General features: G+C 41.1%; 51 protein-coding genes, 3 tRNA genes and 3 rRNA genes (2 of these 57 running past the window's edge). 31 read left to right on the top strand and 26 right to left on the bottom strand.

Features of this window, described 5'->3' with window-relative positions; translation table 11 throughout:
• The 3 genes from PS1M3_RS16150 to PS1M3_RS16140 all read left to right on the top strand — a co-directional run.
• Positions 1-565, top strand: partial view of an MBL fold metallo-hydrolase gene (locus tag PS1M3_RS16150; RefSeq protein WP_006792482.1) — the 3' portion only. It extends 284 nt beyond the left edge of the window; the window shows 565 of its 849 coding nt (coding positions 285-849); its start codon lies beyond the left edge, outside the window; the stop codon is at positions 563-565.
• Between the two features lie 88 nt (positions 566-653).
• Positions 654-2,186, top strand: a complete 1,533-nt coding sequence (locus PS1M3_RS16145) for a bifunctional GNAT family N-acetyltransferase/carbon-nitrogen hydrolase family protein (RefSeq protein WP_138740656.1) — start codon at positions 654-656, stop codon at positions 2,184-2,186.
• The gene (locus tag PS1M3_RS16140) at positions 2,186-2,503 is read left to right on the top strand and encodes a multidrug efflux SMR transporter (protein WP_006792480.1); all 318 of its coding nucleotides are present in this window, start codon (positions 2,186-2,188) and stop codon (positions 2,501-2,503) included. The genes PS1M3_RS16145 and PS1M3_RS16140 overlap by 1 nt, the downstream gene beginning before the upstream one ends.
• Positions 2,504-2,582: 79 nt before the next feature.
• On the opposite strand, the gene PS1M3_RS16135 is transcribed toward PS1M3_RS16140, so the two are convergent.
• Positions 2,583-3,461 carry a DMT family transporter gene (locus PS1M3_RS16135; protein ID WP_193371872.1) on the bottom strand — a complete coding sequence of 293 codons (879 nt, stop codon included), beginning with the start codon at positions 3,459-3,461 and terminating at the stop codon, positions 2,583-2,585.
• Between the two features lie 255 nt (positions 3,462-3,716).
• Between PS1M3_RS16135 and PS1M3_RS16130 the strand changes: the two genes are divergently transcribed.
• The gene (locus tag PS1M3_RS16130; protein WP_008129441.1) at positions 3,717-4,100 is read left to right on the top strand and encodes an MAPEG family protein; all 384 of its coding nucleotides are present in this window, start codon (positions 3,717-3,719) and stop codon (positions 4,098-4,100) included.
• Between the two features lie 73 nt (positions 4,101-4,173).
• Here the strand turns inward: PS1M3_RS16130 and PS1M3_RS16125 are convergent, their stop codons facing one another.
• From PS1M3_RS16125 to PS1M3_RS16115, 3 genes are all read right to left on the bottom strand, one after another.
• A complete protein-coding gene (locus tag PS1M3_RS16125; RefSeq protein ID WP_008129443.1) occupies positions 4,174-5,385 on the bottom strand; it encodes a TonB family protein in 1,212 nt (403 codons plus the stop codon).
• 9 nt (positions 5,386-5,394) lie between these two features.
• Positions 5,395-5,769 carry a BlaI/MecI/CopY family transcriptional regulator gene (locus PS1M3_RS16120; protein WP_008129445.1) on the bottom strand — a complete coding sequence of 125 codons (375 nt, stop codon included), beginning with the start codon at positions 5,767-5,769 and terminating at the stop codon, positions 5,395-5,397.
• A gap of 102 nt (positions 5,770-5,871) precedes the next feature.
• Positions 5,872-6,564 (bottom strand): pseudouridine synthase, encoded by a 693-nt coding sequence (locus PS1M3_RS16115; protein WP_138740654.1) that lies wholly within the window; start codon positions 6,562-6,564, stop codon positions 5,872-5,874.
• Positions 6,565-6,656: 92 nt separating this feature from the next.
• Here PS1M3_RS16115 and PS1M3_RS16110 point away from each other — a divergent pair, with 92 nt between their 5' ends.
• On the top strand, positions 6,657-6,962 hold the full coding sequence (locus PS1M3_RS16110) for a DUF6482 family protein (RefSeq protein ID WP_138740653.1): 306 nt from the start codon (positions 6,657-6,659) through the stop codon (positions 6,960-6,962).
• Positions 6,963-7,002: 40 nt separating this feature from the next.
• Entirely contained in the window at positions 7,003-7,410 is a 408-nt protein-coding gene (locus tag PS1M3_RS16105) for an N-acetyltransferase (RefSeq protein WP_008129452.1), read from the top strand.
• A 37-nt stretch (positions 7,411-7,447) separates the two neighbouring features.
• On the opposite strand, the gene PS1M3_RS16100 is transcribed toward PS1M3_RS16105, so the two are convergent.
• The 7 genes from PS1M3_RS16100 to PS1M3_RS16070 form a co-directional block, all read right to left on the bottom strand.
• Entirely contained in the window at positions 7,448-7,804 is a 357-nt protein-coding gene (locus tag PS1M3_RS16100) for a HopJ type III effector protein (protein WP_138740652.1), read from the bottom strand.
• 47 nt (positions 7,805-7,851) lie between these two features.
• Entirely contained in the window at positions 7,852-8,562 is a 711-nt protein-coding gene (locus PS1M3_RS16095) for an HAD-IA family hydrolase (protein ID WP_138740651.1), read from the bottom strand.
• Between the two features lie 9 nt (positions 8,563-8,571).
• Positions 8,572-9,516: a tyrosine recombinase XerC gene (locus PS1M3_RS16090; protein WP_006792469.1), complete on the bottom strand. Its 945-nt coding sequence runs from the start codon at positions 9,514-9,516 to the stop codon at positions 8,572-8,574.
• Positions 9,513-10,124: a DUF484 family protein gene (locus PS1M3_RS16085; RefSeq protein WP_138740650.1), complete on the bottom strand. Its 612-nt coding sequence runs from the start codon at positions 10,122-10,124 to the stop codon at positions 9,513-9,515. Before PS1M3_RS16085 ends, PS1M3_RS16090 begins: the two co-directional genes overlap by 4 nt.
• Positions 10,121-10,951, bottom strand: a complete 831-nt coding sequence (gene dapF, locus PS1M3_RS16080; protein ID WP_010557932.1) for a diaminopimelate epimerase — start codon at positions 10,949-10,951, stop codon at positions 10,121-10,123. Before dapF ends, PS1M3_RS16085 begins: the two co-directional genes overlap by 4 nt.
• Before the next feature lie 64 nt (positions 10,952-11,015).
• The gene (lysA, locus tag PS1M3_RS16075) at positions 11,016-12,269 is read right to left on the bottom strand and encodes a diaminopimelate decarboxylase (RefSeq protein ID WP_138740649.1); all 1,254 of its coding nucleotides are present in this window, start codon (positions 12,267-12,269) and stop codon (positions 11,016-11,018) included.
• Complete coding sequence (locus PS1M3_RS16070) at positions 12,270-12,464, bottom strand: lipoprotein (RefSeq protein ID WP_006792465.1); 195 nt, start codon at positions 12,462-12,464, stop codon at positions 12,270-12,272. It abuts the gene before it with no gap.
• Between the two features lie 157 nt (positions 12,465-12,621).
• Here PS1M3_RS16070 and cyaY point away from each other — a divergent pair, with 157 nt between their 5' ends.
• The 7 genes from cyaY to add all read left to right on the top strand — a co-directional run bounded on the left by cyaY (position 12,622) and on the right by add (position 19,800).
• Positions 12,622-12,945, top strand: a complete 324-nt coding sequence (cyaY, locus tag PS1M3_RS16065) for an iron donor protein CyaY (protein ID WP_006792464.1) — start codon at positions 12,622-12,624, stop codon at positions 12,943-12,945.
• Positions 12,942-13,598, top strand: coding sequence for an alpha/beta hydrolase (locus tag PS1M3_RS16060; protein WP_006792463.1), 657 nt, complete (start codon positions 12,942-12,944; stop codon positions 13,596-13,598). Before cyaY ends, PS1M3_RS16060 begins: the two co-directional genes overlap by 4 nt.
• A 22-nt stretch (positions 13,599-13,620) precedes the next feature.
• Entirely contained in the window at positions 13,621-14,613 is a 993-nt protein-coding gene (locus tag PS1M3_RS16055; protein ID WP_008129466.1) for a DUF2914 domain-containing protein, read from the top strand.
• 35 nt (positions 14,614-14,648) lie between these two features.
• Positions 14,649-15,587 (top strand): hydroxymethylbilane synthase, encoded by a 939-nt coding sequence (gene hemC, locus PS1M3_RS16050; RefSeq protein ID WP_008129468.1) that lies wholly within the window; start codon positions 14,649-14,651, stop codon positions 15,585-15,587.
• On the top strand, positions 15,588-17,420 hold the full coding sequence (locus PS1M3_RS16045; RefSeq protein ID WP_008129470.1) for a uroporphyrinogen-III synthase: 1,833 nt from the start codon (positions 15,588-15,590) through the stop codon (positions 17,418-17,420).
• A complete protein-coding gene (locus tag PS1M3_RS16040) occupies positions 17,417-18,529 on the top strand; it encodes a heme biosynthesis HemY N-terminal domain-containing protein (RefSeq protein WP_008129473.1) in 1,113 nt (370 codons plus the stop codon). The genes PS1M3_RS16045 and PS1M3_RS16040 overlap by 4 nt, the downstream gene beginning before the upstream one ends.
• Positions 18,530-18,798: 269 nt before the next feature.
• A complete protein-coding gene (gene add, locus PS1M3_RS16035; protein ID WP_033025422.1) occupies positions 18,799-19,800 on the top strand; it encodes an adenosine deaminase in 1,002 nt (333 codons plus the stop codon).
• Between the two features lie 98 nt (positions 19,801-19,898).
• On the opposite strand, the gene PS1M3_RS16030 is transcribed toward add, so the two are convergent.
• From PS1M3_RS16030 to PS1M3_RS16010, 5 genes are all read right to left on the bottom strand, one after another.
• Positions 19,899-20,309 carry a CBS domain-containing protein gene (locus PS1M3_RS16030; RefSeq protein WP_008129477.1) on the bottom strand — a complete coding sequence of 137 codons (411 nt, stop codon included), beginning with the start codon at positions 20,307-20,309 and terminating at the stop codon, positions 19,899-19,901.
• 158 nt (positions 20,310-20,467) lie between these two features.
• A complete protein-coding gene (fre, locus tag PS1M3_RS16025) occupies positions 20,468-21,181 on the bottom strand; it encodes an NAD(P)H-flavin reductase (RefSeq protein WP_203985418.1) in 714 nt (237 codons plus the stop codon).
• 148 nt (positions 21,182-21,329) lie between these two features.
• Positions 21,330-22,796, bottom strand: coding sequence for a 4-hydroxy-3-polyprenylbenzoate decarboxylase (gene ubiD, locus PS1M3_RS16020; RefSeq protein WP_006792455.1), 1,467 nt, complete (start codon positions 22,794-22,796; stop codon positions 21,330-21,332).
• Between the two features lie 73 nt (positions 22,797-22,869).
• Positions 22,870-24,900, bottom strand: coding sequence for a methyl-accepting chemotaxis protein (locus PS1M3_RS16015; protein WP_203985416.1), 2,031 nt, complete (start codon positions 24,898-24,900; stop codon positions 22,870-22,872).
• Positions 24,901-24,967: 67 nt separating this feature from the next.
• The gene (locus PS1M3_RS16010; RefSeq protein WP_203985414.1) at positions 24,968-25,249 is read right to left on the bottom strand and encodes an MliC family protein; all 282 of its coding nucleotides are present in this window, start codon (positions 25,247-25,249) and stop codon (positions 24,968-24,970) included.
• 293 nt (positions 25,250-25,542) lie between these two features.
• Between PS1M3_RS16010 and PS1M3_RS16005 the strand changes: the two genes are divergently transcribed.
• Complete coding sequence (locus PS1M3_RS16005; RefSeq protein ID WP_203985413.1) at positions 25,543-26,454, top strand: DUF808 domain-containing protein; 912 nt, start codon at positions 25,543-25,545, stop codon at positions 26,452-26,454.
• Between the two features lie 28 nt (positions 26,455-26,482).
• Here PS1M3_RS16005 and PS1M3_RS16000 read toward each other — a convergent pair whose 3' ends face one another.
• The 3 genes from PS1M3_RS16000 to PS1M3_RS15990 form a co-directional block, all read right to left on the bottom strand.
• Positions 26,483-27,421 (bottom strand): tetratricopeptide repeat protein, encoded by a 939-nt coding sequence (locus tag PS1M3_RS16000; RefSeq protein ID WP_203985412.1) that lies wholly within the window; start codon positions 27,419-27,421, stop codon positions 26,483-26,485.
• Positions 27,422-27,507: 86 nt separating this feature from the next.
• Entirely contained in the window at positions 27,508-28,911 is a 1,404-nt protein-coding gene (locus tag PS1M3_RS15995; RefSeq protein WP_203985411.1) for a M20/M25/M40 family metallo-hydrolase, read from the bottom strand.
• 138 nt (positions 28,912-29,049) lie between these two features.
• The gene (locus PS1M3_RS15990; RefSeq protein WP_203985410.1) at positions 29,050-31,128 is read right to left on the bottom strand and encodes a TonB-dependent siderophore receptor; all 2,079 of its coding nucleotides are present in this window, start codon (positions 31,126-31,128) and stop codon (positions 29,050-29,052) included.
• Between the two features lie 197 nt (positions 31,129-31,325).
• On the opposite strand from PS1M3_RS15990, the gene dbpA reads away from it, so the two are divergent.
• Positions 31,326-32,714, top strand: a complete 1,389-nt coding sequence (dbpA, locus tag PS1M3_RS15985) for an ATP-dependent RNA helicase DbpA (RefSeq protein WP_203985408.1) — start codon at positions 31,326-31,328, stop codon at positions 32,712-32,714.
• 5 nt (positions 32,715-32,719) lie between these two features.
• On the opposite strand, the gene PS1M3_RS15980 is transcribed toward dbpA, so the two are convergent.
• Positions 32,720-33,295, bottom strand: a complete 576-nt coding sequence (locus PS1M3_RS15980; RefSeq protein ID WP_203985406.1) for a DNA-J related domain-containing protein — start codon at positions 33,293-33,295, stop codon at positions 32,720-32,722.
• Positions 33,296-33,371: 76 nt separating this feature from the next.
• Between PS1M3_RS15980 and PS1M3_RS15975 the strand changes: the two genes are divergently transcribed.
• A complete protein-coding gene (locus PS1M3_RS15975; RefSeq protein WP_203985404.1) occupies positions 33,372-36,182 on the top strand; it encodes an ATP-binding protein in 2,811 nt (936 codons plus the stop codon).
• Positions 36,183-36,245: 63 nt separating this feature from the next.
• Here the strand turns inward: PS1M3_RS15975 and rho are convergent, their stop codons facing one another.
• Positions 36,246-37,505 (bottom strand): transcription termination factor Rho, encoded by a 1,260-nt coding sequence (rho, locus tag PS1M3_RS15970; RefSeq protein WP_006792445.1) that lies wholly within the window; start codon positions 37,503-37,505, stop codon positions 36,246-36,248.
• Positions 37,506-37,687: 182 nt separating this feature from the next.
• Entirely contained in the window at positions 37,688-38,014 is a 327-nt protein-coding gene (gene trxA, locus PS1M3_RS15965; RefSeq protein ID WP_006792444.1) for a thioredoxin TrxA, read from the bottom strand.
• 91 nt (positions 38,015-38,105) lie between these two features.
• Between trxA and rhlB the strand changes: the two genes are divergently transcribed.
• The 6 genes from rhlB to PS1M3_RS15935 all read left to right on the top strand — a co-directional run bounded on the left by rhlB (position 38,106) and on the right by PS1M3_RS15935 (position 47,455).
• Positions 38,106-39,383, top strand: a complete 1,278-nt coding sequence (gene rhlB, locus PS1M3_RS15960; protein ID WP_006792443.1) for an ATP-dependent RNA helicase RhlB — start codon at positions 38,106-38,108, stop codon at positions 39,381-39,383.
• Between the two features lie 43 nt (positions 39,384-39,426).
• Positions 39,427-40,920 carry a guanosine-5'-triphosphate,3'-diphosphate diphosphatase gene (gene gppA, locus PS1M3_RS15955; RefSeq protein ID WP_138740638.1) on the top strand — a complete coding sequence of 498 codons (1,494 nt, stop codon included), beginning with the start codon at positions 39,427-39,429 and terminating at the stop codon, positions 40,918-40,920.
• A gap of 520 nt (positions 40,921-41,440) precedes the next feature.
• A 16S ribosomal RNA gene (locus PS1M3_RS15950) occupies positions 41,441-42,976 on the top strand.
• Positions 42,977-43,272: 296 nt separating this feature from the next.
• A 23S ribosomal RNA gene (locus PS1M3_RS15945) occupies positions 43,273-46,159 on the top strand.
• 144 nt (positions 46,160-46,303) lie between these two features.
• Positions 46,304-46,418: ribosomal RNA gene (gene rrf / locus PS1M3_RS15940) — 5S ribosomal RNA — on the top strand.
• Together the 16S, 23S and 5S rRNA genes form the textbook arrangement of a ribosomal RNA operon.
• Before the next feature lie 380 nt (positions 46,419-46,798).
• Positions 46,799-47,455: a nitroreductase family protein gene (locus PS1M3_RS15935; protein WP_006791386.1), complete on the top strand. Its 657-nt coding sequence runs from the start codon at positions 46,799-46,801 to the stop codon at positions 47,453-47,455.
• Positions 47,456-47,503: 48 nt separating this feature from the next.
• Here PS1M3_RS15935 and PS1M3_RS15930 read toward each other — a convergent pair whose 3' ends face one another.
• The 3 genes from PS1M3_RS15930 to uvrD all read right to left on the bottom strand — a co-directional run bounded on the left by PS1M3_RS15930 (position 47,504) and on the right by uvrD (position 52,665).
• Positions 47,504-48,349, bottom strand: coding sequence for a hypothetical protein (locus tag PS1M3_RS15930; protein WP_008133311.1), 846 nt, complete (start codon positions 48,347-48,349; stop codon positions 47,504-47,506).
• A 100-nt stretch (positions 48,350-48,449) separates the two neighbouring features.
• Positions 48,450-50,522 (bottom strand): GNAT family N-acetyltransferase, encoded by a 2,073-nt coding sequence (locus PS1M3_RS15925; RefSeq protein ID WP_203985402.1) that lies wholly within the window; start codon positions 50,520-50,522, stop codon positions 48,450-48,452.
• Positions 50,500-52,665 (bottom strand): DNA helicase II, encoded by a 2,166-nt coding sequence (gene uvrD, locus PS1M3_RS15920; RefSeq protein ID WP_006791383.1) that lies wholly within the window; start codon positions 52,663-52,665, stop codon positions 50,500-50,502. Before uvrD ends, PS1M3_RS15925 begins: the two co-directional genes overlap by 23 nt.
• A gap of 312 nt (positions 52,666-52,977) precedes the next feature.
• Here uvrD and PS1M3_RS15915 point away from each other — a divergent pair, with 312 nt between their 5' ends.
• From PS1M3_RS15915 to PS1M3_RS15905, 3 genes are all read left to right on the top strand, one after another.
• Positions 52,978-53,202 carry a hypothetical protein gene (locus PS1M3_RS15915; protein ID WP_006791382.1) on the top strand — a complete coding sequence of 75 codons (225 nt, stop codon included), beginning with the start codon at positions 52,978-52,980 and terminating at the stop codon, positions 53,200-53,202.
• 115 nt (positions 53,203-53,317) lie between these two features.
• On the top strand, positions 53,318-53,686 hold the full coding sequence (locus PS1M3_RS15910) for a YacL family protein (protein ID WP_006791381.1): 369 nt from the start codon (positions 53,318-53,320) through the stop codon (positions 53,684-53,686).
• Positions 53,687-53,769: 83 nt separating this feature from the next.
• Positions 53,770-54,393: a dUTP diphosphatase gene (locus PS1M3_RS15905; RefSeq protein ID WP_006791380.1), complete on the top strand. Its 624-nt coding sequence runs from the start codon at positions 53,770-53,772 to the stop codon at positions 54,391-54,393.
• Here PS1M3_RS15905 and yrfG read toward each other — a convergent pair.
• A complete protein-coding gene (yrfG, locus tag PS1M3_RS15900; protein WP_006791379.1) occupies positions 54,390-55,037 on the bottom strand; it encodes a GMP/IMP nucleotidase in 648 nt (215 codons plus the stop codon). The two genes, PS1M3_RS15905 and yrfG, sit on opposite strands and share 4 nt — an antisense overlap.
• 62 nt (positions 55,038-55,099) lie before the next feature.
• Here yrfG and nudE point away from each other — a divergent pair, with 62 nt between their 5' ends.
• The 6 genes from nudE to PS1M3_RS15870 form a co-directional block, all read left to right on the top strand.
• Positions 55,100-55,672 carry an ADP compounds hydrolase NudE gene (gene nudE / locus PS1M3_RS15895; protein WP_033035276.1) on the top strand — a complete coding sequence of 191 codons (573 nt, stop codon included), beginning with the start codon at positions 55,100-55,102 and terminating at the stop codon, positions 55,670-55,672.
• Entirely contained in the window at positions 55,665-56,468 is an 804-nt protein-coding gene (gene cysQ, locus PS1M3_RS15890) for a 3'(2'),5'-bisphosphate nucleotidase CysQ (RefSeq protein WP_006791377.1), read from the top strand. The genes nudE and cysQ overlap by 8 nt, the downstream gene beginning before the upstream one ends.
• A 136-nt stretch (positions 56,469-56,604) precedes the next feature.
• Positions 56,605-56,681: transfer RNA gene (locus PS1M3_RS15885), tRNA-Met, on the top strand.
• Between the two features lie 81 nt (positions 56,682-56,762).
• Positions 56,763-56,839 (top strand) — tRNA-Met (locus tag PS1M3_RS15880).
• A gap of 68 nt (positions 56,840-56,907) precedes the next feature.
• Positions 56,908-56,984: transfer RNA gene (locus PS1M3_RS15875), tRNA-Met, on the top strand.
• 343 nt (positions 56,985-57,327) lie between these two features.
• On the top strand, positions 57,328-57,671 hold the 5' portion of the coding sequence (locus PS1M3_RS15870; RefSeq protein ID WP_006791375.1) for a trimeric intracellular cation channel family protein. The gene runs 271 nt beyond the window's last position; 344 of the gene's 615 nt are visible here — the first part of the coding sequence; the start codon lies at positions 57,328-57,330; the stop codon falls past the right edge of the window.

Genomic DNA, 57,671 nt, shown 5'->3' with positions numbered 1-57,671 from the left:
TGAAAATTTTGCAAAAGCAGGTGCACATGTCATTGCGCACGACAATGTCCATAAGCGTTTGAAAGAAAAGCATGGTGAGGGTTCTAAATTTTTACCTCGTATTAGTTTTGGTCACGATTTAAAACTACATTTTAATAACGAACACGCACACGTTGTGCATTACAAACATGCCCATACCGATGGTGACTCAGTTATCTTTTTTAGTAACGACAACATAGTTCACATGGGTGATATTTATTTTAATTTTGGTAGCTTACCGTTTGTTGATGTAGATAGTGGCGGCAGTGTTGATGGAGTATTAGCGGCGGTTGACGATGTTATTAACCAAATTGACGATAATACACAAGTTATTCCGGGGCATGGTCCAGTAAGTGACCGTTCAGGGCTGATAACGTATCGTAAGCTGGTGCAAAAAGCCAAAGATGTTATGCTTAAGGCAATGCAAAACGATGCAAGTTTGCAGCAAGTACTTGACGCCGACCCATTATCAGAGCTGGGTCTTAAATATGCAAAATGGCTACCAAAAGAGCGAGTAACCACATTGTTTTATCGTAGCTTAAAGTAACTTGCAAAGTGAGTTAGCACGCATAATATAGTTTATTAAGCTGAGCATTTGTTCAGCTTTTTTGTTCCCATGCCCCAAGGAGTTGTGTATGTCGGCAGAAAAAACCCACCTAGAAATTTGTAACTTGACCAAAGAGCAGTACCCACAAATAAAAACGCTAATGGATCAAGCTTACCCAGACTTAGGTGGCGCATGGCCAAGCCATACCATTTTTAGATTAATCGATCAGTTTCCAGAAGGGCAAATAGGCATAGTAGATGACGGCGTGCTGGTGGGTTTAGCACTAAGCGTGCAAGTAGACTACGCCCGCTTTTCAAATCCGCATACCTACGAAGACATTGCTGACGGCCATGACCGTGTATTCAGCGATACCGATGGCGATGCGCTATACGGTTTGGATGTTGCCATTAGCGAAACTCACCGAGGTATGCGTTTAGGGCGTCGCCTTTATGATGCCCGTAAAGAATTGTGCCGCCAATATAACTTACGCGCTATTTTAGCGGGTGGCCGTATTCCGCGTTATTACAATCACAGCAGTGAAATGACGCCAATGGAATACATTGAAAAGGTTGACCAAAAAGAGCTTTATGACCCAATTTTAAGCTTTCAGCTTTCTAACGACTTTCAGGTAAAGCGATTACTAAAAAAGTACCTACCAGAGGATCAAGAGTCTGTAGGTTACGCCACCTTACTTGAGTGGAATAACATAATGTACGAGCCAACCGACACCGTACTCGAATCGACTAAATCGATAGTACGAGTAGGGGCAGTGCAGTGGCAAATGCGTTGTGTTGAATCGGTTGAAGAAATGCTTAAGCAGGTAGAGTACTTTGTAGATACGGTATCTGACTACAAAAGTGACTTTATTTTATTCCCTGAATTTTTTAACGCGCCGCTGATGGGGTTAACTGAGCAAAGCAATCAAACTGAAGCAATCCGCTATTTAGCCGAATACACCGAAACGTTTAAAAACGCCATGTCGCGTATGGCAATAGAATATAACGCCAACATTATTACTGGTTCTATGCCACTTGCCGAAGGCGACAAAATTTATAACGTAAGTTATTTATGCCACCGTAGCGGTAAAATAGACGAGCAGCGCAAAATACATATAACCCCACATGAGCAAAACGATTGGGTTATTCAAGGCGGCGACAAAATTGCCGTGTTTGATACCGATGCTGGGCGCGTAGGTATTCAAATTTGTTACGATGTAGAGTTCCCAGAGCTTTCACGCATATTAGCTAAGCAAGGGCTTGATATACTGTTTGTGCCGTTTTGGACCGACACTAAAAATAGTTATTTACGGGTTCGCCATTGTGCACAAGCGCGGGCAATCGAAAACGAATGTTATGTGGTTATTGCAGGTTCAGTGGGTAACTTACCACAAGTAGAAAGCCTAGACGTACAGTACTCGCAATCGGCAGTACTGACGCCATCTGACTTTTCGTTCCCGCACGATGCAACACTTAACGAAGCAACACCTAATACTGAAATGTTATTATTTAGCGACCTTGATATGGATAAGCTAAAAATTCTTCATAGCGAAGGGACAGTGCGTAATTTAAAAGATCGCCGCGAAGATTTATACGACGTAATTTTGAAAAAGAGAGATGTTTAATGGCTTGGGTTTATTTAGTCATTGCCGGCTTGCTTGAAATAGGCTGGCCAATTGGTTTAAAAATTTCACAAAATCCCGACACACGCTGGCAGGGAATAGCAATGGCCATTGCATTTTTAACAGCCAGTGGTTTTATGTTGTGGCTTGCACAAAAGCAAATATCAATGGGGACTTCCTATGCCGTATGGACAGGTATAGGTGCTGCGGGTACGTTTTTAGTGGGTATATTACTTTACGGTGATGCAGCCACGTTTGGGCGTATTGCTGGTGTGCTTATGATCATTTGCGGTGTGATAACGCTAAAAATCAGCTCTTAAAAAAAGCGCTTAACATTCGCTTTAAACGTTATATGCAGCCTATAGTAGCGCAGGTAAAAGCCTGCGCTTTTTTATGTTCTCAATTTGGTAACATCACTAAAATAGCGGCAATGGCTATAAGTATTAAGCCTGCTGAGTCTTGCTTTTTAAGCGGTTGTTTTAACCAAAGTACAGCAATTAGCATAGTAAAAAATACTTCAATCTGCCCAAGCGTTTTAACATACGCCACATGCTGTAAACTCATTGCGCTAAACCAGCCAATAGAGCCTACACAGCTAAAAATACTAATTGCGGCAGTAGTGCCTTTATATTGCCAAAGTTTGCCAACAGTGTGTGGCTCTTTTAGTAATAAATAGCCAAGTAATATAAGCGTTTGTAGGCTTATTACAAACAGTAAAACCCATGCAGCCGAGTGCGGAAATAATAACCCTGAGTTTAAGCTCGCTTCACGTACCCACAGCGATGTAAGGGCAAAGCTGGTACCACAGGCAAGGCCCAGTAACGCTGTTTTAGCATCAAAGTGTTTTACGCTGGTTATACCGCTAAGTAAAAGCACCGCAATAGCGCCTAAAAATACACCCAGCCAACCAAGTAGGCTAAGCGCAGAGCCAAAAAACAATACCCCTAAAATAGCCGCTACTAAGGCTTCACTCTTGGCAAGGCCTGCACCTATGGCGTAATTATTCATTTTAAACAGTTTTACCATTAAGCCGGTGGCGAGTATTTGCATAATACTTGCGCCAATAATAAATCCCCAAAAGGCATTATTAAAGGTAGGCATGGCGGTATCTTGATATTGATACAAGCCGTACAAATACAAGGCAGCAATGGGGCCGGCTAAAATAAAGCGCGAAAGCGTTACGCCAGCCACACTTGCATGTGAGCTTAAATTACTTTGCAGGGCATTTCGCCATGCTTGCATAAAAGCGGCTAAAAAAGTGAAAAAGATCCAGGTCATGGTATTCGTCGATAAAAAATAAGGTCTTTACGTTAGCAATCTTTGATTATTAAAGCGACGCATTAAAGGTGATAGTGAATATTCATCACCTGCGACATTATGCCGCACTGCTTTATGAGTAAACTTAGCTATAGTAAGTGTGATGTTATTGTTTAGCCGCCAGCGTTTGTCATAAAACGTATTGGCGGCTTTTTTTGTGCGTGTATGGTATATGTATTGCTCAAATTATCAGATTTTATAATAAGAGAATAAACTATGACGACATTAGTAGTATGCGCATTATTGGCTGTATTAATGCCTTATTTTGCAAAAGTGCCGGTTGCGATGGCAATGGCAAAATTAGGTCGATACGATAATAAACATCCTAGGGCGCAACAAGCAAAACTAACTGGCTTTGGTGCTCGGACGCTCGCTGCTCATCAAAATTGTTTTGAATCACTCGCTGTTTTTGCTGTTGCTATTGCAGTGGTATTTGGTACTAACTCGGTAAACGCAATAACCGAAACCTTGGCGGTTACTCATATAGTCTCACGCATTTTGTATTGTATTTTTTATTGGTTGAACTTAGATATTATACGTTCGCTTGTATGGTTTATTGGCTTAGGTACTGCCATTGCCATGATTGTAGTGAGTATTTAATTTTATTGTTAAAACCACAAAGCAAGCGGCCTAAAAGGGCGCTTGCTTTGTGTTCTTGTATCACCCAACAGCACTAATGCGATACTTTAATTCGCTCTATTAAATCGGTATGTGCAACCTCGCTGTTTATGGCAAAATCGAGCTGTACAAGTACGTCATTAAAGCCTGCCCTAGAGGTTTTATACTCCCACTTTGCCAAGGCTTCCTTGGCTGCTTTATCAAAAACGTCTGACGGCTTAGATTGAATGACACTAATGTTTTTTGTTCTGCCATTAGCTGCAATATCGTATTTTAACACCACAGATCCGCTAATGCCTTGCTTAGCGGCTTGGGCTGGGTAGTGAGGCTCAATGCGAATTATTGGTGAAATATGCTCTTCTTTAGCGCCCTCTGTTTGTGGTTGCTTTGCAATAGCGAGCGTGCTTAAAATACTTGCTGCAACTAGCAGTAAGCCACCTTTGGCAAAGCGAGAGCTACTGCCACTGTGCTTTATATTGGTAAGTCGTTGTAACATGGTTTTTTTATCTCCGTAGTGTGAATAAGCCATTAGTCCTGCGGGCGTTGCTGCCGCGCAGTTCACTAAGGCTTTGCTGTATAAAATGTGTTGCTGTGTGTTTTTATTGGCAAGTACCCGTTCATCACAAGTCAGCTCTTGTAGGCGGCGCATGCTTGCGTAACAAAACCAAGCGAGTGGGTTAAACCAAAGTAAAATAGTGGGTAGCAGCATGAATGCGTTTGTTAGGTTGTCTTTGCGTTTAATGTGTACGTTTTCGTGCTCTAAAATAAGCGCCAATGTGGCTTTATCAAACTGGGTATTATAATCACTGGGCAGTACTAGCTTGCTTTGAAAAATACCCACCACCATTGGTGTGGCTACATGTTGGCTGATATAAGTTTTAGCACTTGTGGTAAGTGTATGGTTAAAGTGTGTTAGCTCAGTTAACTGCAGGCTTTTAACAAAACGAGTATGTGTAATAAAACTAGCTATTAATAACCCCGCAGTAATAAGTACATACATAAGTGCCCAGCTAATACCCATTTCATGTGTAAAAGGCTGATTAGGGGTAATTAAGTAATGGCTAATATTGCTATTTTGCAGTGGTTTAATCGCATTGGGTAAATTAGCGATAACTAATGCCGCAGGCATTAACCACGCTAACTTGTATACAAACCGCACGCCAAGGGTTTTTAAACCAAATCGCTCGAGTAAAATAAATCCACAAAACAAAATACTCAATAGTAGTTGTTGCTCAATTAACCAATTAAACCCAGTTTGAATATCCATAGCTAATCCTTACTTTTGGTTTTTTTCCCAGTCATCAATGACTTTTTTAAGCTCATTTATATCTTGCTGCGAAAGCTGCTCTGATTTAGCAAACCCGCTTACCAGCGGCGCTATACGGCCACTAAAAAAGCGCTCAATAAAGTTTTCGCTCTCTTTGAGGGTGTAGTCGGCGCGCTCCATACAGGGAGTATAAATATATTGGCGGCCGTCTTTTTCAAAGGTCAGTGCGCCTTTTTTAACTAATCGACCCAGTAGGGTTTTAATGGTTTTTTCGTGCCATTGCTTATCATCGCTTAAGCGCTCAATAATTTGGCTCGCGGTGGCAGGGTAATTAATCCAAAGCGCATCAAGCACGTCGAACTCTGCTTTTGATAACTCAATCATTTTATTGCCTACAAATGTAATCTTTAAGTTAAGACTACACCTGTAATCTATTTTTGCAAGGTTATTTTTTAACTTTTTGCGGTATAATTAAGCGATTTAGTATTAGATTTTCGAAATATCAGTTTTATTAATTTGTATGTAGTGGTTTTTAGGGAGGTTCAGTTTTGAGAGGGCGAGTTCGCTAAATTGCACTCTAAATAAATCAATTACTTTAAAGCCGCAGTAATGCGCCATTTTACGTATTTGCCTATTCAGTCCTTGTTTTAAAATAATACTAAATTGATTGTCAGCTATTTTAGTTACTTCACACGGTAAGGTTATTTGTTTATCAACGGGGATACCTGCAGCCATTTTTTCACAAAACGCGTTATTAATCGGTTTATTTACCGTGACTATATAACGTTTAGGCTGGTGGAAGTCAGGGTGAATAAGTTGATTACAAAAGTCACCGTCGTTGGTCAAAATAAGCAAGCCGCGAGAGTCTTTATCTAATCGGCCAATGGGGTAAACCCGGGTGAGGGTAGGTAAATGGTGAATAAGGCTGGCGGGGTCATTTTCATTTAATTTGCAGTCAATACCTACAGGCTTGTGGTACGCAAAATAAACTAAATCGGCTGCCCCTTTAACTACTTGGCCATTAACTATTATGTCGTCTTGCTCATCAACGTGATCAATATGATTGGCTGGGCGATTATTTACCGTTACTACCCCTTCATCTATTAAACGCGATGCCTGTTTACGCGAGCACACGCCTGCATGAGCAATGTATTTAGCAAGGCGGATTTTGGTGCTCATAAAGTGTTCTCTTTAGTTGGCAATAAAAAACTGATCGCGATTATAGCAAAGCTGCGTATCGATAGAGCGATATTTAATTAAGGTGAACAAAAATGGGTATGAAATTTTCTGAACTAAAAAATCATGAGCCGCTACAAAAAGTAGTTGTTCACTCACTTGAAATGGCGCTGTATCAGGTTTCTGTGATCATTAATAACGTTGAATATTATGTAACAGAGGAAGATGGCGAATTTGTAAGAGCTGTAAGCCCGCTGCATGTACAAAAGCGGTTTGAAAAAATAGCGTACGCACAAATGATGCTTCGCCACACAAGCGCTCACGACGAAATGTGCGGGCAGCCCGAAAAAACTTCTAGCAACTTACTTGAAGTGCCTTTTGGTAAAAATAATCTTTTTTAATTAAGTGTGTTTGCTAATATCGCTTTTTTAGGAGCGGTATATGTATCAATTAAAATCTGATAACAGTGATGCGTTAAACTCAACTTTACGTAATAAAATAGTTGATTTTAATGCCAAGCATTTTGATGCGCAAAGAGTGCCACTCGGCTATAAATTTGTTGATAATAATAACGAACTAATGGCTGGTATTAGTGGTTGCGTATTTGGCAATTGGCTAATTATAAATTGGCTTTGGTGCAGTGAAATCGCTCGTAATGAAGGCCTTGCCGGGCAGTTGCTCACAGAGTTAGAGCAAGCTGCGATATTGCTTGGCGCTAAAAAAGCCCAGCTAGACACTCTCGACTTTCAAGCAAAACCTTTTTATGAAAAACGCGGATACAGCGTAAAGTATCAGCTTGATAACTACCCACTTTGCGGCACCCGCTATTTTATGGAAAAACCACTTTAATCTATAACATAACTCAAGTTTTTTAATCGGAGCCCAGTTACTTAGCTGTTAAAGGCTCGCCCTCAAACGTAACGCCTAAAAATGGTGTCGTCTCTGGAGCTAACATAAACGTGCGAATGTTCATATGATCGTCGCCGTTAGGGTTTTTAAGCACCTCATCGCGGTAAAACTTACCAAAGCAATCAAGAGTGTTTTGCTTGCTAAGCCCATTGAGTTTTGCAAACGCAAAAATTTTACATGAACCGTTATTTTCACTCGCTGAGCTCAGCAACCCGTGGTTATTAAAGGCACAAGCAGTAAAATCGTAATTGGCTTCAATCACCGCCATTGTATCGGTAAATTGAATGTTTTTTGGGTTCTCAGCAAGTGATTTAAGGTATTCGTTTAAAGTCATAATTGTTCCCTAAATTTAATTTATAAGGCTAATTTACTCGTAGCAATTTATGAACGAATAAAATGCGTTAATGCGTGAATATTGGTGATTTCCACGTCGGCTAGGCCTTTGTAGTCATACTTAGCGTTTTGATCGTTTAACCACACTGATTGACAACCTGTGTTATTGGCGCCTTGTACGTCGGTATCTAGGCTATCACCAATATGGAGTATGTCGCTTTTGGTGACTTTTAGGTGCGCAGCTGCTTTGTCAAATAAGGTGCTATGAGGTTTAGCTTTACCGTGCATGCCCGCTTGTAGCACTAGCTCAAACTTATTGTGTAAATTAAAGCGTTCTATTTCAACATTGCCATTGGTTATGGCGATTAAGGTAAAATGTTGCGCTAAGTTATCAAGTAGCGCTAATACGTCGTCGCTGACTACAATGTTACTGCGTGCATCGGCAAATGCGTTATAGGCGTTACTAGCGTGCAGTGCTACTTCTTGTTCAGTAAATTCTAACTTTGATAGTGCTAAACGCAATGTGTGCTTGCGCCACTGCGTTACATTGTCTTTTAGCTCTGGCTGTTGCAGGGCGGCAAGTTGCCGGCATTGTTGCCAGTATTGAGGGCCTTGTTCTTGGTAGCGTGGTAATGCATTTAAGTAATTTTGTTGGGCGCTAACGGCTGCTTTTATAATTGGGTGGTTGTTGTATAGCGTGTCGTCTAAATCAAAGCTCATGACAGAAAAAGGACGTATTGCACGATTAAATCGGATCATTATAATTTCCTAATCAGTTTGTTTTTTAGCGCGCGGGTGGGTGTTGTCGTACACTTTTGCTAAATGCTGAAAATCTAAATGGGTATACACTTGTGTGGCCGACAAGCTACTGTGGCCAAGCAATTCTTGTACAGCACGTAAATCACCCGACGATTCTAAAATATGTGATGCAAATGAATGGCGTAATTTATGCGGATGCACCTGTGAGCTAATACCTTGCTTTATTCCCCACTCTTGCATGCGCAAACGCACTTGGCGAATTGAAATACGATTTTTTTGGCTACTTAAAAATACACCTGGCTCGTCTGGCTTTGCAAACTGAGGGCGCACGGTTAACCATTTTTTTAATGCTTCTAATGCCTTTGTTCCCACGGGAATAAGGCGTTCTTTGTTACCTTTACCGCGAACTAATATTTCGCCACTTTTGGCATTAATATCTTGCATGTTAGCGCCAACTAACTCGCTAATACGTAAACCTGATGAGTACATAAGTTCCATCATAGCTTTGTCTCTTATTGCCAAAGGGTCGTCGTCAGGAATTTCGAGCAAGCGAGCCATTTGATCAACGTCGAGGTTTTTAGGTAAAGGCTTGGCAAATTTGGGGCCTTTAATGCCGGTAGCAGGATTGTGATAATGCGATTGCTGTGCAATATTTTTAGCTTTTAAAAACTTATATAAACTTCTGATACAGCTCAATTTTAAGCTAATGGTTCGGCCACTTAATTGTTTGGCGCGTAAAGCCATACTGTAACGGCGAATATGCTCTGCCTGTACGCCAAACCAGTCATCGCATAATTTATTAAAATAAAGGGCTGCAAAACCAAGTTGGCTAACATACTGATTTACAGTGTGCGCTGAATATTGTTTTTCAAATTTTAGGTAGTCGCTAAATAGCGTAATGGGTGTTCGCCAGTTGTCACTTAATTCGCTTATATTAGGCGCATCATCACTCATGCGAGTTTTTGTAACCTTAACTGCAGGGCACTAATAAAATCCAGAACGAACAGGTTGTCTTGTGCGGGTTCAAAATGGTTCACGTTGTTGCTGCCAAACGCGAGTATGGCAATAGGTTGCTTTTCATCACCAATTAAATAAATAGCCGCAGATTGCGTGTCATCACTAAATAATAGAGCCCGTTCTTGCGCTGTAATGCGGCCTAAGTAATGCCCAGAGTTTGTGAGGCGGTGTTCAATAAGCTCGTCGTAGTCAGGGCTGTATTTTATTAATTTAAAGTCACTTATGTCGTTATTTGAACACACAATGGCGTGTAAATTTTTAGCGATGGTATCAAAGTCGTCATGGCTCCAAAGCTGGCGATGGCATTGGCTGAGGAGACGGTATACGAGCTCATTTTGAACTGCGTGCTGACTCATTGTATCGATTTGATTTTTTAAACGCGTATTGTGTTCACGCAATTGGCGCTGTTGAATATGTACTAATGACGTTGCCCCTTGCGCTTGCTGCTGAAGGTCTAGCTGAGCAAGCACGTTTGGGTGTTTAACTAAAAAATCAGGATTTGCGAGTAAGTAGCTAGTAATTTGCTCTTCATTTAGCTCGCTCATAACGCTACTTGTCCATCGAATACGTGTTCAGCAGGGCCTGTCATTCGTACTGGATGACCTTCTCCACTCCAACGTATTTGAAGTGTTCCACCAGGTAGGTCGACTTGTACCGCGCTTGAAAGCTTGCTTTGCATATGGCCAATGACCATCGCTGCACACGCGCCAGTGCCGCATGCGAGCGTTTCGTTTACGCCGCGCTCCCATACTCTTAGCTTTATATGCTCTTGCGATATAACTTGCATAAACCCAATGTTAGCGCGCTGTGGAAAACGTTCGTGGTTTTCAAGCAGTGGACCCAATACATCGACCTGCGCTGTCGTAATATCGTCAACTTCAAGCACGCAGTGTGGATTCCCCATAGATACTGCGCCACTAAATACGGTGTGTTCTTCAGCCCTTATAATGTAGGTGAGTTCACGTTTGCTGGCTTTAAGCGGTATTTTGCTTGGCTCAAAATTAGGGTGCCCCATGTTAACCGTAACTTGGCCGTCTTTTTCTATATAGAGCGTTAAGTTACCTGATTTGGTTGATACACTAATTTTATGTTTGTTAGTCAGGCCTTTCATACGCACAAAACGTGCAAAGCAACGTGCACCATTACCGCACTGTTCTACTTCGGTACCATCGGCATTAAAAATACGATAATGAAAATCAAGATCGGGAGAGTATGGTGCTTCAACCATGAGTAATTGGTCAAAGCCAATGCCAAAGTGGCGATCAGCCAGTTTTTTTATTTGATCTCGTGATAAAAATACATTTTGTGTAATGTTATCAATAACAACAAAGTCGTTGCCTAAGCCGTGCATTTTGGAAAAATTAACTAACATAGCGCTCTAATTCGTGTTTGCTCTGTGGTAATCATGCCACAGAGCAGCTAGTTGGCAAAAACGTTTATGGTAAAATTTTCTCACCTTGATAAAGACTCTCAATGGTTTCACGTTCGCGAATAAGATGGTGCTGTTCACCGTCTACCATTATTTCAGCTACGCGTGGGCGAGAGTTATAGTTTGAACTCATAGTAAAGCCATATGCCCCAGCACTTCGCTGCGCGAGTAAATCGCCTTGTTTCAGCGCCAGTTCTCGGTCTTTTCCTAAAAAGTCACCGGTTTCGCACACGGGGCCAACAATATCAAAGTTGTAAGTTGGCGTATCGTCATCACGAACCGACACAGGTATAATTTTTTGCCACGCTTGATAAAGAGAAGGGCGAAGCATATCGTTCATACCGGCATCAACAATGGCAAAAAATTTACTTTGGTTTTGTTTAATAAATTCAACTTGCGTAATTAATACCCCTGCGTTTGCAGCAATGGCACGACCTGGTTCAAAAATAAGTTCTAAATGGCGGTAGTTTTCTAGGCGAGCTGTTACTTGCTCTGCGTATTCACTAGGATGAGGTGGTTGTTCGCCGTCGTAAGGAACACCTAACCCACCACCTATGTCTAAATGGCTTAATTCTATCCCAACATTTTTTAGCTCATCTATTAGCGCAAGGAGTTTGTCGAGCGCTTCTAAAAACGGCTTTACTTCGGTTAACTGCGAACCAATATGGCAATCTACGCCTATTATGTTTAAGCCAGGTAAAGCAGCGGCTTGTTGATAAACACTTACAGCGGTTTGAATATCAATGCCAAATTTGTTTTCTTTAAGGCCAGTAGAAATATAAGGGTGCGTTTTTGCATCTATATCGGGGTTAACGCGAATAGAAATTGGTGCTACTAAGTTAAGCTCACACGCAACCTCTGAAATACGCTCTAATTCAGAGGCCGACTCAACGTTAAAACATTTAATCCCTAATTTTAATGCATACGCTATTTCGTCAGCGGTTTTAGCAACGCCTGAAAATACTACTTTACCGGCGTCTCCTCCTGCTTTAATTACACGCGCCAGCTCACCTTTAGATACAATGTCAAAACCCGAACCAAGGCGGGCTAGAATATTTAATACAGCAATATTAGAGTTTGCTTTTACGGCATAACATACCAAGCTTTTATGGTTTTTAGTCGCATTGGCAAACGCAAGATAGTGGCGCTCAAACGTTGCACGAGAATACACATAGCAAGGCGTGCCATATTGCTGAGCAATAGCGGCAATACCCACATCTTCAGCAAACAATTGATTGTTTTTATAGTTAAAAAAATCCATTTATTGCTCCTGTTTGACTGGTGTTGTAGGTTGCTTGGCCTCTGCGGCAGGCACCATAGTGTTTTCTGGTTGGTTTTGCTCGGCCTGTTGTTCAGGCAAATATAATGGGCCGCTTTGTCCGCAGCCAGCTAATGCGCCAAATAGGGCCGTGCAAATTAATAGTTTTTTTAATTGTAAGGTATGTGTCGCTTTCATTAGATTAATATTGTTGCTGGCTTTATAATCGCAGAGTAACAGAATATCTAAAAAATGCAGCTATTCGCGGATGATTTTATTCCTGTTACACTAGCTGCATATTTTTAACGCAATTACGTACCCAATATTAGGCGGCCCGCCTGCAAAGGAATCAACAATGACTGAACACGAATATCACCAATTAGCCGAAGCTCTTATGTTCACAATTGAAGAGCAAATTGATGATTGTGAAGCCGATTTAGATTACGAATCAGCGCAAGGTATTTTAGAAATTATTTTTCCTGATAAGAGTAAAATTGTCATCAATAAGCAAGCGCCTCTTCATCAAGTGTGGGTAGCAACTAAATTCAATGGTCACCATTTTGAAATGCGTGACGGTCAATGGATTGATAACCGCTCTGGTGCAGAGTTTTGGGAATTCATTAACGAAGCGTCAACTCGCCAAGCTGGCCAAGAAATTAAGTGGCAATCATCATTATGAGTTTAGAGTTTGTTCAATACCCCGCACAGAGCGCGCATAAAGCGACAGTTATTTGGTTACATGGCTTAGGTGATTCGGGTGATGGGTTTGCCCCTGTAGCGCCGCAATTAAATTTACCAGCCGAGCTGGGCGTGCGTTTTGTTTTCCCACATGCGCCTGTGCAACCGGTCACCATAAATGGTGGTATGGAAATGCGTTCTTGGTACGACATTAAGTCAATAGAGCTTGATAAACGTGCCGATGAAGAAGGGGTGAGGGAGTCTGCCGAAAAAGTAGAGGCGTTAATAAATACAGAAATAGCCAACGGAATACCTGCTAACAAAATTATTTTGGCTGGTTTTTCACAAGGTGGTGTTGTGTCGCTTCACTTAGCTCCGCGCTTTGAACAAAAGTTGGCGGGTGTTATGGCACTGTCTACTTATATGTGCGCGCCGCATAAATTTACAGATGAAGCAAAGCATACCGATTTAAATGTATTTATGGCACATGGTAGTCACGATAACGTGGTACCAATGAGTGCAGGTAAAAGTGCATTTGATGTATTAACAGCACATAACATGGATGTAAGCTGGCAGGAATACCCAATGGCACACCAAGTGTGTGCAGAAGAGTTACACGCTATTCGCCAATGGTTAATTGCCCGTTTAAGCTAATTTTGGAGCCGCTGAGGTCAATATGAGTCAAAAAATAGTTATTAAAGCAAATGTAAAACGCGAACCACAAAACAGCCTACCTACGGTAAGCTATGAATGGCATTGGCGTCGAATTGTGAGTTTGGCTATGTTGATAGTAATGACATCTGCGGCTGTGATATATGGTTTAACCAGCTCAGTAAATGCAGATCAGGGCGCACATCCCAATGAACAAACAGAACTTTTAATCACTGATAGCACACAAGGTGATGAAGTAACTGAAAGCGAAACACATAATGCACCCAGCAACCAATCGCATATAGAGACTGAGCATGCTGAAACATTGCCTGCTGAGCAACTACCAACAACTCAAGAGGCAGACATTACCAATGCCTTACTTGAAAACGCTGAGTCAGTAACCGTTGCGCCAATTTCAGATGAGCCGACAATAACCCAATCAACAGTTGACTCAATAACTGAAAAAACGAATACAGTTGATAACAGTAAAAACGATGTGTTGATCACTAATGCAATAAGCGCTGATACAACAAGTGAAACAGTATCTGTACCTGCGTCAGAGCAAACTTCTGAGCTTGGCACAATCGCATTAGAGCCAGAGAGTAATGTTGATTCGCAACCTGTTACAGAGCAATTTGCTGAAGATGCCCATATTGCTAGCGTGGCACTCGGTGCTCAGATTGATACCAGTAAAATAAGCCGCGCAGTGCTTACACGCAGTGTAGTAAAACGCGAACCTACTAATGTGTTTGCAGCCGACGTGCGTTTAAGTCAGTTTGAAGGTTCGTTATCATTTTTTAGTGAGCTTAAAGGGCTGCAAGGCCAGCGCGTAAAACATGTTTGGTCTTTTGAAAGTGAAACAATGGCCGAAATTTCACTTAATGTTACTTCGCCACGCTACAGAACTTATTCAACAAAAAATATTATGAACACGCAAACAGGCCATTGGCGTGTAGCTGTAGTTGATGAGCAAGGTAATTTAATAGCTCAAAAAGAATTTAGAGTGTTAGCTAACTAAATAATGCTAACCGCAGTAATTAATTGGATACCCCTATGACAGAAAAAACAAAATTAGTACGTATAGCAACCCGTAAAAGCGCTTTGGCGCTATGGCAAGCCGAATTTGTAAAAGCGCAGCTAGAGCATTTTCATGATGACGTGCGTGTTGAGTTAGTCCCTATGTCGACACAAGGGGATATTATTTTAGATACACCACTTGCTAAAATTGGCGGTAAAGGCTTATTTGTTAAAGAGCTTGAGCAAGCTATGCTAGATGGTCGAGCTGATATTGCCGTACACTCAATGAAAGATGTGCCGGTGGAGTTTCCAGAAGGATTAGCCCTTCATACCATTTGTGAGCGTGAAGATCCGCGCGATGCGTTTGTATCAAATCACTTTGCTAACTTGAATGAGTTACCAGAAGGAGCGGTAGTAGGTACATCAAGCTTGCGCCGCCAATGCCAAATTAGAGCACTGAGACCTGACTTAGAAATCCGTGATTTACGCGGAAACGTAAATACACGCCTAGCTAAATTAGATGCTGGGCAATACGATGCGATTATTTTAGCAGCGGCAGGGCTTATTCGTTTAGAAATGGGCGAGCGTATTGCTGACTACATTGAACCAGAAGTATCGTTGCCTGCAAACGGCCAAGGTGCTGTAGGTATTGAGTGTCGGATTGAAGATGAAGTGACTAAAGCGTTATTAGCACCGCTTGAGCACACACATACACGTATTCGTGTTAATGCAGAGCGTGCAATGAACCGCCGTTTAGAAGGTGGTTGTCAGGTGCCAATAGGTGCCTATGCGTTAGTTGATGGCGAACAGGTCCATTTACGAGGGCTTGTAGGCGCAGTCGATGGCAGCGAAATTTTACGTGACGAAGTTGCGGGTCATATTAACGATGCCGAAAAACTCGGAATAGAGCTGGCTGAAAAATTACTTGCTCAAGGCGCAGATAAAATTTTAGCTGACGTATACAGAGACGCATAAATGACACATATTCTGATAACTCGGCCCGAAGGAAAAGGCGCAGCCCTTGCAGAGCAACTTGAGCAAGCGGGTTATCAGGCGTCATTGTTTCCTGTTTTAAATATTAACTATTTAACGCCCTCTAGTACTCAACTAAGCCCACTTATTAATGCAGATAAAATTATTTTTATCTCTCAGGACGCTGTTAAAGCACTGGCACAATTAAAGCCCGATATAAACATTAAAGCGCAGTTTTATGCTGTAGGGCAGCAAACTGCCGATACAATATATGAATTATTTGGTGTGCGTGCAGCCACGCCTAAGCAGTTCGATTCAGAAGGAGTATTGGCTCTTAAGTCGTTGGCTCAAGTTGATGGTAGCAATATTGTATTGGTTAAAGGGCAAGGTGGTCGCCCAGACATCGCCAAGGTACTTAAAGAGCGTGGCGCGTTTTTAAATAATTGTGTTGTTTATGAACGTGAGCCAGTGCCAGATTTAACCAGTGACTGGACTGACCACTGGAAAAGCAGCAATGTACACGGTATAGTCATAACAAGTAATGCAGCAGTTGATGCCATGTTTACCCCCGTTGCTGCACAACAATTACAATGGTTACAACAGTGCCACTTTTATGTTGCCAGCGAGCGCATAGCCGCATATTTACAGCAACAACATGTTAGTTTGGCAAATATCCATATTGCAGCAGGGGCTAGCGATAACGCTATGTTTACCTGTATTAATCAGCAAGGTAGCAGCATGAGTGAACAACCTAAGTCAATAACAACAGAAAACACAACATCAACAGCTTCGAGTTCAACATCAGTTAAAAATGAGCCAGCAAGCGTAAAAAACAAACCTGCAAATGACAAACAAAAAGTAAGTAAAGTGGCTTCACTTGCATTGTTAATATCGTTGGTTGTGGCCTCTGGAGTTGGCTACGAGTTTTATCAAAAGCTAAATGCAGGTAAAGCGCAAAACACAATTGTTAACGAGCTTAGCGAGCAAAACAAGCTGCTCCAGCAAGAGCTTGCTGCACTTAAATCTTCTCAAATGAGCTTACAACAAGCGTTATTTAATAGCGAAGAAAAAGTATCTGAGGCATTAACGCAAAGCACTCTTGAAAATCAGCAAGCATTAAAAGCTGCGCTGCAAAAAGCGCAGCAGCAAGGTTCATCTTTAAACCCACAAGAGGTCACCAGCTTACAACGAATGGCTGAGTTTAAACTGTGGGCCGAAAAAGATTACCAAGGCGCAAGCGCTGTACTAAAGCGTTTAGACGGACTGTTAAGTGAGTACCCTGGCACAATTGAAGTTCGCCAAGCCATTATGCAAGACATACAAACGCTTGATAGTTTAAAACCGGTTGCTACCGAGGCCATTTATTTACAGCTAAATAGTGTTATTAACCGAATTGACGAATTGGTGTTTAATGCGGTCAATTTACCAGAGGAAACATTGGTAATTGATGAACATGCACTCAGCGAAGATATTAACGACTGGCAGCAAAATATCAGTAATAGTTGGAATAAAATTGTTGATAGTTTTATTACTATTAGGCGCCATGAAGGGATTGCTATTGAACCTTTACTGACCGACCAAGAGCGCAATTTAATTAATCAACGAATTAAATTAAATATAGCACAGGCGCAGGACGCATTATTAAGTAAGCAAGCGAGTATATATTTTAGTGCGTTAAGCGAAGCTAAGCGCTTAACTGGCGAGTACTTTAAGCAAGACGATGACGCCACAAAATCAGTACTAAATACGCTATCTAAATTAGAAAAAGAGCAGCTCAACTTTAGCCAAGAGGTCACTTTGCAAAGTACACAAACGGTTAAGGAGTGGGTGCAATGATAGGCCTAATAATCTTAATTGTAGCTATTGTTGTTGTACTTGCGGTTACCCCTTTTGTACTGGACGAAAAAGGCTACGTGCTTATCTCGTTTAATAACACAACAATTGAAGGCACCATTGTTTCGTTTTGTATTATGGCTGCAATGACTGCGGCAACTTTATACTTTACGTATAAACTAATACGCTATTTATTATCAATTTATAGAAATACCAAACATGGTTTTTTTGCCCGCAGTGAAGAGCGTAAATTTGCCGCAATTGAACAAGCCCTTTTCAGTGCTATAAACGACGATTACGAACAAGTAGAGCGCTCACTTTCTGGTAACAGTGTGCCAGATAAATTTGATGATATTCGTTTGGCACTATTGGCTAAAGCGGCACTTGCTAACAACGAGGCAGATAAAGCACTAGAACGATTATTTGAAATAAGCCCTGAGCAGCAATTGAAGGTAGCAAAACTATGGTTGGCAAGTGGCGATAGCAGTGCAATTGAATCGCAGTTGCGCGTTAATGCAGAAGCTAAAAAAGCCACTGCACTTGAGCTTAAACTGTACACTGAGGTATTGGTACAACAGCAGCACTTTAGCGTGCTAGAAGAGTTTTTACCCAAGCTACTGCGTAAAAAAGTGTTTTCTAGTGATCAGTGGACGCGTGTATTTACTGCCTATTTTTCGGCTCAATCAGCTGATGAACTAACAAATAAATACAAACAATTACCACGAAAACTTCAAACTTATGCGCATACTGCGTATTTAACTCAAATGGCTGCAACAGGTCAGCTTGCTGTTATTGAGGGCGATTTAGCTAAAATGGTTAAGCAAGCCAGCCAACATGATGAGCTTGCTGCTATTTTAAATAATGCAAACCATGGCGAAGCGCACAAATTACAAGCCAGTATTCAAGATCGCCTTAAAAAAGACGACACTAATACAGCACTGCTGTTGTCGCTTGCGTGCCTTGCTAATGCACAAAGTGATTATGATTTAGCGGCACGTGTGTTTGATAAAGCACTTAATGGTGATAATAAACACCAATTTGCAGACCAGGCAGCTTTGAGTTACAAGAACACGGCACAGGCTGAAAAGGCGCTCGTTTTATATAACAAATAAGTTTACTAGCTGATTAGTTATAAATTTTAGGCACAGGTTATAGGCGTTGTAAAAATGCTTTACCTGTGCTTTTTTATAGGTATTTTTTAAATTTAGCGAAACAATAAAAAGTAAGGCGAGACTATTTTATACATATTATTGTTAAGTGTGTGAATATTTGCACAAAAAGCAGACATATGACCGCTTAATAATATTACAAAGCGTATAGACTTGAAAAATAATTCTATCTGCGTATTATGCGCAAAAATTTAATTAAACTGGGTGCTACTATGATCAATAGAAAACTACCTTTGCTAGATATTCACCGTCATTTAGATGGTAATGTTCGCGCGCAAACCATACTAGAACTTGGTCGTCAGTTTAATATTGATTTACCCGCAGATAACGTTGAACAATTAATCCCTCATGTTCAAGTGATAGATCCAGAGCCAAACCTTGTCGCTTTCTTACAAAAGCTAGACTGGGGTGTTACGGTACTTGGCGATTACGATGCATGCCGCCGTATAGCTATTGAAAATATTGAAGATGCACAAGCGCAAGGTCTTGATTACGTTGAGCTTCGTTTCAGTCCTTACTACATGGCTCAAAGCCAAGGCTTACATCCACAAGGTGTTGTCGAAGCTGTGGTTGATGGTATTAAATCAGCAACAAAGAATGCCAATATTAAAGCTAATTTAATTGGTATTTTGTCGCGTACTTATGGTGTTAAAACGTGCCAACATGAGCTTGATGCATTACTTGCGTTTAAAAATGACTTAGTGGCTGTTGATTTAGCGGGCGATGAAATTGGCTTTCCGGGAGAGTTATTTATTGAGCACTTTAAGCAAGTGCGTGATGCGTATTTAGCGTCAACAATTCATGCCGGTGAAGCACTTGGTGCACCTAGTATTTGGCAAGCGATTAACGAGCTAGGTGCAAGTAGAATTGGCCATGGTGTAAAAGCAATTGAAGACCCAACGTTAATGGATTACTTACGTGACAACCGTATTGGTATTGAGTCATGTTTAACCAGTAATATTCAGACTAGCACAGTCACCGACCTAGCTACGCACCCGCTTAAACAGTTTTTAGATTATGGCATTCTTGCTTGCCTTAATACAGATGATCCGGCTGTTGAAGGTATAGAAATAGAGCATGAATATACTATTGCAGCACCCAAGGCTGGTTTATCTCAGGCTGATATAGAAAAAGCCCAAGCGAATGCGTTGGAAATTGCATTTTTAAGCGACGGCGATAAAAAAGCACTACTAGCACAAGTGAGTGCACGTTAAGCAATACAAATAAATATGCCGCTTTAAAGCCGCATATTTATGGACTGAACTTGAGCGCTAGTTAATAAGAGGTTTACTGTCTAACGCTCAGGTTTAAATTAGTGCTCTTGGCAGCTAAGGTAGTTATCGTAGAGCGCTTTGAGTACATCGGCACGATTTATCATTCCTACCACTTTTACGCCTTCTACCACTGGGTAGTTTTTAGGCTTACCCGGCTGCATTTGTTCAGCCAGTTCAATAATGTTTAAATCGCTACTTACTGTGACTACATTGGTTTGCATAAGCTGCGACACTTTTACAACCCCTTCGCAAAAATAACTGCTCTGCATTAAAGGCTTTAATAACTCTTGCTCTGAAATAAATCCGACAAGGCATTTTTCGTCGTCGAATACAGGCGCACCAAGTAATTTAAATTTTTGTAACTCGGCTATGGCTGTCGTCATTTCGGTGTTTGGTGTTATGTTTGGCAACTTGCGTTGCATAAAATCTTTTACTTTTGTATTTAGCATTTGGGTCTCTCCCGCTGATGTTCTGTACAAAGTATGGTTTATAGATTGGATTTTAGGAAATTGTTTATATTGATGAATGTGATAGGTTTAAACTATTAAAAATTTAAAGTCATAAAAAAAGCACCCGTAGGTGCTTATTATTAAACTATGCGATGAGTTTACTTTATAAATGCAAATGCATCGGCGTACATGTTTTCACGAATAGCACCATGAGCTATAAAGTCGTCACGTACAATCCCTATCATGTCAAAACGACCCGCCATGTAAATGTCGTAAGGTTCAAGTGATACAATATCTTGCATTACAGCTTTGTGCACAAAACCAGTGTGACCTTGCCAATTAGCTGATGGGTTTTCGACAACAGGAATAAATTCAAAATGTTCATGGTTCTCTGCCCATAATTTCATTTCTTCATGTGCGTACAATGCCGACTCCTCTTTAACACCCCAATAAAATAATACAGGGCGGTCGCAGTTTATTTCAGCCAAGTGATCAGCCATTGATTTTACATACGAAAAACCAGTGCCACCGGCAAGTAAAATAATAGGTCGATTACATTGCAAGCGAAGTTGAGACACACCTAACCCGGCCTCTATATCAACCATTGTGTTGTTTGCATGTGCATTGCGTAAGTGTTCAAGCGATTGCATTGCGTATGAGTCTGCACCCGAAGCACCAATGTGTAGTTCTATTTCGTCACATTGAGATGGGCGGCTAGCAATAGAAAAAGCGCGTTTGTCTTTTTCACCTAACACCAGTTGCATGTATTGGCCCGCTTCAAAGGTCACAGGTTGTTGTGGCTTTAAAATTACTTTGTTAACAAATTCTGTAAGTGGGCTGATAGCTACAACTTCAGCTTTTAATGTTTGCATTTTTTACCTTTTAGCAGCGCTTTTGACAGCAGATACGCAATTGAATGAGTCGATTCTAGCATATCTACAGGGTTATTTTATAGCCTGTTTATAGCTTGTCCGAACGGTGGCAAATAAATTATTGGCCACCGCTTGGTTTGTTGAGTTGTTAGAGAATTTTAAGGCTATCCCAAATATCATCAACACGTTCTTTGGTGGCTTTGTCCATCACTATAGGTTCACCCCATTCGCGGTCGGTTTCGCCTGCCCATTTGTTGGTTGCGTCCATCCCCATTTTAGAACCAAGTCCCGATACCGGAGAAGCAAAATCTAGATAATCTATTGGGGTGTTTTCAATTAACGTAGTATCACGCGCTGGGTCCATACGAGTTGTTATGGCCCAAATAACATCTTCCCAGTCGCGTGCATTTATATCGTCGTCGCACACAATTACAAACTTGGTATACATAAATTGGCGTAAAAACGACCATACTCCCATCATTACGCGCTTGGCGTGACCAGGGTATTGTTTTTTCATTGTGACTACTGCCATGCGGTACGAACACCCTTCAGGCGGTAAATAAAAATCGACAATTTCGGGAAACTGTTTTTGTAATATCGGAACAAACACTTCGTTTAGTGCAACACCCAGAATAGCCGGCTCATCAGGCGGACGGCCAGTAAATGTGCTGTGATAAATAGGATCTTTACGGTGTGTAATGTGAGTTACGGTCATAACAGGGAAGTCATCAACTTCGTTGTAGTAACCAGTGTGGTCGCCATAGGGGCCTTCTGGCGCCATTTCGCCTGGCATAATATGACCTTCTAGTACTATTTCGGCACTGGCAGGTACTTGCAAGTCATTTGAAATCGACTTTACTACTTCAGTTCGGCTTCCTCGTAATAACCCAGCAAATGCATATTCGCTAAGCGTATCTGGAACAGGAGTTACAGCACCTAAAATGGTCGCCGGATCAGCACCTAACGCCACCGACACAGGATAAGGTTGGCCAGGGTTTTCTTTACACCACTCTTGAAAGTCGAGCGCGCCGCCACGATGCGACAACCAGCGCATAATTATTTTATTTTTACCTAATAGCTGTTGGCGATAAATACCCAGATTTTGACGTTTTTTGTATGGCCCTTTTGTTACGGTTAAACCCCACGTAATTAAAGGGGCTGCATCGCCCGGCCAGCAGTGTTGAATAGGTAGCTTTGTTAAATCAACGTCATCGCCTTCTAAAACTACTTGCTGGCAAGGTGCTTTTTTAACTTCTTTAGCTGGCATATTCAGCACTTTTTTAAACACAGGAATAGATCCAAGTGCCTCTTTAATACCTTTAGGAGGCTCAGGCTCTTTTAAAAACGCGAGTAACTTACCTACTTCACGCAGTTCGTTAACGTCTGTTTGACCCATCCCCATGGCAACCCGCTTTGGTGTTCCAAATAAATTGGTAAGCACCGGCATGCTGTGCCCTTTTGGGTTTTCGAATAATAAGGCAGGACCTTTTGCACGCAGTGTGCGGTCGGAAATTTCGGTCATTTCAAGATACGGGTCAATTTCTTGGGTGATGCGTTTAAGCTCACCTTTTTTTTCAAGTAAATTGATAAAATCGCGCAGATCTTTATATTTCATTATGGGCCGCTATTAAGCAAAAGAGTTGAACTATTATACCCATTTCATGCAAAGCAAGTCATTACACCTGCACTTAAAACTTAAAGCGCTCTACGGCACTTGTTAAAGAGTGTGCAAGTTGATTTACATCTTCACTTTCGCTTGCTAGGGTGGTTGCGTTATTGGCATTTAAAGTGGCTTGTTCGGTCACCTTAGCCATTATTTTTTGAATATCATCACTGTTTGTTAACTGTTCATGAGAAGCCGTAGCAATTTGCTCACTCATGTGGTTAATTGAAAGTAATGTTCCTTTTATACGCTCAACCGCTTTATTTAGTTCAGCACTGTTTTCAACACACTGTTTAGCTTGTTGTTGGCCATCGTTAATTTCTTTTTGCGTCGTTTTTGTGTGTTGTTGCAGCGTTTGAATCATAGTATGAATTTCACTTGTGGAGCTTTGTGTGCGTGCCGCTAATGAGCGAACCTCGTCAGCAACCACCGCGAAGCCTCGGCCATTTTCTCCGGCTCTTGCCGCTTCTATTGCTGCATTTAATGCAAGTAGATTAGTTTGCTCTGCAATGCTGCTAATAGTGTTTACAATTGCGCCTATTAAATCTGTAAACTCAGCCAGCTCTTCTGTGCTACTTACCGCTTTATCGAGTCGATTTAAGAGTGCTTCAATACTTAAACTGTTGTCGTTAGCTATTTGGTTGACGTCGTTTGCAAACTGAGAGGCGTTTGTGATCTCGTTAGATGCATTATCGGCCTGCTCATAAACCGCTTGCGAATTATTTAACATGCTATGTGCAAGGTCTGTGGCTTGTGCGCTTCGTTCTAATTGTTGCTGAGCAACAATGGTCATTTGTTGACCTTTTTCACTTGTTTGAATGGCCGATTTATCAAGCTCGTGGGCATCATTACTAATTGCTTTTATAAGGTGTGATAAATCGTCACTAAGCTTATTAATGTTGTTAAGTAAAGTGCCAAACTCATCTTTGCTACGCGGTTGGCTGCGTTTGGAAAAATCGCCCGAGGCAATACGTGCTAAATCGCTATTTACTTTTTTAAGCGGTTTTAGCATAGCATTGGTTGTAAATATTGAAATAACAATAAGTAATCCAATAAGTACAATCGCAATTATAACAACAGAGCTAGAGCCCATATTAATTGCCGATTTGGCACTGTTTTGCAGTGTTTGAAAACGCTCGTCAGCTAGCTTGTTAAGCTGTAATAATTGGCTTTCTGTGTCTATAAATTCTTGTTGAAAGCGCTCAAAACTTTGCTGTGCCATTTGGGTGTTTTTAAGCGCTTTATTTTGCTGGGCGTAAATACCGTCGGGTCCATTTAATCGTGATCTTAAGTTATTAAATTGCTCGGTGAATTGAGCCGCGTTTAAACTGTCACCAAAGGGAGTGGCTTGTTGTTCTAAATACACAAAGTTTGGCTGGATGTTATCAAGTAAAAATTGGGTATCTTGTTGATGAGCATTTAAGTCGCTAACACTGGTAGTTTGCGTAATACTTTTAATATTGTTGCTTAAATTAAATAGTAAGTCGTCTATGCGTGTTGCAGTGCCAAATACAGAGCTGAGTAAAGATTGCTGCTTTGCACTGACCTCTATGAGTTCTATATCGAGTAAGCCATTACTGAGATTGCTGAGCTCAACACCAAACTCTGTAATTAATATAGCGGCAGTCGACTGCGCACTAAAACGCTGTTCTTTGGCATTAAACATGTTTGCGCTTGTTTTGCTTAGTTGCTCAAAGTTTTTTGAAGCGTCAACTAGCAAAGTTTGCATGTTTTGCTGACCCGTTAATTGCGGCTTAAGTGCATTGAGCATCTTACTGAATTCTTGTTGTTCGCTAAGTGCTTCTTTTTTATTGGTCAGTAATAAATCAGGTTTTGTTTGACTATAAGCTAGAGCATTGAATTTGGTAATAGAAAGAAGCGATAGCCTTAAGTCTTTACTTACTTGTTGGGCTGGTACTGCAAGGTTTTCTATACGTGAAGTTGTGGTGCTTATTTTATTTAAGGACCAGTAAAAAAATAAGCTACTAATAAGCATTAGTAAGCCAATGGCAGAAAAGGCTAAAATTATTTTATGTTTAATGGCAATAGAACGCATAACTTCATCAACAAAATTAAGACTTTTGTTAGTGTAGCAGGTTTTTTAATATGTTGTTAGTGGGTTGTTATTTTGTGCTGCAAAGGTGTTTATTCCCTGAAATTATAAGCATAGCTTTAGTGCCTTTCCCCCAAAAAAGGACTTTGTTACTAATGTATTTATTACCAGAGGCGCTTTTTTCATGCGTAAGATGATAGATTTTATTTTTAAAAGTGAGTGCTGCTTTTTCGTTTGCTAAGACATTAAGCACGGCTTTATTATCATTGCATACATAGTGTGTGGTTGTTGTTTTGTCATTGCACCCTATTAAACACAGTAAATAAACTACTAAAACGATTGTTGCTTTCATTTCCCCTTCCTTTATTTTTCACCGGCTATTCTATTTCAGAATAACAGAGCAAAATTAACCGTTGGTGAAAGACGAGCTTTACGTTATGTTGATTAAATTATTTATAAGATAGGGTCTGTTGATCTTTTAGGCTTGAAATTTGTCCACACTAGGGGCTATTTAATCGCGGCGCGAGGTTTGTAACCTAGTGGACTAAGTAAAAGCCGAGCAACAAAGAGTAAGTAGCCCCTAGGAAGAACCAAACAGGCTGCTGCAAATTAACATTGAAAGAACAACAGACCTTAGGAAGCACAATGGCAGGCACTAACCTTTTAACATTATTAGATGATATAACGGCTTTACTCGATGACATTGCAACCATGAGTAAAGTTGCGACAAAAAAAACGGCGGGTGTTTTAGGTGACGACTTAGCACTCAATGCACAGCAAGTAACGGGTGTGTCAGCCGACAGAGAGCTACCTGTTGTATGGGCGGTAGCTAAAGGGTCATTTTTAAATAAAGCCATACTTGTCCCAGCAGCTTTAATGATCAGCGTTTGGCTGCCATGGCTAATTACACCACTTTTAATTTTAGGTGGTTTGTTTTTATGTTTTGAAGGGGCTGAAAAAGTATTTGCGCGATTTTTACCTCATCACGATGATATTGCCGATGGCGACGAAACGCCTGATTTAGTTGAATATGAAAAGCAAAAAATAAAAGGCGCGATACGAACGGACTTTATTCTATCGGCTGAAATTATTGTTATTACGCTCGGCACTGTTGCAGGCCAAACATTGCTTAATCAATCTTTAGTGCTTTGTGTAATAGCCATTGTTATGACTATTGGTGTTTACGGACTTGTGGCTGCCATTGTAAAACTTGATGATGCAGGCTTGTATTTGGTGAATCAATCTAAAGTCTCTGGCAGTACGGTTAAAGAGTTTATAGGTAAAGGCTTACTTGCAGCAGCACCGCGACTTATGCAATTTTTAGCGTTTGCGGGTACTGTTGCTATGTTTTTGGTGGGTGGTGGTATTTTATCTCATGGTATTGAGTTACTGCACCACACACAACTTAATATGATTGGCTATGCGCAATCAATACTAGGCAATATAGGTGAGGTATTAGCTCCGCTTATTTTTGATGGGTTGTTAGGTGTTGTTGCGGGGCTGGTTATTGTGCTTTTTCATGTAGCTTATACAAGGTTATTTAAGACAAACAAGTAGAGCAGCGTTTTCTGCCCTACATAACTTATTAGCACGTTATAAATTTACACAACTGCTCAAGCTCGTAAGCTGCTTTACTATTACCTTGAGCAATTGCTTTTTTATACCAGTAAATAGCTTGTTGTGTGTTTTTGCCTGCACCTTGCCCGTCTCGGTACATTTGTGCAAGGTTAAGCTGACCCCATTGAGAGCCTGACTCTGCAGCAAGTTTAAAGCTCTCTAAGGCTTCTTCAAATTGCCCATCTTTAAAGTACATAATGCCTTGCTGGTTATTTTTATCTAGTTTTAAACCTTTGTATAAAGGCTTAGGTTTAGGCGGAAACATCACAAACCCACCATACAAGCTATTAGCGTGTGGGCGTAGTACATCGTAAATCACGTCACTGTCATATAAGCGCTTTACCTCATCACGCGGTAAGGTAATTGTGTTTGTTGAAAAATAATCGCGTTGCACTAATAAGCTGGTGCGCATTGCCGTGGTTATGCCTCGGTTGCGTTTATAGCTATAGTTGCTTACTTGAAAAGTAATAAATTGCTCGTCAAAGCTTAGCACTTGGGCCACTTTTAAATTTGTTAGCGTCCATGGTTCGTGAGTAAATTTATCGGCGTGAACTAAGTACGTATCAAATGCCTGTGGGTTATTTAAGTAGCTGTATTTGAGTGCTTGGTTATCGGTGTATTGTTGAAAAAAATACACCATTACCCACAATAATAAAATTAAGCCAACCCCGTATTTTGGCAGGCTTAGTTTTTCAATTAAGGGGAGCTTTTTTAAATTAATGGCTTCGTTATGTCCACATTGGTAGCATTCGCGCTTGTAGTTTAGCTTTAACGGTACGATAGGAATAATCGTAAAACGTAAGTAACGGCTATGGTTTACTAAGTGATAGCTATCGCTTTGGCAGTTTGGGCAGCACTGCGTTTGTGAAAAGTGAGGAAAGGACTGACTGGTGTTGAAAAGCAGCATGCAATAATGCCCCGAGTTTTAATTTCTACTAAAGTAAATCAAGGGGCATATTTTTTAAAGCAGCAAACTGTAAGTAAGTATGTCTGCTACTCTTTTGTTGTTACTTTTGGTTTAATTGTTGTTTTTGCGTCTGCTGCCATAAGTGCAAATACCGCATAGGTTGCTGTATTTTGACGAAGCTTTGCTGGCGTTACTTTATCAAGCGTGTCGTCAGCAGTGTGGTGATAATCAAAGTAGTCTGTACCATCTTGGGCTAGCTCAAAAATAGGTGCCGAGACTGCATTTTTAAATGGAATTAGATCAGGTCCGCCGTTAGCTTGGTTTTTACCAATGTACTCAACATCTAAAGGGGCAAGTTCTTTCGCGATAGCGCGCACTACAGGCAGTGACGCTGCATCTACATTTGATTCAAAACCGTAAACTACATCAGCGCCAAAGTCAGACTCTGCGGCAGCAACAATATTGTGTAAATCGTTTTTATGTTTCGCAAAGTAAGCTTTAGCACCCCATAAACCAAGCTCTTCAGCGGCAAAAAGGACAACGCGAATACTGCGTTTAGGGCGTTTTACATCGCTAATATGTTTAGCTGCCGCCATAGTTAATGCAACGCCGGCGCCATCATCAAGTGCGCCCGTGCCTAAATCCCATGAGTCTAAATGTCCGCCAATTAATACGTATTGTTCAGGGGTTTCAGTCCCGTTAAATTGGCCTATAACATTGTAACTAGTGCCTTCGCCGAGGTTTTCGGTTTGTACATTTATATTTACTGATACATCTTTACCTAAAGCGACTAAACGGGCAATTTGATCGGCATCGGGGTTGGCAATGGTTACATTAGGTATTTTTTTAACACCTTCTTTGTAATAACTACCGCCAGTGTGGGCAAAACGGTGATGACCTGTACTTACTGAGCGCATCATGTAGGCCACAGCCCCTTTTTTAGATGCTTCAATTGCTCCAGTGGCACGTGCTTTAACAGCGGGTCCATAACCATTACCGTCTATATCGCGATTCATTCGGTAATTAATGTAAGCAATTTTACCCTTTAAGCTATTAGCCGGTGCTGCTTTTAGCTCATCAAGTGTTTCGAATAACTCAATGGGTGCGCTAATACCTTCTTTGGGTGTGCTTATGCTATTACCTAGCGCGGTTAAGTGAAGGGGTTGTTCGCTAGGCGTTAATATTTTTCCACTTTCGCTGTAGCGGCGCCACTCTGGGAACGTCGCCTCTTCAAGCCATACCTTGTCAAAACCGAGTTCTTTAAATTTAGCTTGGGCCCATGCAACGGCTTTTTTGTCGTTTTCGGTGCCTGGTAAGCGCGGGCCAACTTCTGTTGTTAGTGACTCTAATAGCTCATAGCTTAGGTGGCTATTAAGTGCAGTGGTACGCACTTCATCTACTTGTTGTAATTGCGTTGGTGTAAATTCGTTGCTGCTGGCAGTGGCTGCCATGCTACTGGTAAGCAGTAGCGCGGTGATGAGGTTTTTCATGGTAATTAGCCTTGTTTGAAATTGCGGCTATTAAAACATGTAATAAAGACGTAAAAAAATAGAATGAGATGAATGAGCGGCTTTAAAGCGCAAAAAGCCCGCGTATTTTAAGCGCGGGCTGGTAATTAAAGCGCTTAATTAAAAGCTAAACTGTGCAGCCAGTCTTACGTTAGTACCTTCACCTATTGTTACGTTATTTGTTCCGCCACCGGCTAGATAATCTTCATCAAATAAGTTTTCTATGTTTAGGCGTAAATTAACATCGGTTTTGCTTACTTTAAGTTTGTAAGTTGCACCTACATCTACGCGTGTGTAGGCATCTTTAGTAATCGTGTTGGCACTATCTGCAAAGCGCTCACCGTCGTAAAATGCACCCGCATTAAATGCAATTGCGTCGTTTAATTCGTAACGAGTCCAAAGCGATGCAGACCATTTAGGGGCATCGGTAGGGCGCTTACCTTCCAATTCTTCGTCACGCTCGTAATTAGCATCTAAATACATAGTCGATGCCATTACGAATAAACGGTCAGTTGCCGCACCTTGCGCTGTTAGTTCAACGCCTTTGTGGCGCTGTTCACCAATTTGGTTTGTTTCAGAGATTAAATCACCCACTGGTATATCAAGTGTTTCTGTAACTAGTGTGCCATTTTTACTAATGTCAAAAAGCGCACCACTTAGCATTAAGCGATCATCAAACAATTGCCACTTAACGCCAATTTCTTTTTGCTCAGAGGTAACGGCGTCAAGCTTCATACCATTATTTATATCGTCTTCGTTTACAAGAGTATCGCTTCCTTGAGGCTCAAAGCCTTCAGAGTAACTCGCGTATATAGTAGCTGATGCATTAGGGTGATAAAGAACACCTACTTTTGGCACAAACGATTCATTATTTGCATCTTCACGTGTTTGCTTATCGTAGCGACCACCAAGCGATAGCTGCCATTGTGGCGAAAACGTGATTAAGTCTTGCACATAAATACCGTAATAGTCGTATTCTGTTTCGCTAATAGTGTCGTCAGTTTTGTAACTGACAGTTGGGCGACTTGGTTCTGCTTGGCCTGCTATAAAATTAAATGAATCAGCTGAGGTGCGACGCTGGCCATAATAATAATCAAGTGAGTTAGCACCAATTAATAATTGATGATGAACACCGGCTGTTTCAAATTCACCAATGAAGTCGATAAATGCTGTTTTAAATTGCCAGTCGTCGAATCGGTCGTATGGGCGAGACTCATAGCTGTCGCCTTCAACAAAATTACCCGGCTTACGTGGCGCTGACTCAAAACGTTGGCGCTCAAATGTTTGTTCGTTATAACCAAGTTTTACTTGCCAGTTATCGTTTAAAAACACTTTAAAATCTATGCCCGCATTTTCTACCGTTATGTCGGTAAACGCCCAAGACATATCGCGAATAGTTTTATCGTCGCCAATAACGTTTGCGTTGTCGTCTATCCATGCGCCGGTGTCTAAACCTGCTTCGTCGTCTGTGCGGTCGTAATGCACACGTACTAAGGCATTGTCACTAATGTCGTAATCAACAATAAATGCACCTAAAAAGCGGTCACGTTCGCGGTTTTCACCATTTTGGTATTCGCGCCAGTAATCAACATCTTGCTTAACTAAAATACCGCGTGCACGTAAATCTTCTGCATCCGTTAATGCTCCGCTAGCATCAAGCATAAACCGCGTTGAACCGTGTTGATCTACATCTGCACTGGCATTGAACAAAGTTTGTGCTGTTGGCTTTTTAGTGACCATATTAATTAGTCCGCCAGGGCCTGATTGACCATATAAAATGCTCGATGGACCTTTAATAACTTCTACTTGCTGTAAAATTTCAATGGGTTGTTGATAGTGCGACCAGTGCTGATGACCATCGCGTAAGTAACCCGTTGATGAGCTAAGTTCAAAACCACGTAAGTTAAATACTTCACGGTTACGTTGTTTAGAACCAGCCGTTAAGCTTGCATCGTTTGAAAGTACTTCACCTAGTGTTGTCGCAAGTTGTTCGTTAATAATAATATCGCTAATTACAGTCACTGATTGAGCAGTGTCGAGTAATGAAGTTGATGTTCTCATTGCACCATTTGCGTTATCTACTTTGTAGTCATTAAAGTAACTTCCTTTGACTTCAATATGTTCAAGGTCGGTAGAGTTTGCATATGTGTTTGTTGTTATTGTTGCTAATAGTGCGATGTAAAGTGAACTCAGTTTCATTTGATGCTTCCAGCTCATTATTTAAATAAAAAGTGAAGCGCAATCTTAATGAAAATAAATATCATTTGCAATGTGTTTTTATTAACAATATTTTATAATGTGTTTGCTAATGGTTGCCAATAACGAATTCTGCTATTATTAGCGGCATATTTAGTGGGACTTTATCCTGCGTTATTTTTACTGCTATGGAATTTACTGTGACTTCAACTGCTTTTTCATCTTTGGCTTTACCAGCTGGACTTGTTGATAATTTATCGACGCTTGGCTACGCCCACATGACACCTGTACAGGCGCAAAGTTTGCCACCTGTACTTGAAGGTAAAGACATCATTGCTCAGGCAAAAACCGGCTCAGGTAAAACGGCTGCGTTTAGTTTAGGTGTGCTTGCTAAATTAAACGTAAAACGTTTTAGAATTCAATCGCTAGTTTTATGTCCAACACGTGAACTTGCTGAACAAGTGGCTGTTGAAATGCGTAAGCTTGCGCGTGGTATCCATAATATTAAAATATTAACGCTATGTGGTGGTGTATCAATTGGGCCGCAAATTGGGTCACTTGAACACGGTGCACACATCATTGTTGGTACACCAGGGCGCGTAGATGACCATATTCGCAAAGGGACTTTACGGTTAGACGATGTAGAAACATTAGTACTAGACGAAGCCGATCAAATGCTTGATATGGGCTTTCAAGATACCCTTGATGCGATTATTGAATGTATTCCACAAAACCGCCAAACGCTTTTGTTTAGTGCTACTTTTCCACGCGCAATCGAAGCGATATCAAAGCGTGTACTTAGTAACCCAGAAATGATTAAAGTAGAAGAAGAGCAAGAAAAAAGCACAATAAAACAATACTTCTACAAAATGGATAACAATAAACAGCGCTATCCAACACTTAAGTTACTATTACTTAAATTTACACCACAAAGCTGTGTTGTGTTTTGTAACACCAAGGTAGAAACGCAGCAAGTGTGCGATGATTTAGCCGATGAAGGTTTCAGCGCCGTGGCATTGCATGGTGATTTAGAACAACGTGACCGTGAGCGCACTCTGATTCATTTTGCTAATAAAAGTGCGTCTATTTTAGTCGCGACAGACGTTGCCGCACGTGGTTTAGATATTGACGATATGGACATGGTAATCAACTACCATTTAGCGCATGACCCGCAAACGCACGTTCACCGAGTTGGGCGAACAGGTCGCGCGGGTAAAAAAGGAATTGCTTGCTCAATTTATGGTGATGCAGAGCAATTTAAAGTAGCGCAAATTGGTGATCACTATGAGCGCGACTTTGAGCCAGAGCCAATGCCTTCATATAATTTGTTGGACAAACCACCGTACAAACCAGACATGGTCACTCTGATGATAGATTCAGGTAAAAAGCAAAAAGTGCGTGCTGGTGATATTTTAGGTGCGTTAACGGGTAAAGACGGTATTGCTGGGCGTCAAGTAGGTAAAATCAATGTTCTTGATAACGTCGCATTTGTAGCTGTTGAACGTAATGCGTCTAAACCGGCACTTCGTAAATTAACCGAAGGTAATATAAAAGGGCGCAAAATTCGTGCTCGTCGCCTAACGCGTTAATCAATTTATGAGCGAGCAGCCGGTTTAAGCTGCTCGTACTCTACTTTTATTTGCTTAAATGCATTCTCGCAGCCAGTAGGTTTGTCTGGGTGGTTCGCCAGTGCAAGCTGTCGCCAACGTTTTTGTAATTCTTTAAGTGAAAAATCATTTGTTAGCTGCCACTTTGCCAAAAGTGTGTCAAAGTGATCTTCTGCTAAAGCTGGCGCGCTATTTACCCTCTTAAACTTTTGCCAAAAACTTGTGAGTAGCTCATTAATTTGCTCTTCGCTTGCTTCGTAATTCCCCCAGTCTAAATAATAATCTTTTAAGTTTGATTTAACCGTTGCAGGGCTTTCTATGCTTGTTTCAATGAGTTCTATATGAAGTGTTGATATTAAGAGACTTTTAGGGTGAAGTTGTTCCTTTAGTTGATACAATGCATTCATAATTAAAAAATTACGCTTAAATAAATCACGTTCAGGGTTTTTATCAAGTGGCTTAATTGCGCCACAATTAATAAGCTCAGCTGCTAGGATATGAACTTGCCACACTTTTTGGGTTAATATTAAGTCAAATATTCGGTCAATCAGTGGGTTAAGCATTGTTTAGGTCCTAGTATTTAGTGTATCTTCAGTACAGATTACATTGTTACACGTAACAATTTGAAGGATTAAAATTATGCATGGCAAGCTCAAGTGCCTCTTATTCATTGTAAGCAGTTTGTTCTATTTGCCAAGTTATGCTCAACTATCAGAGCCATTATTAGAAGAGTTTAAACAACAACAACAATGGGATGCAAAGCTTGAATTAGGTAACGCCTTACTTAATAACCAACGTATTACAGCTCAAAGTCGTGCTGTAATATATGCAGGCCTTGCCGATACTGCGCTGTCGAGCGGCCACTATAGTGATGCTTTTAATTACTTTAAATCATTAGAGCAAGAAACTTCTGGATCACTTCTTCCTAGCGAGCACTTTCGTGCGATTAAAATGCAAGGTGTTGCACTTTTTTATCAAGGCTTGTTTAAACAAGCAATTACTCAATATACCCGTGCACTTGATATTGCAAAAATTAATAACCAACCATTAGAGCAAGCAAATTTATTGAATAATATAGGTTTGGTTTATTTTAATATGCATAAATTGGTAGCAACGCTTGATTATTATTTAAAAGCAAAAGAAATTTACGAAAAAGTGGGTAGTGAACAAGATAAAAGCGATATTTTACTTAATATAGCAGGCGTTTATATACGCTTATCTCGTTATGAAAATGCCATGAGTATTTATCAAGATGTGTTAAAAATTTTTCGGAAGTTAGATGATAATTTGGGTATTGCTTTGGTGCATAACAATATGGGGGTGGTTTATTTTGAAAGTAATCAGCTAGATTTAGCGATGCATTACTACCAATTAGCAACCCGTTATTACCTATCTGTCAATAATGTCAATAAGTTAGCTACTCAGTACACTAACCTTGCAAACGTCAATATCATTCTTAATAAAGTAGAACTAGCGTATGAACAAGCGAAATTAGCGATAGAGTACTCACTTAAAATTGATAATAAAAACTTAGAGCTCACTGCACTGCAAACTCTCGCAAAAGTCCAGCTTGTAAGGGGAATGTTAGATGAGGCAAAAACGAATATTGAACGCGTTTTTGAATTACTTGAAGAGCATAGTAATGATCGCATAATGCGAGATGGACTTGGCACCCATGCTTTGATTGAAGCGAGCAGGGGAAACTACGAAAATGCAATGCAGTTGCATGAAAAGTACAATAACGAACTACGCAAATTAAGAAGTGAATCTATTGTTAAAGCCCTAGCAGTATTAGAAAGACAGTTTAAAGCCACACAATTAAATCAAGAAATTAAAGAGCTGAAACAAGACCGTAAATTACAAGAACTAAAAATGCATCAGCGTTCGCAGTTAACGGTGTTTATTTTTGTACTGTTATTTTTAGTCATAGTGACAGGGGTTGCTTTATACCGACGCGGCGCAGAAAAACGGGCAAAGCAATATTTAGCTGAGCAAGTGGCGCAACGCACAGCAGAGCTTCAAGCTGTTGCCCAAGAGTTAAGAGCAGCTAATGATGTTAAAAGTCAATTTTTGGCTAATGTTAGCCATGAAATAAGAACACCATTAACGGCGATTCTCGGACAAACAGACGACTTAATGAATGGTTTATACGAGCCTGAACAGCTAAAAGATGAGTTAGCTATTATTCAGCGGCATAGTAACCATTTAAAAAGTTTGATCAACGATGTACTTGATTTAAGTAAAATAGAAGCGAATAGGTTAGAGCTTAATGTTTCTTGTTTTGACATGGTTCAACTGGTTAACGATGTGCACGCAATGTTTAACCCTCAGGCAAAAGCAAAAAATCTCAGGCTTGTGCTTGAAAATAAGGTGGGCGATGAGTTTTACACCCGCCTTGATATAATGCGAGTAAAACAAATTCTCATTAATTTGTGTGCCAATGCTATTAAGTTTACCCAATCAGGGCAGGTATTAATTGCATTAAATAAAACAGATCAGGGTATTGTACTGATTGTTAAAGATACCGGTATAGGTATGAACTCATCACAATTAAAGCTCATTTTTGAATACTTTAGCCAAGCGGATAACAGTATTAGCCGACGTTTTGGTGGTACAGGTCTGGGGCTTAGTTTATCGCAGCAGCTCGCTTCTATGATGGGCGGGTATATTAGCGTGCAAAGTGAATATAAAAAAGGAAGTCAATTTTCGTTCTTTTTACCTTGTGCACAAGTTTCTAGTGATCAAATCGATATTGGGCAAATAGAGCAAAATAAAGTGCAACTAAGCGGTACTGTCCTGCTTGCAGAGGATCATGCAGATAACCGTAGGTTTATTAGCCGTTACTTGCGTTCATTAGGGCTTGATGTAATTGCGGTAGAAAACGGTGAGCAAGCTGTGGAGCGTTGCTTGCAAGAGTACCCAGATCTTGTATTACTCGACATTCAAATGCCTATAATGGATGGACGAGCGGCCTTTGAGCTATTAAAAAAATGTGGTTTTCAACGGCCAATTTTTGCGCTCACTGCAAACGCAATGAGTCACGAAATTGACGACTACCTTACATTAGGATTTAACGGTTACCTTGCAAAGCCATTGGATAAAGACTTATTTTATAAAACCTTGTCAGAAAATTTAGACCAAGTTCATTCGGATGAACCTAATGTACCAAGTGAGATAGATATCAGTGATTTAGTAATAAGTTTTAAACAAAGTTTTGGTTTAGAAAGCGAAAATATTACACAGCATTTTCTAAGTGAAGACTTTGACGCTTTGCAAAAAGATAGCCACCGAATATTAGGTGCAGCACAAATGTTCGCCTTAGAGGAAATAGCTTCAGCTGCGAAAAATTTAGACAGCGCCTTATTGCAAAAAGGCGAAAAAGATATGAAATATATTAATCAGCTTGTGTCAGAGCTCCAGGCTGTATTACACAAATACAATGAAACGTAAGTACACATTATAACAAATATAAAAAAAGCGCCCAGGGCGCTTTTTTTGTATTACTTAAATGTGTTATTGGCGTTTCATCGAATCAAAAAACTCATCATTGGTTTTACTCATTGATAGTTTATCGATTAAAAATTCCATGGCGTCAATCTCTGACATTTCATGAACGATTTTACGTAAAATCCATAGCTTTTGCAGCTCATCTGGCTTAGTAAGTAGTTCTTCACGGCGAGTACCAGAGCGGTTAAAGTCGATAGCTGGGAATACACGTCTTTCCGCAATTTTGCGGTTTAGATGTAATTCCATGTTACCAGTACCTTTAAATTCTTCGTAGATAACTTCATCCATTTTAGAGCCAGTATCGATAAGTGCAGTGGCTATAATTGTTAAGCTACCACCTTCTTCAACGTTACGTGCGGCACCGAAGAAACGCTTAGGTTTGTGTAGTGCATTAGCGTCAACACCACCGGTAAGTACTTTACCTGATGAAGGAATAACGGTGTTGTAAGCACGTGCTAAACGCGTGATTGAATCAAGTAAAATAACAACGTCTTTTTTATGCTCAACTAAACGTTTTGCTTTTTCGATAACCATTTCGGCAACTTGTACGTGACGAGATGCAGGCTCATCAAACGTTGATGCAATAACTTCACCTTTAACAAGGCGTTGCATTTCAGTTACTTCCTCAGGACGTTCGTCAATTAGTAAAACCATTAACGTTACATCAGGATGATTATGCGTAATTGATTGTGCAATGTTTTGCAGTAGCATTGTTTTACCCGCTTTTGGCGGTGCTACTAATAAACCACGTTGGCCACGGCCAATTGGTGATGCTAAATCAAGTACACGAGCAGTGATATCTTCTTTACTACCGTTACCACGTTCCATGCGGAAACGTTCGTTTGCATGTAGTGGCGTTAAGTTTTCAAAAAGAATTTTGGTGCGAGAATTTTCAGGTTTATCAAAGTTAACTTCGTTTACTTTAAGTAATGCAAAGTAACGTTCACCATCTTTTGGTGGACGAATAAGGCCTGAAATTGAGTCGCCAGTACGCATACTGAAGCGGCGAATTTGGCTCGGTGATACATAAATGTCATCTGGGCCAGCTAAGTAAGAAGCTTCTGATGATCTTAAAAAGCCAAAACCATCTTGCAAAATCTCAAGCACACCACCGCCGAAGATATTTTCTCCGCCTTTGGCATGGGATTTTAATATGGTAAAAATGATATCTTGCTTTCTTAAGCGGGCTACGTTTTCGAGCCCCATGGACTCAGCTAAGTTTACAAGTTCTTTTATAGACTTGTCTTTTAATTCGCGTAAATGCATATTGGTGGGTTCTTTATTACAATTGTCATACTCAAAGTCGCTTTGATCGTTGAGTGAGGTTGGTTGAATATAACTAAGGATTAGTTGGCTTTATAAACTAGCAGTTCACTGGCATAGCGTCCAGTGTTTATACAAAATAAATTCAAAAAAAGGGCAAAAAGCCCTTTTTTAGTTCTAGTCTATTAGATGTTGTTATCTAAAAACTCGATAAGTTGTGTTTTTGAAAGTGCACCAACTTTAGTTGCAGCAACTTGGCCATCTTTAAAAAGAAGCAAAGTAGGGATGCCGCGAATACCAAATTTAGGCGGAGTGCCAGCATTTTGGTCAATATTAAGTTTAGCAACAGCAACACGACCGTCGTATTCATCAGCAACTTCATTAAGGATAGGGGCGATCATTTTACAAGGTCCGCACCATTCAGCCCAGAAGTCTACTAGTACAGGCTTGTCTGATTGTAATACGTCAGCTTCAAAGCTATCGTCAGTAATTTGGATTATTTTCTCGCTCATTGCGCTCTCCGATTTAGTTAGGCGAAATATTTAGTGCGTATTTAAACACTCTTGTTTCTTATTGCAAGTTTAAACGTTATGCTTAAACGCTATGACTAAGACACATTTAACCGATAAAAAGTTTTCAGACTTTGCTATCGCACCGGAAGTGGTTGCCGGTCTAACCGAGAATGGGTTTGAATATTGCACACCTATTCAAGCAAAATGCCTACCTTTTATTTGTGATGGACGCGATATTGCGGGCCAAGCACAAACAGGTACAGGCAAAACGTTGGCATTTTTAACTGCTACGTGCCATCGGTTATTACAATCTAGCAAAGCACCTAGTAAACATCCAAGAGCCCTGATCATGGCCCCTACTCGGGAGCTTGCGATTCAGATACACAAAGATGCAAAAATTTTAGCGCCACACTGTAATCTTAACTTAGGTTTAGTATATGGTGGCGAAGATTACGAAAAACAACGTGCACAATTAGAAAAAGGCGTAGATATTTTAATTGGCACGACAGGTCGTTTAATCGATTTGTACAAGCAAGGCTGTTACACCCTAAATGAAATTGAGGTTGTCGTGCTTGATGAAGCTGATCGTATGTTCGATTTAGGCTTCATAAAAGATATACGTTATATGTTTGATCGTATGCCAGATACGTCTAAGCGATTAAACTTATTATTTTCTGCGACTTTATCATACCGCGTGCAAGAACTTGCTTTTGAACACATGACCAACCCAGAGCATGTACAAATTGAGCCAGACGTAAAAACCGGTAAACGCATAAAAGAAGAGCTATTTCACCCTTCACAAGAAGATAAAATTAAGCTTTTATTAACGTTAATTGAAGAAGAATGGCCTGATAAAGCCATTGTGTTTGCAAACACTAAACACAGCTGTGAAACCGTATATGCGTGGTTAAAAGCTGATGGTCATCGTGTTGGTATGCTAACGGGTGATGTAAATCAGAAAAAACGTCAAAGCATTTTAGCGCAATTTAGCAAAGGCGAATTAGACTTTTTAGTTGCAACTGATGTTGCAGCGCGTGGGTTGCATATACCAGAAGTAAGTCATGTATTTAACTTTGACTTACCAGACGACTGTGAGGATTATGTTCATCGTATTGGTCGAACAGGTCGTGCAGGTGCATCAGGACATGCAATAAGCTTTGCGTGTGAACAATATGCATACAACCTGCATGAAATTGAAGAATACATAGAGCACAGCATTCCTTTATCGCATTACGATAAAGCCGCTTTGTTAGATGATTTAACTAAGCCTATTATTCAAAGAAAGCGCAACTATTCAAATGGTCCTCGTAATCGTAGTAACAATAACGGACGTCGACCAAATAATAGTTACCAAAAAGGACGGTCGTAATAGACCGTTTGTATAAGTAGTAGTAACTAGAGGTTTTTGAACGGTGGGGCAACTTATACCGCAAAAAAATGTATACGCAGTTATTGATTTGGGATCAAATAGCTTTCATATGCTAATTGCCAAATCAGTGGCTGGCGGTTTACAAACTATTGGTCGCGTAAAACGCAAGGTCAGGTTAGCCGCAGGGCTTGATAAAGATAACATATTAAGCACCGAGGCTATGCAACGAGGCTGGGAATGCCTCGCGCTTTTTGCTGAGCGTTTACAAGATATTCCAAATCAAAATATTACAATAGTAGCTACGGCTACATTACGCTTAGCAACCAATGCTGAAATATTTAAAGCGCAGGCTGAAAAAATTCTTGGCCATAAAATCAATGTTATCAGTGGTGAATTAGAAGCGCGTACCATATACAAAGGTGTAGCGCATACTTCTGCATGTACTGGCAAACAGCTTGTTATTGACATTGGTGGTGCAAGCACTGAAGTAGTGATTGGTAAAGAGTTTGATGCACTTTTATACAAGAGCCTCAACATGGGGTGTGTTACTTACCTTGAGCGTTACTTTAAAGATTGCTTATTAACACATAGCAATTTCAATACCGCTATAAAGGCTGCTCGAACTGTTATTGATAATATAGCTCCTGAATACAAAGCCGCAGGATGGCAAATAGCATCAGGCGCATCAGGTACAGTACAAGCAATTCAAGAAATTATGGTGGCACAAAACCTTGATGATCTTCTTACTTTAGAAAAGCTTAATTCAATAAAAGAGCAATCAATTGCATTTAAATCCATTGCAGCGTTAGACCTTCCAGGTTTAAGCGAAGATCGTCGATTGGTATTTGTATCGGGCCTTGCTATCTTGATTGCTTTGTTTGAATCGTTAGAAATTGAAAAAATGGGACTTGCAGGCGGCGCACTTCGTGAAGGTGTTTTATATAGCATGGTGCCAGAGTTTCATAATAGCGATATAAGAAAGCGAACAGTTGATGGGTTTATGAGTCGATACCATGTTGACCAAAAACAAGCATCACGAGTTTCTAGTTTGGCAATTGAGCTCGCACAAAGCATCAATGAAGATTGGCCAATTAATCACTTAAATGGCTTACCCCTATTAAAAGCCGTTGCACAGTTACATGAAATCGGCTTACTAATAGAGTATAAGCAGTATCATAAGCATACAGCGTATATCCTAGAAAATACCGACATGCCTGGTTTTTCGCAATCAGAGCACAGGTTAATTGTGGCAGTAGCCGATGCACATCGTTCTGATATACCAAAAGATAGCTTCAACGCGTTAGGTGCAAACAACCTTCTTGCGCAGTACATTGTAAGATTACTTCGAGTGTCCGTTATTTTGTCGATGAGACGACAGGACGATGTTCTGCCACATTTTGAATTAACCGCTAAGAATGAAGTTTTAACATTAACATTCGAAAATAACTGGTTAAAAGAACATCCATTAATGGCAAGTGAACTACAACAAGAGTCTAAACAGCAAAGTAAACTTGGTTGGAAGCTTCTCGTTCATTGAGTAAAAAGGCCCTTGTGGGCCTTTTTAGTGTTTAAAGTAACCGTTTCGATGAAAATATGCGCGAACGACACGTTTTTTCAAGTTTTCTTCAAAAAAGGGTTGATCTGTTTTCGGATCTCCCTATAATGCGACCCCACTGAGACGGCAGAGCGGGCAACGCTTAGCGAGGCAAGCAAACCACTTAGTGAGTCGAGTAAAACTTGAGTTTAGATTTTTATAAAGTTTAAAATTAAGTGTTGACAAAAATACAGGAAAGCGTAAGATTCGCTTCCCTTGAGTCGCTAAGGCAACTCAAACGTTCTTTAACAATATAAAGCAATCATCTGTGTGGGCACTCGTACAGATTGAGTTCTAACAGCCAAGCTACTTAGGTAGTGAGGCAAAAAAATTAGAGTCTCAATTGAAACTGAGTGACCAACAGAATAATTACTTAGGTAGTTATTCAGCACAGTCAATTCAATATCGAAAGATATTAAATAAATTCAGAATTCATTGAGCTGTCGAAAGACACAAAACTTTTTAATTGAAGAGTTTGATCATGGCTCAGATTGAACGCTGGCGGCAGGCCTAACACATGCAAGTCGAGCGGTAACAGAAAGTAGCTTGCTACTTTGCTGACGAGCGGCGGACGGGTGAGTAATGCTTGGGAACATGCCTTGAGGTGGGGGACAACAGTTGGAAACGACTGCTAATACCGCATAATGTCTACGGACCAAAGGGGGCTTCGGCTCTCGCCTTTAGATTGGCCCAAGTGGGATTAGCTAGTTGGTGAGGTAATGGCTCACCAAGGCAACGATCCCTAGCTGGTTTGAGAGGATGATCAGCCACACTGGAACTGAGACACGGTCCAGACTCCTACGGGAGGCAGCAGTGGGGAATATTGCACAATGGGCGAAAGCCTGATGCAGCCATGCCGCGTGTGTGAAGAAGGCCTTCGGGTTGTAAAGCACTTTCAGTCAGGAGGAAAGGGTGTGAGTTAATACCTCACATCTGTGACGTTACTGACAGAAGAAGCACCGGCTAACTCCGTGCCAGCAGCCGCGGTAATACGGAGGGTGCGAGCGTTAATCGGAATTACTGGGCGTAAAGCGTACGCAGGCGGTTTGTTAAGCGAGATGTGAAAGCCCCGGGCTCAACCTGGGAACTGCATTTCGAACTGGCAAACTAGAGTGTGATAGAGGGTGGTAGAATTTCAGGTGTAGCGGTGAAATGCGTAGAGATCTGAAGGAATACCGATGGCGAAGGCAGCCACCTGGGTCAACACTGACGCTCATGTACGAAAGCGTGGGGAGCAAACGGGATTAGATACCCCGGTAGTCCACGCCGTAAACGATGTCTACTAGAAGCTCGGAACCTCGGTTCTGTTTTTCAAAGCTAACGCATTAAGTAGACCGCCTGGGGAGTACGGCCGCAAGGTTAAAACTCAAATGAATTGACGGGGGCCCGCACAAGCGGTGGAGCATGTGGTTTAATTCGATGCAACGCGAAGAACCTTACCTACACTTGACATACAGAGAACTTTCTAGAGATAGATTGGTGCCTTCGGGAACTCTGATACAGGTGCTGCATGGCTGTCGTCAGCTCGTGTTGTGAGATGTTGGGTTAAGTCCCGCAACGAGCGCAACCCCTATCCTTAGTTGCTAGCAGGTAATGCTGAGAACTCTAAGGAGACTGCCGGTGATAAACCGGAGGAAGGTGGGGACGACGTCAAGTCATCATGGCCCTTACGTGTAGGGCTACACACGTGCTACAATGGCGCATACAGAGTGCTGCGAACCTGCGAAGGTAAGCGAATCACTTAAAGTGCGTCGTAGTCCGGATTGGAGTCTGCAACTCGACTCCATGAAGTCGGAATCGCTAGTAATCGCGTATCAGAATGACGCGGTGAATACGTTCCCGGGCCTTGTACACACCGCCCGTCACACCATGGGAGTGGGTTGCTCCAGAAGTAGATAGTCTAACCCTCGGGAGGACGTTTACCACGGAGTGATTCATGACTGGGGTGAAGTCGTAACAAGGTAGCCCTAGGGGAACCTGGGGCTGGATCACCTCCTTATACGATTTAGAACTTATTTGTTCGTAGTGTCCACACAGATGATTGTTAGTTAGTTAAGCCACTGGCTTAGTTAATTAATATGCTCTTTAAAAATTTGGAAAAGCTGATAATAAAATTCGTATGAATAACATTGTTATTTGTACAGAGTTTTCAAAAGTAAAAAAGAATGATAGCAGTATCATTCAGTGCCATTTAATCACTCTTATGAGTCGATTGATTGGTATCTACTTTAGTATTCAATATTAACTTCTGGCGAAGTTAAACTGTCACAAAACAAAGACCCGTTTGGGTTGTATGGTTAAGTGACTAAGCGTACACGGTGGATGCCTTGGCAGTTGGAGGCGATGAAGGACGTATTAACTTGCGATAAGCCTAGTCAAGCTAGTAAAAAGCACTTGAGACTAGGATTTCCGAATGGGGAAACCCACCTGCTTGCAGGTATCGTTAACTGAATACATAGGTTAACGAGGCGAACGCGGAGAACTGAAACATCTAAGTACCCGTAGGAAAAGAAATCAACCGAGATTCCGAAAGTAGCGGCGAGCGAAATCGGAACAGCCCTTAAGCTTATTATGTGTTAATGGAAGGCTCTGGAAAGTGCCACGATACAGGGTGATAGTCCCGTACATGAAAAGACATTTTAAGTGAAATCGAGTAGGTCGGAGCACGTGAAACTTTGACTGAATATAGGTGGACCATCATCTAAGGCTAAATACTCCCAACTGACCGATAGTGAACCAGTACCGTGAGGGAAAGGCGAAAAGAACCCCTGTGAGGGGAGTGAAATAGAACCTGAAACCGTGTACGTACAAGCAGTAGGAGCAGACTTGTTCTGTGACTGCGTACCTTTTGTATAATGGGTCAGCGACTTATATTTTGTAGCGAGGTTAACCGATTAGGGTAGCCGTAGGGAAACCGAGTCTTAACTGGGCGAATAGTTGCAAGGTATAGACCCGAAACCCGGTGATCTAGCCATGGGCAGGTTGAAGGTTGAGTAACATCAACTGGAGGACCGAACCCACTAACGTTGAAAAGTTAGGGGATGACCTGTGGCTAGGAGTGAAAGGCTAATCAAACCGGGAGATAGCTGGTTCTCCCCGAAATCTATTTAGGTAGAGCCTCGGACGAATACTTACGGGGGTAGAGCACTGTTAAGGCTAGGGGGTCATCCCGACTTACCAACCCTTTGCAAACTCCGAATACCGTAAAGTAATATCCGGGAGACACACGGCGGGTGCTAACGTCCGTCGTGAAGAGGGAAACAACCCAGACCGCCAGCTAAGGTCCCAAAGTCATAGTTAAGTGGGAAACGATGTGGAAAGGCCCAGACAGCCAGGAGGTTGGCTTAGAAGCAGCCATCCTTTAAAGAAAGCGTAATAGCTCACTGGTCGAGTCGGTCTGCGCGGAAGATGTAACGGGGCTAAACTATGCACCGAAGCTGCGGATTCATACTTTGTATGAGTGGTAGGGGAGCGTTCTGTAAGCGGTTGAAGGTGTACCGGGAGGTATGCTGGACGTATCAGAAGTGCGAATGCTGACATGAGTAACGATAATGCGGGTGAAAAACCCGCACGCCGGAAGACCAAGGGTTCCTATCCCATGTTAATCAGGGTAGGGTAAGTCGACCCCTAAGGCGAGGCCGAAAGGCGTAGTCGATGGGAAACGGATTAATATTTCCGTACTTGGTATAATTGCGATGGGGGGACGGAGAAGGCTAAGCAAGCATGGCGATGGTTGTCCATGTGAAAGTGAGTAGGGCGTTTGTTTAGGTAAATCCGGACGAACATTAAACCTGAGACACGAGACGAGCTACTACGGTAGTGAAGTTGCTGATGCCATACTTCCAGGAAAAGCCTCTAAGCTTCAGATTATACCGAATCGTACCCCAAACCGACACAGGTGGTCAGGTAGAGAATACTAAGGCGCTTGAGAGAACTCGGGTGAAGGAACTAGGCAAAATCGTACCGTAACTTCGGGAGAAGGTACGCTCCTATCTGTGATGAGACTTGCTCTCTAAGCGGACGGGAGCCGCAGTGACCAGGTGGCTGGGACTGTTTATTAAAAACACAGCACTGTGCAAAATCGCAAGATGACGTATACGGTGTGACACCTGCCCGGTGCCGGAAGGTTAATTGATGGGGTTATCTTCGGAGAAGCTCTTGATCGAAGCCCCGGTAAACGGCGGCCGTAACTATAACGGTCCTAAGGTAGCGAAATTCCTTGTCGGGTAAGTTCCGACCTGCACGAATGGTGTAACCATGGCCACGCTGTCTCCACCCGAGACTCAGTGAAATTGAAATCGCAGTGAAGATGCTGTGTACCCGCGGCTAGACGGAAAGACCCCGTGAACCTTTACTACAGCTTGGCACTGAACATTGAACCTACATGTGTAGGATAGGTGGGAGACTTTGAAGATGAGACGCTAGTCTTGTTGGAGTCGTCCTTGAAATACCACCCTTGTAGTTTTGATGTTCTAACGTTGGCCCCTGAATCGGGGTTACGGACAGTGCCTGGTGGGTAGTTTGACTGGGGCGGTCTCCTCCCAAAGAGTAACGGAGGAGCACGAAGGTTGGCTAAGTACGGTCGGACATCGTACGGTTAGTGTAATGGTAGAAGCCAGCTTAACTGCGAGACAGACACGTCGAGCAGGTACGAAAGTAGGTCATAGTGATCCGGTGGTTCTGAATGGAAGGGCCATCGCTCAACGGATAAAAGGTACTCCGGGGATAACAGGCTGATACCGCCCAAGAGTTCATATCGACGGCGGTGTTTGGCACCTCGATGTCGGCTCATCACATCCTGGGGCTGAAGTCGGTCCCAAGGGTATGGCTGTTCGCCATTTAAAGTGGTACGCGAGCTGGGTTTAGAACGTCGTGAGACAGTTCGGTCCCTATCTGCCGTGGGCGTTTGAGAATTGAGAGGGGTTGCTCCTAGTACGAGAGGACCGGAGTGAACGAACCGCTGGTGTTCGGGTTGTCATGCCAATGGCATTGCCCGGTAGCTACGTTCGGAACTGATAAGCGCTGAAAGCATCTAAGCGCGAAGCAGGCCTCGAGATGAGTTCTCACTAGACTTTTAAAGTCTCTGAAGGGCCGTTGAAGACTACAACGTTGATAGGCAAGATGTGGAAGTGGTGTGAGCCATTAAGCTAACTTGTACTAATTACCCGTGAGGCTTAACCATACAACGCCAAACGCGTTTTGTGTGACAGTTAAGACAGAAGTTAATGACTAAAGTAGATATTACTGACAGAAAGACTTAAAAATATTATCAGATATTTTCCAAATTCAGTTAGTACGTAGAAATACGGATTAACGCCCAAATTTGCTTGGTGACAATAGCGTTTTGGACCCACCTGATTCCATGCCGAACTCAGTAGTGAAACGAAACAGCGCCGATGATAGTGTAGCATTTGCTATGTGAAAGTAGGACATTACCAGGCTTCAAATTGTAGAAAGCCCGACTAGCGATAGTCGGGCTTTTTTACGTCTGGAGAAAAGTGATATTCAGTATTCCCCTCTCTAAAGCGTAGCGCCTCTTTGTGAATAGTGCTTTGGTTATTAGTAGCGCACCGATTTCAAATAAGAGAAACCCGTTAAATCAATGTGAAGGGTTTTTTTACTGTCTGGGATTTAGTAAATGGCCAAACTATACCGAACTTTTAGTACATGCTTACATAATAATTGAATGGTCGCCTAGGCTATTTTAATTATCAATATTTTCTATATAGTCTTTTAACTGTATTCACTATTATCAAAATGATCCTTTCCAATTAAACTAACTTCATAAAATATTTACTTAGTATAAGTTTTGGAGAAAAACATGGCTCATCAAATTATCAAAGATTTACACAATCGTTATACTGCTAAGCAATATGATTCATCAAAACGTATTTCTGATGAAGATATTGAAGTAATTAAAGAGGCTATTCGCCTGTCAGCTTCTTCAATTAACTCTCAACCTTGGAAGTTTATTTTGGTTGAAAGTGAAGAAGGTAAACAACGCTTACACGATACATTTGCTAACAACCATCAGTTTAATCAGCATCATGCTAAAGAAGCATCACATACATTATTACTCGCTTATGATCCTAAGTTTACGAAAGAAAAATTTTCTAAGCGTGTCGATGTAGAAGTCAGTTCTGGCCATTTACCAGCAGATATGCGCGATAACTTTATGGGTGCATATGCGTTCGCTGAAATGAACACAGATGAGAAAGGTTACAACGGTAGTTGGACTAAAGCGCAGGTTTACTTAGCACTTGGTAATGTGCTGCATACATTAGCGCGATTGAACATAGCGTCGACTCCAATGGAAGGCGTTGACCCAGAGCTAATTAGTGAGAAGTTTAATGCTGAACTTGACGGTCATATTTGTGAAGTTGCACTAGCAATGGGTTACCCTAATACCGACGAAGACTGGAACCATGGTTTGCCAAAGGCACGTTTAGCAGTAGAAGACATTATAACAACCGTATAGCATAAAAAGCTTTATTAAAAAGCCGAGGCTATCTCGGCTTTTTTGTGTCTAAAATAAGCCATACGCTTCCGTATTTTCAGTTTCTACCTGTAGTTCAGTCGGCTTAAATATGGAACTCGGATCGATAAGCACACTATGATTTTCTGCCATTTTTATTAACCCTCGCATCATACCTTTAGTTTGTGGATCTATATCAAAGCCTATATCAGTTAGCTTATCTAATGGTTTTATATCTTCTTTTTTATAATCTAGGCTGTCTTCTACTTTATCGACCAGCAACCCCACATGAGGGTTTATACCGTCTTTCGTTGTGAATACAATAATTGGTTTGTAATCCAAAGTTATTTGCTCTTGTGCTGATTCAAACAGTCTCTCTAACTGAGCAAGACTGCTACGTTTTATCTTACTAAGTAAATAGCTTACCTGTTTATGTTCACCTTGCCTGTGAGCAGTTACGGCTTGTTTAGCTTGTTCTAGTAATAATTCAAAAGGCTCATTAAAGCGTGACATAGTAAGCTTTAAATCAGGGTTGTCTGTATTGAACTCCTGAAAAAAAACAATAAAGTCTTGAAGCTCAGTTTCATTAATAACTAATTTTTCTGATTGATTTAAGAGGTTTGTTTCGAGTGTATTAAACCATTTGGTTTGTTTGTCTTGCCAGGATCTTAGCTGTTTTAAAATATGTTTGTTGCTTTGCTCTGTTGATATATTATTTAAGATAATTCCTAAATCGAAAACTGGCGTAGGGATATCCATATAATCTTTAACACCAATAAAGCTTTTGTTGTTGTTTGGTAGTGTTGTGAGATTATTATCAAAGCGCTCGGTTAATAAGATATCAAGTATTTTCAGTGAAATGGTTTTGCAGCCCACTTTAAAGTTTATTAATTCCATGCCTTTATCTTAATTTACCCATTAATGTATTAAGAATAGAACAAATCTACCAAATAGCTTAAGTAACTGTGGTAATTAATCATTGTATTAAGGGGGTGGGTTATTTAATGGCTTTAGCTAGTTTTAACACTGCTTGTTTAAAGCATGTTTCAAGCTCTTTTTTGCCTTGTATATTTAATTGCTCAATGACGTTTGTATCGCTTTCATTTTGCAAAATTAAGCTAATTAATAGTTGCTTATCACTTTGCGTTAAACAATTAACAACAGAGGGTGCCAGAGTTACAACTTGCCAAATAGTAGCTGTAATACTAAATCGAGAAAAGTGATTATTAAGTTGTCGTATTAAACGTTTTTTGATGTCTGAACTGATAGGTCTATCTGTAAACGAGGAAATAAGTACATTTACAAGCTGCCAATCAAGGTGTTTAAAGTGTGTGAGTAAAGCATAAAATATATCGGTTTGAAATTCAGCTTTTAATCGTTTCAGTGTACCCGTATTGTTGTTTAAACATTTCACAACGAGTGCTGAATGCTCGCCAGTGCTTTTATCTTTTTGATAACCCAGCTTTATAGTGCTAAACCCTTGGCTTTGCCAAAATTTTAATAGCTCAGCCGTAGCGCCAAAACTAGCACCAAACCAATAGCACTCATTACTTACTCTTGATTCGCAAAAACTCAGTAGGGCTTTACCTACTCCTTGACTGTGAAGATTAGGGGCAACAGCAATTCTTACTACTCGAGCAGAGAGTTGGGTAAGGCACTGGGGATCACTGCTTAGCTGCGAGAGAGTTTGTGCCATTAGGTGCCCTTGTGGGCGGCGTTCACCTTTAAGCACCTGCTCAGTTAGCTCGAGGGGTAACCCGCCTTCTATTGTAACTAAACACACCCCCACTAGGTGATTATGTGTTTGGGTTATGAACAATCGTTGTGAGGGTGCATCAAGTAGTTGGCGTAAATCGTTAACGCTACTTTGGTAATGTGCTAAGGCAAGTAATGCAATAACCTGCTCAAGTAACAGCTCGTCATTTGTGAGTTGTTGCTGAGTAATTTCACTGTGGACTAGGTTATTTAAGCCATTGCTTTGTATTTCTTCGTACTGTGCTTCGAGTGCGAGCAAAGTGCGTATATGGCGCTCTAGCGGGTCGGCTTTTGCAAACCTTAACGGTTCATCAAGTGTGATAATATTAGCGGCTTTATACTTTGCTTTAATGTACTGACTAAACCTAATTGTATAGCCTCTACCATTACCCTCATAACCTACTAAAGTACTTGCAAATACAATGCGCGGATACTGTTTTAGCATTTTTAATAACAGAGGAACTGGAATAGCAGCCGCCTCGTCAACAAGTAATAAATCACACTCTGGCAACGAGTCTAATAATGAATCTGGAGCAATATACTGCAAATTAGCAAGTTGCTTACTTTTACCATCGAAGGGTATGTTTAACTCATTACTTAAATGTATAAAGCTGCTATGAGTGGCTTTAAATTGTGTACTGCAAAGTAGTATTTTTTTATCGATAAGCTTGGCGGCAGCAAGTCCAAGCGCTGCTGATTTACCACGACCTCTGTCGGCATTAATGAGTAAAGGGCGATTGGCGCGACCATGAGCCACTTTAATTATATTTTCTACACAATGCTGTTGCGGTTCAAAATCTATTTTATTGGCAGAGCTTTCTCTGCTGATATTACCTGTACAGCCATGTAATTCACTAAAGTGATAAGCGGGTAACGATTGTACAACGCGGGCAATGCGTTCATTAAAAAAGCTATAGCTTACTTTATGCCCGTGAGACTGCACTGTGCTTAGCGCAGGATCTGGCCAAGTTGAAAGCTCGCTTAGCTCTGGTAGCAGTAAATATAAAATACCGCCTGCTTTTACCGTACCTGCAATAGCTGCTAATTTATCAGGGTGCAAGCCACTAAAGCCATCATATACGGCGTGTGAATATTCTTGCCCTAAAATTTGATGAGTACGATTAGGCCACTGCGCGTTATTTAGTCTGGTATTTTTAGAAACGACGAGTGTGTTTTCAGTTTGAAGTAATTCACCTAACAGCTCGTAGCACCAAACAGTACTGCCAGTAATAAGCACCAGTTGGCGATGATGAGCGCCAACCAGTGTTTTTTCTAGTGAGTTTATGTGAGCTTTATACAGCTTGTAATCGTGCATAAGCCGTTACTAGCCATTTACTGCCAAGGTCGTCAAAGTTTACCTGTACACGCGACTGTGCACCGCTACCTTCATAGTTAAGTACCGTGCCAATACCAAACTTAGCATGCAGTACACGTTGACCTAAGTTAAAGCCGCTGTCTTCAAAGGCGGCATGGCTTACTGATGCACTAAAGCGACCAGCTGCCGGTGGTCGCGAAACTTGCGTTTTAATACGAATTTCTTCAACGCAGTCTTCAGGGATTTCGCGTAAAAAACGTGAAGGACTATGGTACTTCTCTTGTCCATAAAGGCGGCGGCTTTCGGCATGGCTAATGTATAGTTTATCCATTGCACGGGTCATGCCTACATAACAAAGGCGGCGTTCTTCTTCTAAGCGGCCAGACTCTTCATTACTTTGCTGCGATGGGAACATGCCTTCTTCAACGCCCACCATAAACACAAGCGGGAACTCTAAGCCTTTAGCTGAGTGAAGCGTCATCATTTGTACCGCGTCTTCGTGCTCATCGGCTTGGCCTTCGCCAGATTCAAGCGAGGTATAGGCTAAAAAGCCTTGTAGTGGTGAGCTAAACTCTTCTTCTTCAGGGAGTTCGTACTGATCGCAGGCACTTATAAGCTCTTCTAAGTTTTCTACGCGGGCACGGCCTTTTTCGCCTTTTTCAGCTTGGTACATAGCCATAAGGCCAGAGGTTTGAATTGTGTATTTAGCTTGTTCTTGTAGGGTGAGATCGCTAATTTTGTCTTCAATGTGCTCAACAAGTTCTACAAACTTTGTTACAGCGCCAGCTGCTCGGCCTGATAAGTGCTGTTGTTCAACAATAGCTTTAGCTGCGTACCAAAGCGGAAGTGACTCAGCACGAGCGCAATCACGTATATGACTTAATGTTTTATCGCCAATACCGCGAGCAGGAGTATTAATTACACGCTCAAATGCGGCATCGTCTTGGCGATTACCTACTAAGCGTAAGTACGATAGCGCATCTTTAATTTCTTGACGCTCGAAGAATCGCATACCACCGTAAATACGGTATTTTAAGCCTTCTTGCAGCATGGCTTCCTCGAGTACACGAGATTGTGCGTTACTACGGTATAAAATAGCGGCGTCTTGCAACGCGTTACCAGCATTTAACCAGCTACGTAATTTGCTACTCACAAAGCGGGCTTCGTCTAGCTCGTTAAAGGCGGCATAAATTGATATAGGCTCGCCTTCGTTACCATCGGTCCATAAGCTTTTACCCATACGCTCGGAGTTATTTTTTATAAGCGCATTAGATGCTTTAAGAATAGTTGCGGTTGAACGGTAGTTTTGTTCAAGGCGAATAGTTTCGGCATCAAAGTCAGTTAAAAAACGTTTTATGTTTTCTATTTTAGCGCCGCGCCAGCCGTAAATACTTTGGTCGTCGTCGCCAACAATCATTATGCTGCTTGTGTCGCCGGCAAGTAACTTTAACCATGCGTACTGAATGGTATTAGTATCTTGAAACTCGTCTACTAGCATGTGGGCAAAGCGCTGTTGGTAGTGGCGAAGTAACGTCGGGTTATTTTTTAATACTTCATAGCTGCGTAGCAGTATTTCAGCAAAATCGACCAAACCAGCCCTGTCACACGCTTCCTGGTAGGCGGCATATACACGCAGCATCATTTGCTCGTTTATATCATAAGCTTGAATATCTTTAGGGCGAAGTGCTTCGTCTTTTTTAGCGCTTATGTACCAACCAAACTGTTTTGCAGGCCACTTTTTATCATCAATATTCATTGATTTTAATAAGCGCTTGATCATACGAAGTTGGTCATCAGAATCTAAAATTTGAAAGGCTTCTGGTAAGTTAGCTTCACGGTGATGAGCGCGTAAAATTCGGTGTGATAAACCATGGAAAGTACCAATCCACATTCCGCCAACCGGTGCTTTTAAGGTCTCTTCTACTCGCGTGCGCATTTCTTTAGCAGCTTTATTGGTAAAGGTTACCGCAAAAATACTATAAGCTGATGCTTGTTCAACTTGCATAAGCCACGCGATACGATGAACTAACACTCGTGTTTTACCAGACCCAGCACCGGCTAAAACCAGCATGTTTTGTAATGGGGCTGCAACGGCATCGCGTTGTTTGTCATTTAAGCCGTCGAGTAATTCTGAAACGTCCATCGTTACGCCTTTTTAATCAATATTGAGGGCAGTATAACAGGTGTTTTTGTTAGGCTAAATAAAATACTGTTTTTATGAACAGCTATTATAAAAATAGCCTCTAAAACCAATCAGCTGGATAGTTTTTGGCGTGGATAAGTGACTAAAATTAATAATAAAAATAATCAAATTGACCTATATTTAGTAAAAAATACCAAAGTAATTAGTGAGTCGTAATTTAACTAACTGATTTTTAAGCTTTAATAAATTGGCATAAAGTGTGATAGTAAGTAGATAACTAAAATTTAAAATTAATTAACTACAGAGGTGAGTATGGCTGATCAAGGGTCTGGCGGTAATGTGATTGCTGCATTGTGTAATATATTTTTTCCTGGTTTAGGACAACTAGTACAAGGGCGTATTTTAGCGGCTATATTTTTTGCGCTAGCTATTGTTATAAGTTACGCACTTATTTACGTACTCGTTGGTTTTGTATTAGTACCTATTATTTATTTATGGTCGATAATAGATGCGGCACGATACCGCTCGCGAAGTTAGGTATTTAAACGTTTTACAAAAATAGCGCCCAATGGCGCTATTTTGTTTTTTAGGGTCGGCGTTACAGCTAATTTACGGGTATAATCGCGTTATTAACGTTTAATAAGTAATAGCTATGGAATATCAATTTATACGTGACCCTATTAGTGGTTTACGAATTAAAATAAGCAGCGAACACGCAATAATAGGTCGTTGGTTAAACGAAGAAATAGGCAAAGACAAAGTCGCTATGGTGCAAGCACTTATTGTGTCGGTCAAAACGAGTTTTGAGCCAGTCACTCTAAAAGGCCAAGAAATAGATTTAATTTTATCTAAAGATGAGGCCTTATTCGAGGCTCATGCTCTGCACCAAGACAGCGAAGACTTAATTGCCTATCAAGATGATGATTTAATGCTTGAAGAGAACGACTTAAGCAGTGGTTGTGGTTTTGAAGACTTTATTGATTTAATCGAGTCGTGGGCTGAGTTTACCAGTAATCGATAAAAATAATTAAAACAGACATAGCAAATGCAAAAACAGCGCTTTCTCTGTATTATTAAAACAACTAAAAAACGACAGGAATTGATATGTCTGCCAATTTAAATAAGCTAGTAGTCATGCTAGAAATGCAAAACGCCATGAATACAAAAGTGCATGAACAATGGTTTACACAAGGGTTTGAATGGTATCGCGCTATTTGGGTTGAGTGTGCCGAAATGCTAGATCATCATGGCTGGAAGTGGTGGAAAAAACAAACACCCGATACCGAGCAAGTTATTTTAGAATTGGTTGATATTTTTCACTTTGGTTTGTCGCTACGTATTGACGGAAAAACAAGCTATCAAGACTTAGCAAAGCAATTAGAAAGTGAGTTGAGCCAAGTACAGCAAGCTGATGACTTTAAACAAACGTTAGAAATACTTGCGGCATCTGCTGTTGCAGATAAAGCGTTTAATGCATCAGCATTTGCCGGTTGTATGGCACAAATGGGCATGGATATTGACGATTTATACCGTGGTTATGTTGGTAAAAATACCTTAAACTTCTTCCGCCAAGACCATGGTTATAAAGACGGTAGCTACATTAAAGTGTGGAACGGGCAAGAAGATAACGAGCACTTAGTGGAAGTAGTTAAAAGCCTTGATACCGAACATGCAGACTTCGCAAAATTAGTCTATCAAGGCCTTGAGGCACGTTACCCTAAAAGCTAAATAATAGTGCGGTAGTCGGTTACATTTAAGTAATCGGCTATTTCGTTGTGTGGTTGCTGACTGTCGGGGTTGGCAACCGCAAGTAAGTGTCCAATGCCGTATTCTTTTGCGGCATTTAATACAGCTATGCTGTCATCAACAAACAAAGTACGTGTTTTGTTAAATCCTAAATCATTTTGTACTTGGTGCCATAAACTTTGCTGCTCTTTACTTACGCCATATTCATGAGTCGACACTACACCATCTAAATAATTATCGATTGCGGTGTGTTCAAATTTCATCATGACGTTTTCTGGATGTGCGTTGGTAAGCAATATAAGCTCTTTTCCTGCTTTTTTTAGCTCCGTTAAAAAATAGGGCACGTCATCACGAACTTTTATAAGGTGCTGTGTTTCTCGCTTTAAATCCATAATTGGTAATTTAAGCTGATCTTCCCAATAATCTAAGCAATACCACTCAATTTGGCCGCTTACAGCTTGGTAGCGTTTAAAAATATCTTCTTTTGCTTCGCTCAGGCTTATATTTTTCGCTAAGGCGTGTTGCTGTGGAAGAACAGTTAACCAAAAATGGCTGTCATAATGTAAATCGAGGAGTGTTCCGTCCATATCAAGTAAAACGGTATCGATTTTTGACCAATTTAGCATGGGCTTTTCCCTGTGAAAAGTTTATGATTAAGCACAACTGCCATGATAGCAAATTAACGCCAATGACACAGAAAAAGCATCCAACACCTCCTCAAATCCTAAGTAATAATGTTGTCGCTAAAAGTCGCCTATTTACTGTGGAATCTTTAGAGCTAAAATTTTCGAATGACGAAGAGCGTCAGTATGAACGTATTCGAGGTGGTGGCAGAGGCGCTGTAATGATTGTGCCTATAACGGCTGATAACGAAATGCTGCTAGTGCGTGAGTATTGCGCGGGCACCAATGACTACCAGTTAGGCTTTCCTAAAGGACTGATCGACCCAGGCGAAACACCAGAGCAAGCTGCTAATAGAGAACTTAAAGAAGAAGTAGGTTTTGGCGCAGACTTTTTTAAACCATTAAAAACAGTGACCATGGCACCTAGTTATTTTAATGCCACCATGCATATTTTATTTGCTAAGCAATTATATCCGCAAACACTTCCAGGCGACGAGCCTGAGCCTTTAGTTGTTGTTAAGTGGCCATTAACGCAATGGCAGTCATTATTAGAGCAAGATGATTTTACCGAAGCACGAAGTGTTGCCGCTTTGCTATTATTAGATAAGTACTTAGCATCTGGAGCTGCCGATGAATAAATTATTAGAACCTTGTATTGAATTAGCCGAACGTGCAGGCGATGCCATTATGGCTATATACAAAAAAGATGATATTGGCCAACAAGAAAAGTCAGACCACACACCAGTAACTAAAGCCGATTTAGCTGCAAATGATGTGCTTGTTGCAGGCTTAAAGGCACTTGCGCCCGATATTCCTATTATGTCGGAAGAAACACCTATTCCTGCATTAGCCGATAGGCAAGATTGGCAGCGTTATTGGTTACTTGATCCCATGGATGGCACAGGTGAATTTATTTTAGAAAGTGGTGATTTTGCGGTAAACATTGCGCTTATTGAAAATAACCACCCTGTGTTGGGTGTAATTCATTGGCCGTCAAAAGGTATTACTTACTTTGCGAGTGCTAAAAATGGTGCTTTTAAGCGTGAAGAAAAGAGCGACACACGAATATACGTAGCTCCGCCTGAAAGTTTAACACTAGCGGTAAGTCGCCGTCAGAAAATTGAGTCGGTGAGTCAATACTTAAATAGCCAATTTACAACTATTGCAGTTGGTTCGTGCTCGTTAAAAGCATGTATTGTTGCTGAGGGTAAAGCGGACTGCTTTTTAAGAATAGGCCCAACGGGTGAGTGGGATACAGGGGCTTCACAAGTTATTGTAGAAGAAGCCGGCGGCTGCATTACTGATGCAGAGTTTAACCCTTTAACTTATAACCAACGTGAGAGCACTGAAAACCCAGACTTTATTGTAATGGGCCACCCTGATTGGGAGTTTCAAAAAATGATTACTCCTCACCAAAGAGCGAGTATAGAATAGAGTTTTGATTGCTTTTTGTTCACTTGAACAGTTTTAGGTAGTTAAAGCCTTGCATTATAAGTTTATTCCTATATAGTAGCGCTCTCTTCAAGGCAGGCTCGTAAATATTACGAAAATGTTTTAAAGAAATTACAGGCGCGGGATGGAGCAGCCTGGTAGCTCGTCGGGCTCATAACCCGAAGGTCGTCGGTTCAAATCCGGCTCCCGCAACCAATTTCCTTTATGGGGTGAGGTTACTGTAAACTCTAACTTGAGAGATTAAATTAAGTAGTCGATAGACTTTAAATATACAGGCGCGGGATGGAGCAGCCTGGTAGCTCGTCGGGCTCATAACCCGAAGGTCGTCGGTTCAAATCCGGCTCCCGCAACCAATTTTTTACATTAAATTGGACGCCACGTTGTAATGTAAGCAACGTTAAATAAGTATGCATATTTCAGGCGCGGGATGGAGCAGCCTGGTAGCTCGTCGGGCTCATAACCCGAAGGTCGTCGGTTCAAATCCGGCTCCCGCAACCACTGAAATAAAAAACACTATTAAAGTAACACGCTAAAAGCGTGTTTTTTTATGCCTAAAATTCAGTGAAATGGGTAGCCTGTCGGTCTCAGCTCTCCATTAGCTAGCAAAGGTCGTCGGTTCACTTTCTATAAGCTCAGGCTCCCGCAACCACTGAAATAAAAGCACTATTAAAGTGATATGCTAAAAGCATGCTTTTTATGTCTAAAATTCAGTAATTCTTAATAGCAAAGCTGTTATTACATTGACCACATATACTATACCAATCATTTTAAATTCGTTATTACTTAACACCTCGTGCTGGGTATGTTAAAACGGCTGAAATATTTTTAAGTGTACTTTTACATGACAGAACTGTATCACTGGTTTGATTTAATCGGCATTGCTGTGTTTGCTATTTCAGGCACATTAGTGGCCTACGAAAAAAAAATGGATGGTTTCGGGGTGGTAGTATTAGCAACAGTGACCGCTATTGGTGGGGGAACTGTTCGCGATGTGATTCTAGACGTTCCTGTATTTTGGCTACATGATCAAAGCTATTTTTTTGCTATTTTAGCTGCTGTACTTATTACATCTCGGCTTATTAATAAGCAAAAGTCTATTCCGTATTACACACTTCAAATAGCAGACGCATTCGGCTTGGCTTTTTTTGCTGTAATGGGTACTCAAAAAGCACTACTTGCAGGCAT

Origin of the sequence: Pseudoalteromonas sp. PS1M3 (assembly GCF_016865405.1) — a bacterium.
In the GTDB taxonomy this organism is placed as follows: domain Bacteria; phylum Pseudomonadota; class Gammaproteobacteria; order Enterobacterales; family Alteromonadaceae; genus Pseudoalteromonas; species Pseudoalteromonas marina.
The sequence above is the reverse complement of the archived record's forward strand: the minus strand, read 5'-3'. Positions and strand labels throughout refer to the sequence as shown.

Excerpts from the sequence above, each read along its gene's own strand:
- PS1M3_RS16085 (WP_138740650.1), bottom strand. The coding sequence starts at position 10,124 with ATGAGCGAGCTAAATGAAGAGCAAATTACTAGCTACTTACTCGCAAAT.
- PS1M3_RS15975 (WP_203985404.1), top strand. The coding sequence starts at position 33,372 with ATGCATGGCAAGCTCAAGTGCCTCTTATTCATTGTAAGCAGTTTGTTC.
- cysQ (WP_006791377.1), top strand. The coding sequence starts at position 55,665 with ATGAATAAATTATTAGAACCTTGTATTGAATTAGCCGAACGTGCAGGC.
- PS1M3_RS15915 (WP_006791382.1), top strand. The coding sequence starts at position 52,978 with ATGGCTGATCAAGGGTCTGGCGGTAATGTGATTGCTGCATTGTGTAAT.
- PS1M3_RS16125 (WP_008129443.1), bottom strand. The coding sequence starts at position 5,385 with ATGGATATTCAAACTGGGTTTAATTGGTTAATTGAGCAACAACTACTA.
- PS1M3_RS16005 (WP_203985413.1), top strand. The coding sequence starts at position 25,543 with ATGGCAGGCACTAACCTTTTAACATTATTAGATGATATAACGGCTTTA.
- PS1M3_RS16095 (WP_138740651.1), bottom strand. The coding sequence starts at position 8,562 with ATGATCCGATTTAATCGTGCAATACGTCCTTTTTCTGTCATGAGCTTT.
- rhlB (WP_006792443.1), top strand. The coding sequence starts at position 38,106 with ATGACTAAGACACATTTAACCGATAAAAAGTTTTCAGACTTTGCTATC.
- PS1M3_RS16115 (WP_138740654.1), bottom strand. The coding sequence starts at position 6,564 with ATGAGCACCAAAATCCGCCTTGCTAAATACATTGCTCATGCAGGCGTG.
- PS1M3_RS15930 (WP_008133311.1), bottom strand. The coding sequence starts at position 48,349 with ATGGAATTAATAAACTTTAAAGTGGGCTGCAAAACCATTTCACTGAAA.
- rho (WP_006792445.1), bottom strand. The coding sequence starts at position 37,505 with ATGCATTTACGCGAATTAAAAGACAAGTCTATAAAAGAACTTGTAAAC.
- ubiD (WP_006792455.1), bottom strand. The coding sequence starts at position 22,796 with ATGAAATATAAAGATCTGCGCGATTTTATCAATTTACTTGAAAAAAAA.
- PS1M3_RS16070 (WP_006792465.1), bottom strand. The coding sequence starts at position 12,464 with ATGAAAGCGACACATACCTTACAATTAAAAAAACTATTAATTTGCACG.
- PS1M3_RS16120 (WP_008129445.1), bottom strand. The coding sequence starts at position 5,769 with ATGATTGAGTTATCAAAAGCAGAGTTCGACGTGCTTGATGCGCTTTGG.
- PS1M3_RS15910 (WP_006791381.1), top strand. The coding sequence starts at position 53,318 with ATGGAATATCAATTTATACGTGACCCTATTAGTGGTTTACGAATTAAA.
- nudE (WP_033035276.1), top strand. The coding sequence starts at position 55,100 with ATGACACAGAAAAAGCATCCAACACCTCCTCAAATCCTAAGTAATAAT.
- fre (WP_203985418.1), bottom strand. The coding sequence starts at position 21,181 with ATGCAAACATTAAAAGCTGAAGTTGTAGCTATCAGCCCACTTACAGAA.
- PS1M3_RS16100 (WP_138740652.1), bottom strand. The coding sequence starts at position 7,804 with ATGACTTTAAACGAATACCTTAAATCACTTGCTGAGAACCCAAAAAAC.
- PS1M3_RS16040 (WP_008129473.1), top strand. The coding sequence starts at position 17,417 with ATGATAGGCCTAATAATCTTAATTGTAGCTATTGTTGTTGTACTTGCG.
- add (WP_033025422.1), top strand. The coding sequence starts at position 18,799 with ATGATCAATAGAAAACTACCTTTGCTAGATATTCACCGTCATTTAGAT.
- PS1M3_RS16145 (WP_138740656.1), top strand. The coding sequence starts at position 654 with ATGTCGGCAGAAAAAACCCACCTAGAAATTTGTAACTTGACCAAAGAG.
- PS1M3_RS16105 (WP_008129452.1), top strand. The coding sequence starts at position 7,003 with ATGTATCAATTAAAATCTGATAACAGTGATGCGTTAAACTCAACTTTA.
- PS1M3_RS16110 (WP_138740653.1), top strand. The coding sequence starts at position 6,657 with ATGGGTATGAAATTTTCTGAACTAAAAAATCATGAGCCGCTACAAAAA.
- PS1M3_RS15990 (WP_203985410.1), bottom strand. The coding sequence starts at position 31,128 with ATGAAACTGAGTTCACTTTACATCGCACTATTAGCAACAATAACAACA.
- PS1M3_RS16090 (WP_006792469.1), bottom strand. The coding sequence starts at position 9,516 with ATGAGTGATGATGCGCCTAATATAAGCGAATTAAGTGACAACTGGCGA.
- yrfG (WP_006791379.1), bottom strand. The coding sequence starts at position 55,037 with ATGCTAAATTGGTCAAAAATCGATACCGTTTTACTTGATATGGACGGA.
- PS1M3_RS15980 (WP_203985406.1), bottom strand. The coding sequence starts at position 33,295 with ATGCTTAACCCACTGATTGACCGAATATTTGACTTAATATTAACCCAA.
- PS1M3_RS16135 (WP_193371872.1), bottom strand. The coding sequence starts at position 3,461 with ATGACCTGGATCTTTTTCACTTTTTTAGCCGCTTTTATGCAAGCATGG.
- PS1M3_RS16055 (WP_008129466.1), top strand. The coding sequence starts at position 13,621 with ATGAGTCAAAAAATAGTTATTAAAGCAAATGTAAAACGCGAACCACAA.
- hemC (WP_008129468.1), top strand. The coding sequence starts at position 14,649 with ATGACAGAAAAAACAAAATTAGTACGTATAGCAACCCGTAAAAGCGCT.
- cyaY (WP_006792464.1), top strand. The coding sequence starts at position 12,622 with ATGACTGAACACGAATATCACCAATTAGCCGAAGCTCTTATGTTCACA.
- PS1M3_RS15935 (WP_006791386.1), top strand. The coding sequence starts at position 46,799 with ATGGCTCATCAAATTATCAAAGATTTACACAATCGTTATACTGCTAAG.
- PS1M3_RS16015 (WP_203985416.1), bottom strand. The coding sequence starts at position 24,900 with ATGCGTTCTATTGCCATTAAACATAAAATAATTTTAGCCTTTTCTGCC.
- PS1M3_RS16000 (WP_203985412.1), bottom strand. The coding sequence starts at position 27,421 with ATGCTGCTTTTCAACACCAGTCAGTCCTTTCCTCACTTTTCACAAACG.
- dapF (WP_010557932.1), bottom strand. The coding sequence starts at position 10,951 with ATGTTAGTTAATTTTTCCAAAATGCACGGCTTAGGCAACGACTTTGTT.
- PS1M3_RS16010 (WP_203985414.1), bottom strand. The coding sequence starts at position 25,249 with ATGAAAGCAACAATCGTTTTAGTAGTTTATTTACTGTGTTTAATAGGG.
- PS1M3_RS16130 (WP_008129441.1), top strand. The coding sequence starts at position 3,717 with ATGACGACATTAGTAGTATGCGCATTATTGGCTGTATTAATGCCTTAT.
- PS1M3_RS15925 (WP_203985402.1), bottom strand. The coding sequence starts at position 50,522 with ATGCACGATTACAAGCTGTATAAAGCTCACATAAACTCACTAGAAAAA.
- trxA (WP_006792444.1), bottom strand. The coding sequence starts at position 38,014 with ATGAGCGAGAAAATAATCCAAATTACTGACGATAGCTTTGAAGCTGAC.
- PS1M3_RS15905 (WP_006791380.1), top strand. The coding sequence starts at position 53,770 with ATGTCTGCCAATTTAAATAAGCTAGTAGTCATGCTAGAAATGCAAAAC.
- PS1M3_RS15995 (WP_203985411.1), bottom strand. The coding sequence starts at position 28,911 with ATGAAAAACCTCATCACCGCGCTACTGCTTACCAGTAGCATGGCAGCC.
- PS1M3_RS16060 (WP_006792463.1), top strand. The coding sequence starts at position 12,942 with ATGAGTTTAGAGTTTGTTCAATACCCCGCACAGAGCGCGCATAAAGCG.
- lysA (WP_138740649.1), bottom strand. The coding sequence starts at position 12,269 with ATGGATTTTTTTAACTATAAAAACAATCAATTGTTTGCTGAAGATGTG.
- uvrD (WP_006791383.1), bottom strand. The coding sequence starts at position 52,665 with ATGGACGTTTCAGAATTACTCGACGGCTTAAATGACAAACAACGCGAT.
- PS1M3_RS16045 (WP_008129470.1), top strand. The coding sequence starts at position 15,588 with ATGACACATATTCTGATAACTCGGCCCGAAGGAAAAGGCGCAGCCCTT.
- PS1M3_RS16140 (WP_006792480.1), top strand. The coding sequence starts at position 2,186 with ATGGCTTGGGTTTATTTAGTCATTGCCGGCTTGCTTGAAATAGGCTGG.
- PS1M3_RS16030 (WP_008129477.1), bottom strand. The coding sequence starts at position 20,309 with ATGCTAAATACAAAAGTAAAAGATTTTATGCAACGCAAGTTGCCAAAC.